This window comes from Vibrio sp. 10N.286.48.C11, assembly GCF_041469805.1.
GTDB lineage: Bacteria > Pseudomonadota > Gammaproteobacteria > Enterobacterales > Vibrionaceae > Vibrio > Vibrio crassostreae_C.
The window spans coordinates 1-40,655 of sequence record NZ_JBFRLK010000023.1 but is presented as its reverse complement, the minus strand read 5'-3'; the positions used below and the strand labels follow the sequence as shown (position 1 = coordinate 40,655).

Annotated in this window: 32 protein-coding genes and 1 pseudogene; 16 read left to right on the top strand and 17 right to left on the bottom strand. The window is 44.6% G+C overall.

The features are described from left to right. Window positions 1-76: 76 nt before the first annotated feature. Window positions 77-658 carry a TfoX/Sxy family DNA transformation protein gene (locus AB4209_RS08080; RefSeq protein WP_017060401.1) on the bottom strand — a complete coding sequence of 194 codons (582 nt, stop codon included), beginning with the start codon at window positions 656-658 and terminating at the stop codon, window positions 77-79. A 357-nt stretch (window positions 659-1,015) separates the two neighbouring features. Between AB4209_RS08080 and AB4209_RS08075 the strand changes: the two genes are divergently transcribed. From AB4209_RS08075 to AB4209_RS08055, 5 genes are all read left to right on the top strand, one after another. Then, window positions 1,016-1,936 (top strand): HDOD domain-containing protein, encoded by a 921-nt coding sequence (locus tag AB4209_RS08075; RefSeq protein WP_017066065.1) that lies wholly within the window; start codon window positions 1,016-1,018, stop codon window positions 1,934-1,936. A 54-nt stretch (window positions 1,937-1,990) separates the two neighbouring features. After that, window positions 1,991-2,896 (top strand): lysine exporter LysO family protein, encoded by a 906-nt coding sequence (locus AB4209_RS08070; protein WP_017071961.1) that lies wholly within the window; start codon window positions 1,991-1,993, stop codon window positions 2,894-2,896. 174 nt (window positions 2,897-3,070) lie between these two features. Then, window positions 3,071-3,598 (top strand): hypothetical protein, encoded by a 528-nt coding sequence (locus AB4209_RS08065; protein ID WP_017066066.1) that lies wholly within the window; start codon window positions 3,071-3,073, stop codon window positions 3,596-3,598. 118 nt (window positions 3,599-3,716) lie between these two features. After that, window positions 3,717-5,360, top strand: coding sequence for a pyridoxal-dependent aspartate 1-decarboxylase PanP (panP, locus tag AB4209_RS08060; RefSeq protein ID WP_017060397.1), 1,644 nt, complete (start codon window positions 3,717-3,719; stop codon window positions 5,358-5,360). A gap of 358 nt (window positions 5,361-5,718) precedes the next feature. Next, a complete protein-coding gene (locus AB4209_RS08055) occupies window positions 5,719-6,573 on the top strand; it encodes a MurR/RpiR family transcriptional regulator (protein WP_004734686.1) in 855 nt (284 codons plus the stop codon). Between the two features lie 124 nt (window positions 6,574-6,697). Here the strand turns inward: AB4209_RS08055 and AB4209_RS08050 are convergent, their stop codons facing one another. Beyond that, window positions 6,698-7,990 (bottom strand): iron-containing alcohol dehydrogenase, encoded by a 1,293-nt coding sequence (locus tag AB4209_RS08050; protein WP_017060396.1) that lies wholly within the window; start codon window positions 7,988-7,990, stop codon window positions 6,698-6,700. A gap of 406 nt (window positions 7,991-8,396) precedes the next feature. Between AB4209_RS08050 and AB4209_RS08045 the strand changes: the two genes are divergently transcribed. Both AB4209_RS08045 and AB4209_RS08040 read left to right on the top strand, forming a co-directional pair. Next, on the top strand, window positions 8,397-8,660 hold the full coding sequence (locus AB4209_RS08045) for a GrxA family glutaredoxin (protein ID WP_009847069.1): 264 nt from the start codon (window positions 8,397-8,399) through the stop codon (window positions 8,658-8,660). 249 nt (window positions 8,661-8,909) lie between these two features. Then, entirely contained in the window at window positions 8,910-10,592 is a 1,683-nt protein-coding gene (locus tag AB4209_RS08040) for an aspartate:alanine antiporter (RefSeq protein ID WP_017060395.1), read from the top strand. A gap of 306 nt (window positions 10,593-10,898) precedes the next feature. On the opposite strand, the gene fabV is transcribed toward AB4209_RS08040, so the two are convergent. The 3 genes from fabV to AB4209_RS08025 all read right to left on the bottom strand — a co-directional run bounded on the left by fabV (window position 10,899) and on the right by AB4209_RS08025 (window position 15,278). Next, on the bottom strand, window positions 10,899-12,101 hold the full coding sequence (fabV, locus tag AB4209_RS08035) for an enoyl-ACP reductase FabV (protein ID WP_372055482.1): 1,203 nt from the start codon (window positions 12,099-12,101) through the stop codon (window positions 10,899-10,901). A gap of 209 nt (window positions 12,102-12,310) precedes the next feature. Next, on the bottom strand, window positions 12,311-14,593 hold the full coding sequence (locus AB4209_RS08030; RefSeq protein ID WP_372055480.1) for an acyl-CoA dehydrogenase: 2,283 nt from the start codon (window positions 14,591-14,593) through the stop codon (window positions 12,311-12,313). Window positions 14,594-14,648: 55 nt separating this feature from the next. Continuing rightward, complete coding sequence (locus AB4209_RS08025; protein ID WP_017065403.1) at window positions 14,649-15,278, bottom strand: TetR/AcrR family transcriptional regulator; 630 nt, start codon at window positions 15,276-15,278, stop codon at window positions 14,649-14,651. A 761-nt stretch (window positions 15,279-16,039) separates the two neighbouring features. On the opposite strand from AB4209_RS08025, the gene AB4209_RS08020 reads away from it, so the two are divergent. Continuing rightward, entirely contained in the window at window positions 16,040-17,347 is a 1,308-nt protein-coding gene (locus AB4209_RS08020) for a TolC family outer membrane protein (RefSeq protein WP_017095900.1), read from the top strand. Beyond that, entirely contained in the window at window positions 17,347-17,958 is a 612-nt protein-coding gene (locus AB4209_RS08015; RefSeq protein ID WP_136978082.1) for an OmpA family protein, read from the top strand. The genes AB4209_RS08020 and AB4209_RS08015 overlap by 1 nt, the downstream gene beginning before the upstream one ends. Window positions 17,959-18,233: 275 nt before the next feature. Here the strand turns inward: AB4209_RS08015 and nhaA are convergent, their stop codons facing one another. The 5 genes from nhaA to AB4209_RS07990 form a co-directional block, all read right to left on the bottom strand. Beyond that, complete coding sequence (gene nhaA, locus AB4209_RS08010) at window positions 18,234-19,400, bottom strand: Na+/H+ antiporter NhaA (protein ID WP_010441484.1); 1,167 nt, start codon at window positions 19,398-19,400, stop codon at window positions 18,234-18,236. Window positions 19,401-19,675: 275 nt separating this feature from the next. Beyond that, a complete protein-coding gene (locus AB4209_RS08005; RefSeq protein ID WP_017068753.1) occupies window positions 19,676-20,824 on the bottom strand; it encodes a lipocalin-like domain-containing protein in 1,149 nt (382 codons plus the stop codon). After that, the gene (locus AB4209_RS08000) at window positions 20,814-23,267 is read right to left on the bottom strand and encodes an ABC transporter permease (protein ID WP_136982098.1); all 2,454 of its coding nucleotides are present in this window, start codon (window positions 23,265-23,267) and stop codon (window positions 20,814-20,816) included. Before AB4209_RS08000 ends, AB4209_RS08005 begins: the two co-directional genes overlap by 11 nt. Next, entirely contained in the window at window positions 23,248-23,919 is a 672-nt protein-coding gene (locus AB4209_RS07995; RefSeq protein WP_136982097.1) for an ABC transporter ATP-binding protein, read from the bottom strand. Before AB4209_RS07995 ends, AB4209_RS08000 begins: the two co-directional genes overlap by 20 nt. Window positions 23,920-24,041: 122 nt before the next feature. After that, entirely contained in the window at window positions 24,042-25,415 is a 1,374-nt protein-coding gene (locus tag AB4209_RS07990) for an MATE family efflux transporter (RefSeq protein WP_017060384.1), read from the bottom strand. A gap of 98 nt (window positions 25,416-25,513) precedes the next feature. On the opposite strand from AB4209_RS07990, the gene AB4209_RS07985 reads away from it, so the two are divergent. Continuing rightward, window positions 25,514-26,944, top strand: coding sequence for a DUF2867 domain-containing protein (locus AB4209_RS07985; RefSeq protein ID WP_017066073.1), 1,431 nt, complete (start codon window positions 25,514-25,516; stop codon window positions 26,942-26,944). Between the two features lie 108 nt (window positions 26,945-27,052). Here the strand turns inward: AB4209_RS07985 and AB4209_RS07980 are convergent, their stop codons facing one another. From AB4209_RS07980 to rsuA, 3 genes are all read right to left on the bottom strand, one after another. Then, window positions 27,053-27,730 (bottom strand): DUF2913 family protein, encoded by a 678-nt coding sequence (locus AB4209_RS07980; RefSeq protein ID WP_372055476.1) that lies wholly within the window; start codon window positions 27,728-27,730, stop codon window positions 27,053-27,055. Further along, window positions 27,730-28,947 carry a Bcr/CflA family multidrug efflux MFS transporter gene (locus AB4209_RS07975; RefSeq protein ID WP_017060381.1) on the bottom strand — a complete coding sequence of 406 codons (1,218 nt, stop codon included), beginning with the start codon at window positions 28,945-28,947 and terminating at the stop codon, window positions 27,730-27,732. The genes AB4209_RS07980 and AB4209_RS07975 overlap by 1 nt, the downstream gene beginning before the upstream one ends. Before the next feature lie 200 nt (window positions 28,948-29,147). Then, a complete protein-coding gene (gene rsuA, locus AB4209_RS07970) occupies window positions 29,148-29,843 on the bottom strand; it encodes a 16S rRNA pseudouridine(516) synthase RsuA (protein WP_017060380.1) in 696 nt (231 codons plus the stop codon). A 97-nt stretch (window positions 29,844-29,940) separates the two neighbouring features. Here rsuA and AB4209_RS07965 point away from each other — a divergent pair, with 97 nt between their 5' ends. The 4 genes from AB4209_RS07965 to AB4209_RS07950 all read left to right on the top strand — a co-directional run bounded on the left by AB4209_RS07965 (window position 29,941) and on the right by AB4209_RS07950 (window position 34,433). Beyond that, window positions 29,941-31,683 carry a DEAD/DEAH box helicase gene (locus tag AB4209_RS07965; protein WP_017066075.1) on the top strand — a complete coding sequence of 581 codons (1,743 nt, stop codon included), beginning with the start codon at window positions 29,941-29,943 and terminating at the stop codon, window positions 31,681-31,683. 179 nt (window positions 31,684-31,862) lie between these two features. Beyond that, a complete protein-coding gene (locus AB4209_RS07960; RefSeq protein WP_017066076.1) occupies window positions 31,863-32,261 on the top strand; it encodes a PepSY domain-containing protein in 399 nt (132 codons plus the stop codon). A 61-nt stretch (window positions 32,262-32,322) separates the two neighbouring features. After that, complete coding sequence (locus AB4209_RS07955) at window positions 32,323-32,982, top strand: response regulator transcription factor (RefSeq protein ID WP_017060377.1); 660 nt, start codon at window positions 32,323-32,325, stop codon at window positions 32,980-32,982. A gap of 104 nt (window positions 32,983-33,086) precedes the next feature. Then, window positions 33,087-34,433, top strand: coding sequence for an ATP-binding protein (locus AB4209_RS07950; RefSeq protein ID WP_017060376.1), 1,347 nt, complete (start codon window positions 33,087-33,089; stop codon window positions 34,431-34,433). A 77-nt stretch (window positions 34,434-34,510) separates the two neighbouring features. Here the strand turns inward: AB4209_RS07950 and AB4209_RS07945 are convergent, their stop codons facing one another. Together AB4209_RS07945 and AB4209_RS07940 are read right to left on the bottom strand one after the other, a co-directional pair. Further along, window positions 34,511-35,818: an LssY C-terminal domain-containing protein gene (locus AB4209_RS07945; RefSeq protein WP_017070602.1), complete on the bottom strand. Its 1,308-nt coding sequence runs from the start codon at window positions 35,816-35,818 to the stop codon at window positions 34,511-34,513. A gap of 14 nt (window positions 35,819-35,832) precedes the next feature. Next, window positions 35,833-36,561 (bottom strand): glycosyltransferase family 2 protein, encoded by a 729-nt coding sequence (locus AB4209_RS07940; protein ID WP_372055474.1) that lies wholly within the window; start codon window positions 36,559-36,561, stop codon window positions 35,833-35,835. Between the two features lie 367 nt (window positions 36,562-36,928). Here AB4209_RS07940 and rplY point away from each other — a divergent pair, with 367 nt between their 5' ends. Both rplY and zigA read left to right on the top strand, forming a co-directional pair. Further along, on the top strand, window positions 36,929-37,207 hold the full coding sequence (gene rplY, locus AB4209_RS07935; RefSeq protein ID WP_017060373.1) for a 50S ribosomal protein L25: 279 nt from the start codon (window positions 36,929-36,931) through the stop codon (window positions 37,205-37,207). 464 nt (window positions 37,208-37,671) lie between these two features. Next, window positions 37,672-38,871 carry a zinc metallochaperone GTPase ZigA gene (zigA, locus tag AB4209_RS07930; RefSeq protein ID WP_372055472.1) on the top strand — a complete coding sequence of 400 codons (1,200 nt, stop codon included), beginning with the start codon at window positions 37,672-37,674 and terminating at the stop codon, window positions 38,869-38,871. Window positions 38,872-38,994: 123 nt separating this feature from the next. Here the strand turns inward: zigA and AB4209_RS07925 are convergent, their stop codons facing one another. Then, window positions 38,995-40,209, bottom strand: coding sequence for a GTP-binding protein (locus AB4209_RS07925; protein ID WP_372055470.1), 1,215 nt, complete (start codon window positions 40,207-40,209; stop codon window positions 38,995-38,997). A 184-nt stretch (window positions 40,210-40,393) separates the two neighbouring features. Continuing rightward, a pseudogene (locus AB4209_RS07920) lies at window positions 40,394-40,655 on the bottom strand (hypothetical protein); the annotation flags it as partial.

Genomic DNA, 40,655 nt, shown 5'->3' with positions numbered 1-40,655 from the left:
TTAACTGATCGGCATTAGAGGACATTCCTCGGTTTTTTTTATTGACAGTAATCTTAAGCATATAAGGCAAACTTCTTTAGTGGCAGCTCTTCAGTAATTGCTGCTTGCGTGGCTCTTGTAATAGTTTCCAGTGAATACCATCAATTGCACCCGCAAATTTCCAAAGTAGTTTTAGGTCAACATCGTTTCCGTACGCTTCGCGAACCTTATTAAACACTTCAGGTGCGCCCAACTGCATAAACATTGAAACATCATCCACACCCGCCTTTTTAACCATGCGCTCTAACGTAAGCTGCATGTTTGGTAGATCTCTTAATCTACGGCTAGCTGATGACTTCTTGAAGCTACGCTGCTGAATTGAATTATCGATTGAAGTACGAATAATACTATCCAATTCAGGATGTTCACAGGTAAACAGATCCGTAATGTCGTAATAGTTTACGGTTGCTGTTGTCTGCTTCTTTACATGACGATACTTTTCACAATCAAGATCGGTCAGTTTTTTATCTAATGATTTTCCACCTCTAATGAATAAACAACCTTCACTCAATAAAGCGAACATAGCGTCATTTTGAAAGAGGCCAATACCTCCGAACATAGAACGTTTTTGATGCTCACCAAATTGATTCACGTAATTAATAAATGCTGTCTCGGTCATATCCGTTGATCCTTAATCAAATTACCCCGATTAGGTTGATCACCAGACAAGCAGCTTGTTATGCGAAAATTTTAAATCTATTTTGTTATTCTATAGGTGAATATTATGGTTTCGTTTTTCACCTTTAAATAAATCATACTTCGAAAAGAAAAATAAGTCTGGACTTAGTTCACATCAATCAATTGAGTATTCCGGTTTTTCATGATTGACTTCACAGTAAACTATCAAACCATGCTTGAATTTGGACACCTAGTGATACACCGGTTCAAATTATTAAAGGTTATGTAGACGGGTGAGTATTGCCTCGCAGCATCGTGGCTTGTAAAATGGCAGGACAGACCTGTTTTTACTTTTTATATGAATCATTTATCGTTTTTCTGGCTACCTCAAAATAAGACTCTTCTCTTAAAGGGTCTAGAATCAGAGTTTGCCCAACTTGTTGGACATTCTATCTCAGCGGGAAAAATAACACTTCCTCCTATCCCTAACGTTGTACTGAAGATTCAATCGCTTTGTACCCTTGAATCAACTGGGATTGCTGACGTTGCCGAGTGCTTACTCGAGGACCCAGGCCTCGCTGCTATTGTCATTCGTGTGGCTAACTCTGTCGTCTTTAACCGACGTAATATTACTTGTGTTGATATTATGACGGCGGTGTCGCGCCTTGGCATATTAAGAGTACGTGACATCGTGACGGCTCAGGCTATTGAGCAACTCAAACACTCAGTCAACCTCAGTAAAGAATGTAATAAGGTATTGGTTCAGAGCGCTTCTGTATCAAAAGAGCTGGGCGCTACTATGGTGCTTGTTACCAACAGCTTCAAAGAGCTCTCCCCTACTGAATACCGTTACCTTGAGCATGAAAAATCGCTGCTTGTTGGATTACTGGCTGATATTGGTTTGTTCTGTTTGGTTAGCGAATACCACCTCTACCTCGAAAATGGCAATTACCTAGATCACGACATCGCTCTACAAATCTTCCAAGGCCAATGTTCTGCTACCAGTAAATTGGTGCTTAACCGTTGGGGCTTCGACAGCGACTTTATTGATGTGTGCAGCAATACCATCAATAACCACGAACAGCGTGAAGTCTCTTACTTAGATATCGCTCGAATCGCTAACCACCTGCTGATGTTCAGAAACAAGGATGAGAACATCGATGATCACGAAGTTGAACTTAACGTGACAGGTGCAGAGGTGCTTTATAAATTAAGCAACTTGAGCAAGCATGATTTTAATGCAAAGCTAAGCGACGTGATCAATACTAGCGGCTTCTAAGTCACTGTTAAATTACAAGTAAGTGTAATATGAAGTAAATGCAATGGGGAAAGCATGTTTACAGGGATGATCTTTATATTTGCGCCACTCGTCGTGGGGTATCTTTTTGCAATTTCGAACGCTCAGACATTAGAATTTATCAACCGCTCAACATCGCGGTTGATCTACGTGATTCTGGCGTTAATGGGACTAAGCTTAGCCGCCCTCGATAACCTAGGTAGTAACCTGCAGACAATCCTTCTATATACCGTCACTTTCTTTGTCTGCTTAAGCGTATGTAACCTAATGGCACTGCCCGCTATTGATAAGTTATTGCCACTCAAAACCGACAGTAGCAAGAAGAAGCTTCCCCTCTCTTCTATGGCGATGGAATCTGCAAAACTCATCTTAGTGGTAGGTTCAGGGCTAATCGCTGGCTTAGTGCTGCCTATTGGCCTTGATTGGGTTGATACCGCAAGCGAATGGATTCTGTTTGTTCTTCTATTCTTTATCGGCATTCAGCTGCGTAATAGCGGACTCACACTTCGTCAGATCTTACTCAACAAGCACGGTATGGTTATCGCAATCACCATTATCATCACCTCAATGTTAGGTGGTGTAATCGCGGCTTACATCCTAGATATCCCTCTGTTCAAAGCCTTGGCAATGTCTTCTGGATTTGGTTGGTACTCTCTGGCTGGTATCTTAATGGGTGACGCCTTTGGTCCTGTCTATGGTGGCGCTTCTTTCATGCTTGAGCTGTTAAGAGAGTTAGTTGCCTTGGTACTGATTCCAGTGCTAATTCGCAGCTACCCATGCACTTCCATTGGTTATGCTGGTGCGACTGCGATGGACTTCACCTTACCGGTCATTCAAACAACAGGCGGCGTTAGATGTGTGCCTATCGCTATCGTCAGTGGCTTTATCCTCAGCTTGCTTGTTCCGATATTGATGTTGTTCTTTGTATCTCTTGCTAACTAGATCGCAGGAATAGCGTTTGTTTTAGATTAAAATGCAACTCGAATACCAATGCCCAAGACACCGATACAGTTACCGAAATAAAAAGACACTAAGTGTCATTGCTCAACAAATAACGATCACGGTAACCTGTAACGACAAAGTTATAAAAAGAATAAACTTACAAAAGGAACCACTATGAAACGCCTTTGCGTCGCATTACTGCTAGCTTCAACTTCTACTTTCTCTTTTGCAGCAGATTCAATGTCTGAGACAAACCAGTGCCAAGCAAAAAAATATGATGCGTACATCGACGCTTCTTTGAATTGGTATGCCGACCTTGCTGCATTAACCTCTGAGCAATATCCAGAGCTAACAGAAGTGAGTGAGTGGTTCCTAGAAGGTCGTAAGCACCACTTTGAGCTGAATCGTGCTGCGGTTCACTACTACTTAGTAAACGACTCAAGCAAAGTGGCAACAGAGCAACCTGTAGAAGGTTGGTTGCAACTTGAGCAACACGACATTAAAACGCTATCAACACGTGATGATGAGCTTGGTAAAATCGCGAAAACAACATTCGATGACCGCCAATCAACGCCTCACGCTCAAAACTACGAACTACGTTCTGCCTTTGCAGAGCTGCTTAGTCACCCTAAGCAAATCGACTCAGCGCTGCAGCGTTACAACCAGTCGATCAGTAAACTTGAAGCGATTAAGTGTAAATAACCCCGCATTTAATATGCTTTTTTGAGAAGTTGGATTTCATAATTAAGACGGGACATTGTTCCCGTTTTCGTTTAGATTGTCCCGCTCGCGTCAATATTAGAAAAATAACTCGCTTGCTATGGTTACGGAACAAAAAACAGCAGATGTTAGCTTCGACAGTCTTCTACGTATCTTCACGGTACCTGAAGGCCCAGATTCAACACTCACTCAAATTGAAGACAAACTTTCACGAAACCTGAATCAATTCTTACGTGAACATATTGTGGCTGAAGAAAAGCCGCTGCGTGAAATTGAGAAAGATTTTTCAAATGCTCATATCCCAGAGCAGCCTGAGTTTGTTTCTGAACATACTGAGCATCTCCTCGATTCTCTTGTGTCTCATTCGGTTCACACGTCTTCGCCAAGTTTTATTGGCCACATGACCTCTGCGTTGCCGTACTTCCTGATGCCGCTTTCAAAAATCATGATTGCGTTGAATCAGAATCTAGTAAAAATCGAGACCTCAAAAGCGTTCACTCCCCTAGAACGTCAAGTTCTGGGCATGTTACATCGCCTGATTTATCAAGATAGTGACCAGTTTTATTCTCGTTGGATGCACAGCGCAAACCACTCTTTAGGTGCGTTTTGTTCTGGCGGTACCATCGCGAACATTACAGCGCTCTGGGTTGCACGTAACAACGCACTAAAAGCGCAAGGTTCGTTCAAAGGTGTAGAAAAAGAAGGCCTGTTTAAAGCCATGAAGCACTACGACTACGAAGGCCTTGCCATCTTAGTCTCTGAACGTGGCCACTACTCTCTGAAAAAAGCCGCGGATGTCCTTGGTATTGGTCAAGAAGGTCTAGTGTCTGTTAAAACAGATAACGACAACCGTATTTGTACTGATGATTTAAGACTCAAGATCGAGCAGCTCAAGCAGAACAAGATCAAACCTTTCGCCGTCATTGGTGTGGCTGGTACAACCGAAACCGGTAATATCGACCCGCTAAGAGACATTGCTGAGGTGTGTGCCGAATCCGATTGTCATTTCCACGTTGATGCAGCTTGGGGCGGTGCGACTCTGATGTCTAACAATCATCGTCACCTACTTGATGGTATTGAACTGGCGGATTCAGTCACGATTGATGCGCATAAACAGCTTTATATCCCTATGGGTGCGGGTATGGTTCTGTTTAAGAAGCCAGATGCGATGACTGCGATTGAACATCATGCTCAATACATTCTTCGTAAAGGCTCAAAAGATTTAGGCAGCCATACGTTAGAAGGTTCTCGTTCAGGTATGGCAATGCTGGTTTACGCCGCAATGCACATCATTAGCCGCCCAGGTTATGAACTGCTGATCGACCAAAGCATCAACAAAGCGCGCTACTTTGCCGACCTAATTAAAGATCAGAGCGACTTCGAGCTGGTTTCAGAACCTGAGCTTTGCCTACTGACTTATCGCTATGTCCCTGAGTCAGTCAAAGCGGCACTGCTTAAAGCTGAGCCTGAACATCGTGTCGAACTGAATGAGTTGCTCAATGAGCTGACTAAGTTTATTCAGAAGAAGCAGCGTGAAACAGGTAAGTCTTTCGTGTCACGTACACGCTTAAACCCTGAAGCATGGGTACATCAGCCAATCATCGTTTTCCGCGTGGTATTAGCAAACCCACTAACAGGCAATGACATTCTTTCGTCAGTGCTTGAAGAACAGCGTGAGATCTCTAAACTAGCACCAAACTTGATGGGCAAAATCAACAAACTGGTTACGCAAATCAACGCATAGTCATTCAATTTTAGTTGCATCAAATTGAAAATTTCTTTCTTTTTGATGTAACTAAGCTGTCAGTTCATACCCATTTTGCATTCTTTTTGCTCAAACTCTCTTCCAATTCTGTAGTTTTCTAAAATTTTGTTGAGGTTTGTCATATTCTTAAGCATTCATGCCCTGTTTTTGTATTAGTAAATAGTATGTTGGGTTTATACTGACTCTATGGTGCTAGTTAGCTTGATATCTATTTGACGCAGCAGTATTTACGAAACCGAATATACATCGGCTTTGTGTTTACTGATATTTGCTTCAGCCATACCCCCTGGTAAAAGATATTAACTAGCAAGTTGTTCTCTATACCCTTGTGAACACTATGAATACATTAGAAAAAATACAAAAAAACCTGGAAAATTTCAGCAAGTCTGAGCGCAAGGTAGCCGAAGTAATTATGGCTTCCCCTCAAACTGCAATTCATTCTAGCATTGCTACCTTAGCTAAAATGGCTGACGTGAGTGAGCCTACAGTTAACCGCTTCTGTCGTCGATTAGACACAAAGGGCTTCCCTGACTTCAAACTTCACCTAGCTCAAAGCTTGGCAAACGGTACACCTTACGTGAACCGTAATGTTGAAGAAGATGATGGTCCAGATGCTTATACGCATAAGATTTTCGAATCAACTATGGCTTGTCTAGACGTTGCTAAAAACAGTCTAGACGCGATGCAAGTAAACCGTGCTGTTGACTTGCTGACTCAAGCAAAACGCATTTCGTTCTTCGGACTGGGTGCCTCTTCTGCTGTCGCCAAAGATGCTCAAAACAAGTTTATTCGTTTTAATATCCCAATCACATGTTTCGAAGACATCGTGATGCAACGAATGAGCTGCATTAACTGCAGTGATAACGACGTTATTGTTCTTATCTCTCATACTGGCCGCACTAAAAGCCAAGTTGAGATTGCAAACTTAGCGCGTGAAAACGGTGCGACAGTTATTGCTATCACAGCAAAAGATTCTCCACTGGATAAAGCGAGCTCGTTGTCTATTTCTCTGGATGTTCCAGAAGACACTGACGTTTACATGCCAATGGCAAGTCGCGTTGTTCAGATGACGGTTATCGATGTGCTAGCGACAGGCTTTACGCTACGTCGTGGTTCTGGTTTCAGAGAGAACCTAAAGCGCGTCAAAGAGTCACTTCGTGATTCACGTTACGAGAAGTACTCTCAGTTCTAATCTGCTTAGTCATGAACTGAAAACAGATGACCAGAGAACAAGTTGAATTAAAAAAACGGAGCCTAGAGCTCCGTTTTTATTTGTCTGTATAAAATGACTTATACAACGAACAAGTTTAAGACCGTTAGATAGTCCAACTATTGCCCTTCTCAACCACGCTGTTTTCGGACGCATAAGAATTGATAATGGTAAAGCTCGACTCGACAGCTGGCTCTTGCCCAATTTGATTCATTGAAGCTCCCTCATGATGCCCTTCTCTACAACTGCACTTCTCGCATACTTGCTTCAAAATATGCACGAGCCTCTCTTGGTTAAGCGGCAAAGGGTTTCCTTTAATCGCCACTGATTTGAGCGCGTCGGCAGACACCTCATCAAACTGGGCTTCACAGACACCAAATTCCAACAAGTTGGGTAACTTAAGCGTATCAAGCACTTCCGATAACCAAGAAATTGCCTCCTCTTCTATTGCTTCTACGTTACCTGTTACTATCTGAGCGATTCGCTGATAACGCGCTAGGATGTCGCTTCTTTGCTGCTCTTTTGCAACGGCTATGTTCTCCAACATCACAAACGGCGCTAAACGCGCGGTAATCACACTATGAGGCGCAGAAATCTTACCTCCTAGTGCGGAGGCTAAACCATGGGCTGCGCCAAGCTTGGCATTAGTTATCGCCATACCACCGAGCATAGAAGCGAAAGCAAGATCAGAACGCGCTTGAGGCTCATCATAAACACACGCTTTAACCACAGAACCACTCAACTTACGCAGCCCTTCTTCACAAATCATATCGGTTAACGGATTCGGTTCACCACACACGTAGGCTTCCATTAGATGAGTAAAGGCATCCATCGCACCTCGCCCAGATAGATATAGATTGGTTCCATGAGTTAGGGTTGGGTCGACAATCGCAACGTCGGCCAGCATGTCTGGGCTTCTCAGGCTGATTTTTACTTGGTCTTGGCCTGATTTCAGCACCGCGTTTTTAGTGACCTCGGCGCCGGTACTCGCTGTGGTTGGAATTGCGATAAACGGAAGTGGTTTGGTTTTAAGAGGAACATTACGCCCGACCACTTCAACATAGTCATATAAATTGCCTTGATTAGGTAAAACCGCAGCCAACGCTTTGCCCATATCGATGGCGCTACCGCCCCCCATGGCGACAACCATATCTGGCTTAAATCGACGAGCAGAAATAGCCGCCTCTTCAACCATTTTGATATTAGGTTCACCGGAAACGGCAATGTGCTGATAACGCATACTCTGCGCATCAAGATAGTCAGTAACAATTGAAGTGCGCTCTAATGTATTGCCTGTAACCAATAGCACGCTGTAGCCATATTGATTAAAGAGAGACAATGAAGCGGAAAGTGCTCCATCACCAAAGATGATCTTTGTAGATGTCATAAATTGAAACATGGTGCCTCCTGCGCCTATGACCGAACAAAACTGCGAACTCTTGGTTATTGGAATTTAGCCTTTATATAGTGCATCAGTATTAAGATGCCTCGTTCTGTATGCGCTTTTTTTGACGAGGTGCAACTTGTCGCATTAAAGATGGATTAATGTCGTATTCTTAGGGGTAATTCACACTCTTAAATTAAGGGTAATCAATCTGAATACCCATCAGAAATCAGCATGGATCCTTTTTGTGACCATTATTTGCTCTGATAGACAAAACCTATTGTATTAAGAGGTAATTCCATCTTTATTTCCCCATGGCATTGAGGCATAGTTGGTTTTATGAAATTTTGAGTGGCATTCACTAAAGAATAGTTAACATAATCGAGTTAACGAGCCTCATCCCGTATTTAGGAGAAATTAAATGTTTGTAGTTATTTTTGGTCGCCCTGCTTGCCCATTCTGTGTTCGTGCAAAAGAGCATGCTGAAACTCTTAAAGCTAAACGCGATGACTTCAACTACCGTTACGTTGACATCCACGCTGAAGGTATCAGCAAAGCTGATCTAGAGAAGACTGTTGGTAAACCTGTCGATACAGTTCCACAAATCTTCATCGACCAAGACCACATCGGCGGCTGCACAGAATTTGAAGCATACGCAAAAGAAAACCTAGGTCTTTTCGACTAAGCTAGGATTTCTCAAACGAGAATCAGGGCTAAAGCCTTAAACAGCTGACCCATTTAGGCGTTAGACTGTACGATTTATAGAAAGCCCGCTCACTGTAGCGGGCTTTTTTATGACCAGTTTTCATACGGAATAAGAATAAGGTCAAAATCAAGTAAATTAACAAAATATTGCTTATAATTTATTTATATTTAGATACAATTCACCTCTCAAACTTACCCTGTGTTCCACGCCAATTATTGAGCGACCACCGTGAATATCGACGTTGTTTTTCTGTTAGAACAAAACCCCATTCTCCTCATCTTTGTTGTTTTATCGATTGGATTAGCCATTGGTAAAATTCGTTTCGGTAGCCTCCAACTTGGTAATTCAATCGGTGTTTTGATTACTTCCCTTATCATGGGACATCTTGGCTTTTCTTTTAACGCAGATGCGCTCACCATTGGTTTCATGCTGTTCATCTACTGTGTTGGCATTGAAGCTGGACCAAACTTCTTCGGTATCTTCTTCAGAGACGGTAAGCACTACCTCATTCTGAGCCTTGTGGTACTTTCTACCGCAATTGCCCTAACCTATTTCAGTAGTCATTACCTTGGCCTAGGCTTTGGTTTATCTGCAGGCATGATGGCAGGTGCCTTAACAGCAACGCCGATATTGGTAGGTGCTCAAGATGCTCTGAATTCTGGGCTTGCAGAATTACCAAGAAACATGGACTTGAGCCTGATTATCGAAAACCTTTCAGTCGGTTACGCGATGGCTTACTTGGTTGGCTTAATCAGTATGATTATGTTTGCTCGCTTGATTCCAAAACTTCAAAAAGTGAACCTACACGACTCGGCAGAGCAAATCGCCCAAGAACGTGGTTTAGGCGCTTCAGGTCAGCGTAAGGTTTACTTGCCCATTATTCGTGCTTATCGAGTGGGACCAGAGCTCATCTCTTGGACTGACGGTAAGAATCTGCGTGAACTGGGCATCTATCGCCAAACAGGCTGTTACATCGAGCGTATTCGACGTAATGGTATTCTTGCCCATCCAGATGGTGATGCAATTCTGCAAGAAGGCGATGAGATCGCATTGGTTGGTTTCCCAGATAGCCACGCTCGTCTAGACCCAAGCTTCCGTAACGGTAAAGAAGTTTTCGACCGTAACCTTCTCGATCTGCGTATCGTGGAAGAAGAGATCGTCGTTAAGAGTGACAGTATCGCAGGTAAGCGCCTATCAGACTTAAACCTGTCTGAATACGGCTGTTTCCTTAACCGCGTAGTACGTGCTCAGATTGAAATGCCGATGGACTTAAACATCGTGCTTTCTAAAGGTGACGTCCTACAGGTGAGTGGTGAAAAGAGTCGAGTGCACGGCCTAGCTGAGAAAATTGGTTTCATCTCAATCCACAGCCAAATGGCGGATTTGATGGCCTTCTGTAGCTTCTTCATTTTGGGTATTTTGTTTGGTTTGATCACCATGACATTCGGTCAGGTATCGTTTGGGCTAGGTAACGCGGTTGGCCTGCTTCTATCGGGCATCATGCTTGGTTTCCTACGAGCGAACCACCCTACTTTCGGTTATGTGCCTCAAGGTGCTCTGAACATGGTCAAAGACCTCGGTTTGATGTTCTTTATGGTCGGTATCGGCTTGAGCGCCGGTGGTAAGATATTTGAGCACTTAACCCAAGTTGGCCCACAGGTAATAGGTATTGCCCTAGTAGTGAGTGTGCTGCCAGTATTCTTCGCTTACTTGGTTGGCGCTTACGTATTGAAGATGAACCGAGCTTTGTTGTTCGGTGCAATCATTGGCGCGCGAACTTGCGCTCCAGCGATGGACATCGTAAATGACCACGCTCGCTCAACGATTCCGGCTCTGGGTTATGCGGGTACTTATGCGATAGCCAATATATTGATGACCTTAGCAGGTACTTTCATCATCATAATTAGCTAGCATCTGCTGCATTAAAAGCAGCCAAGCTTAGATATTTCGAATGCACTAATTCACTTTGGGTTAGTGCATTTTTTATAACCTGTTTTAAGCGGTTCAAGCCTTCTTCCCCACTCCTGCTCTTAACTCTCTTCATCCCTTATTTCTACTCTTGTCCCCCTTCGAATCGCGGTAGCCGTATCCGCTCTTAAATCTCTTCGCATCCCGCCACTCGAATCCCATATCTGCTCTTAATCTCTTGAACCAAATAGCAGACAAAAAAATAGGCGCTCAATGAGCGCCTATTTCGTTTAGATTCGATAACTTGAATTAGATGTCAGCTACATCAAATTCAACAGCTGGGTTAACGTCAGCTTCGTAATCAACACCTTCAACACCGAAACCAAATAGCTTCAAGAACTCTTCTTTGTACTCTACGTAGTCAGTCAGTTCTTTTAGGTTCTCAGTTGTGATTTGAGGCCATAGGTTACGACAGTGATCTTGAATGTCTTCGCGAAGCTCAAGGTCATCTAGACGTAGACGGTTCACTTCATCCACTACTGGCGCGCTGCCGTCTTCTTTGTATAGACGTTGGCTGAACATACGGAAGATCTGTTCCATACAACCTTCGTGAATACCTTCTTCACGCATCTTCTTGAACACCATAGCGATGTAAAGAGGCATTACAGGGATTGCAGAACTTGCTTGAGTCACTACAGACTTAAGAACAGCAACGTTTGCAGTACCGCCAGTTTGGCCTAGCTTCTCGTTCAGCGCTGTCGCTGCACGGTCTAGATCCATCTTAGCTTTACCTAGTGCGCCATCCCAGTAGATTGGCCACGTTAGTTCAGTACCGATGTAGCTGTAAGCAACCGTCTTACAACCGTCCGCTAGAACACCAGCTTCAGAAAGAGCATTGATCCAAAGTTCCCAATCTTCACCGCCCATTACAGTAACAGTGTCTTTGATCTCTTCTTCAGTTGCAGGCTCTACGCTTGCTTCGATGATTGTGTCTTTGTTCGTATCAACCGCAGTTGACGTGTACGTTTCACCGATAGGCTTTAGAGATGAACGAATTACTTCGCCAGTCTCTGGCATTTTACGCACTGGAGACGCCAGTGAGTATACAACCATATCGATTTGGCCTAGATCTTCTTTGATCAGGTCAATTGTTTTCTGTTTCGCCTCGTTAGAGAAAGCATCGCCGTTCAGGCTTTTTGAATATAGGCCTTCTTCTTTAGCAAACTTGTCGAACGCTGCTGAGTTGTAGAAACCAGCTGTGCCAGGCTTTTTCTCAGTACCGGCTTTCTCAAAGAAAACACCGATAGTTGAAGCGCCGCCACCAAATGCAGCCGCAATACGTGAAGACAAGCCGTAGCCACTTGAAGAGCCAACAACTAGTACACGTTTAGGTGCGTTTGCGATTGGGCCTTGAACTTTTGTGTAAGCAATTTGTTCTTTTACATTAGCTTCACAACCGACTGGATGTGTTGTAGTACAGATGAATCCGCGAATTCGAGGTTTGATGATCATATTCAACTTCCTTAAAAAATCAGGTTAAGGATAAAAGTTTCGTACGCAAATGGCATCTAATTTCTGTAAAAATGTGGTGAAAATGCAAGTGGTTGGAGCACTCAGCTGATATTTGCTGACTAAGTCACCATTTGTTAACGCCTCTATTGCAACTTCTACGACAAAAACAAAAAAGGCACCTAATTAGGTGCCTTTTGTCGTTTCTTTATCTAAGCAACGCTATTTAGCTTAGGTTTTAACTCTTTTCGCGTCAAAGTTTCACTGTAATCATGACTGAAGTGGTCAACTTGAATCGCTGCGTAGCGAAGTTTGTCTGCTGCAATGATTTGGTCAACTTCGTCTTGAGTAAGAACATCTGCCGCCAGTGCTTGAGCAAGTTTATCTTGCAATAGACCTTTACGAGCCACTTTGCCCTCTTTCACTGCTTTGAAGATCTTACGTTCGAGAGGCTTGATGCTGTACATCGCATTGAACGCATTCTCCATTAGGCCAACACTATCCTCTTCTTCTTTGCCTATGTAGCAAAGGTGAGTTAGACGTTCACGGTGTGCACCCGGAGTCATCAAGCTTTCTGCCAGTTGTACCGTTAGATTATCACTTGGTTTTTCAAAGTGGTTACCGACAGGGAAAACTAGACCTTTAAGTACTTTACCTACCATCTTGTTCGGGAAGTTTCTGTACGCTTCTTGTAGCGATTTAGCCGCGTTATGGAAACAGTGTTGAACCGCGTAGTGTACGTAGTCTAGGTCAGCTTGTTGACGACCTTCATCTTCATACTTCTTAAGCGCTGCAGACGCCATGTATAGGTAACTTAGACCATCACCTAGACGTGCAGAGATAAGCTCTTTACGTTTCAGTTCGCCACCTAGTGTAAGCATTGCGAAATCCGCACTCACTGCAAGCGCACGGCTCAAGCGAGTTAAGTCTTGGTAGTAAGGCTTCGTTGGACCGCTCATATCCGCTTTAATGAACTTAGAGCCTGTCAATGCCGCACCGAACGCACCAAACGTGTTCTTAGTTGCGTGAGAGATATGCTTGAACAACAAGTTATCGAAATCCTTCGCACCTTGCTTCTCATCTGGGTTTGCTGCCGCTTCCATTTCGCTTAGCACGTATGGGTGACAACGTGTCGCACCTTGACCGAAGATCATCAGGTTGCGAGTTAAGATGTTCGCACCTTCTACTGTGATAGCAACTGGAATACCTAGGTAAGGCGCAGCTAAGTAGTTCATTGGACCATCTTGAATTGCACGACCAGAGTGGATATCCATTGAATCATTCAGGATAGTACGCGCCATTTCTGTCATGTGATATTTCGCGATAGCCGTAACGATACCCGGCTTCTCTTTCATATCGAGTGAAGTAGTTGTTAGTGTACGAGTCGCTTCTAGTAGATACGTTAAGCCACCAATACGACCTAAACTCTCTGCAACTCCTTCAAACTTACCAATCGACATACCGAACTGCTTACGAACATAAGCGTATGCGCCGGTCGTTTTCGCCGTTAGGTGGCCCATCGCCGTGCCAAGTGCGGGTAATGAGATACCACGACCTGCAGACAGACATTCCACCAGCATACGCCAGCCTTTACCTGCGTAATCGGCACCACCGATTAACCATTCCATAGGAATAAATACATCGTGACCGCGTGTTGGACCATTCATAAACGCAAGACCAAGTGGGTCATGACGCTCACCAATCACAACACCTTCGTGGTCAGCCGGGATTAGCGCACAAGTGATGCCAATGTCTTCTTTGTCACCCAGTAGCTTTTCTGGATCGTGCAGTTTGAAAGCCAGACCAAGTACCGTCGCCACTGGTGCTAGTGTAATGTAGCGTTTGTTCCAGCTAAGCTTGATACCTAGCGTCTCTTTACCTTCGTGCATGCCCATGCACACAGTTCCGACATCAGGGATACCACCCGCATCAGAACCCGCTTCTGGGCCTGTTAGTGCGAAACATGGGATATCTGTACCGTCAGCAAGACGAGGTAGCCAGTAGTCTTTTTGGTCTTGAGTGCCGTAGTGAGACAGCAGCTCACCAGGACCAAGAGAGTTTGGAACCATTACTGAAACCGCAGTACTGATACTGCGAGTCGCAATCTTAGTTACGATAGTTGAGTTAGCGTGTGCTGAGAATTCACGACCGCCATACTCTTTCGCAATAATTAGCGAAAAGAAACGCTCTTTGCGTAAGAAGTTCCACACCTCTTCAGGAAGGTCTCGATCTTCTTTTACAATTTGGTGGTCATCAAGCATAGCGAGCAAGGTTTCAAGCTCATTATCCATGAACGATTGCTCTTCTGCTGTCAGCTGAGGTTTTGGGTATTGATGCAGCTTAGTGAAATCTGGTTTACCAGAAAACAGCTCTCCGTCCCACCACACGCTACCCGCTTCCATCGCTTCTTTCTCGGTGCTAGATAGTGGTGGTAGTACTTTTTTAAAGAGTTTAAAAGCTGGGTCACTTACCCATTTTTGTCTTAGAGAGCTCATAGTTCAGATCCTTTTGTTCACTATATTGGTTGTGAATGTTTCGCTTTTTATTGTTTTATTCTTCTGCTGACATGCCTGCGGCTAAATATGGAATAAGAATATCGACCACTGCCTTAGCATCTATCTTTCTGTCATAGTCATTCTCTGCAATTTCTACCAGAGCCTGACTTGATGCCATGGTGAATACACAAGTCCCTAGGGTGAAGTGTAATCGCCAAAATAACTGTTCTTGAGTGAGGTTCGGATTCGCCTTCATTACAGATGTCGTAAACAAAGAAAGTACTTCGCTGTAGCGAGTCGTAATGAACCAACGCAAGTGTCCTTGCACATCCGTATAGCCTCTGCCGATAAGTAACATGAATCGGCTTGTACCATTTGGCCTAACATCATTAAGTGCTCTTAGTGGCTGTCTCAACGACTCAAACACGTCACTCATAGAATACGTTTCGTTCAAGTTTAAGTTCACTAATGCATCTTGCAGTGCTGGCATAAATGCTTCTAAGTAACGATTGAGTACCGCACGAACCAGAGTCTTCTTATCGCCAAAGTGATAGTTCACTGAAGCTAAGTTGACATTCGCTTTACTCGTAATCGTACGTAAAGAGGTGTCATTAAAACCGTGCTCAGCAAATAAGCCTTCAGCCACATCTAAGATTTTGTCTTTGGTTGTACTTCTTGGTGCCATTTCAATCACTCGTATTAAACAACTGTTTGAAATATACGCTTAGTACATTTATTTAACAAGCAAGCAACATCACATTTTCACAAATTGGTCGTACCAGTTAATAAAACTCAGCACTAAACGATTGAATCGCTGTGTGTTTATAAAAAAAGAAAAAAATAATGAATTTTCTTGGAACTGAAATGGAAATGGAGAGTCCTAAATTAGGTAGAAAACAGCGTATTTAGAAGTTTAACAGGCCGTCAAACTTGTTCTTCTCACTGCTTTCTTAATTACTGCATTTTCCTTATTAACTCCTATACTTGTATCCGCCCAAACCACGTTGGTTTGGGCTTTTTTTTTGTTTGTTGTTTGGGACGAGAGTGAGCCTTACTTACCCCTCTTCACAGCTACTAACTACAACCTGAACAGCGCGACCGCCTCTTTATATGCTGTCATTTCTTCCTAAGAGTCGAACTACCATGCTTGGCACATTGTTATCACTGGAACTCGTATTTCAAACAACCTACTAGCCAACGTTTACCTATCTGAGTCCAAACCTAATACTACGTTTCCTCTATTTACGGTGCATCCATTCGAAGCTTGCCACTTGCTACTATTGGTAAATTAATCAATAAGGATAGAGACTTACATTCGAAATAAAGCCAACAAACTTAGCAATTTCTTGCAGATGTCCTAAGCTTTGTTTAATACCCTTTTCAATTAAGTAGTTAAACGCTTGTTGGGAAGCGGCGGGAGCTTTTAAAAGTAGAAGGAGACCTACTTTGAGACTGTTGAAATTACCTATTATGTGTTGCTTAGTTATTGCAGCTCCACTCTCTGCTCAAACTTTAGAACAGGCCGTAGCCATTACCTTGGCTACAAACCCTGAGATAAAGAGTATCTTTAATGAGTTTGTGAGTGTACGGAAACGAAATGACGCCGCAGGTGGTGCTTATAGACCTAGTATCGACCTGGATGCTGGTATTGGTTACGAAGGCATAAACCCTGCACCAAATAACGGCCCCGATACCGATCTCACAAGAAAGGAAGCGACGATTTCCCTCACTCAGTTGCTGTGGGATGGTTCATCGACTCTCAATGATATTGATCGTACTGCCGCAGAAGCAGAATCGGTTCGTTTGCAATTGCTCGCGGATGCCGAAGACAAAGCGCTAGAGGTCACACAGATCTACTTAGACGCAGTCAAAGCAACTGAAGTTTTAGCCCTTTCGGAAAGTAACCTCGCTATCCACAAGAAAATCTATAAAGACATCAAAAAGCGTGCAGTCTCAGGCATAGGCTCAACCGCAGATGTATCTCAGGTAGAAGCAAGGATTGCAAAAGCTCACGGCAACTTATTAGCCGCACAGAACAACCTAATTGATACCCACACCCAATTTAGAAGAATAGTGGGTCAAGAACCGCTTGGCTTAGTCTACCCAAGAGCCGATATTTCTATGATTCCTCTGTCATTATCAGACGCGCTTGTTGATGCTCTGGACCAACACCCAGTCATCAAAGTCGCGACTGCAGATGTCGATTCAGCGCACTTCCAGTACAAACAATCAAAAGGGGTTAACTACCCGACGTTCTCTATCGAGGCATCTCAATCATGGCGAGATGATGCTGGAGGCGATGAAGGTTCGAGCCAAGAGACTTTGGCAATGTTGAGAATGCGATACAACCTCTACAACGGTGGTACCGATAGTGCTAATTCAGAAGCTGCAGCTTACCAACTCAATAAAGCAAAAGATCTAAGAGATCGTGCTTATCGACAAGTTGAAGAAGGCCTTCGCCTCTCTTGGAGTGCATTGGATCTGACGTTACAACAAAAGAACTTCTTGTCTGATCACGTGGATTCGGCGTCAGAAACCGTTATCGCTTATGAGAAACAATATCGAATCGGCAAACGTACGCTACTTGATCTGCTTAACACTGAAAACGAATTGTTTGAAGCCCGCAAAGATTACTTAGATGCGCATTACTCTGAACAGTACGCTAAATACCGTGTAATGAACGCGACAGGCTCTCTATTGAACGCTCTACTGGTCGACATTCCAGACGAGTGGACAACGGCAGTGGAGTATTAATGATGAAGAGACCTTATTTATTACTTTCCGCATTAACGATAACGCTATGTGCATGCTCTAGCCAAAATGAAGAGCCCTACATAGAAACGCCAGAAGCGGAGCAAATTTCTGACCTGCAAGACGATGATAACGATGGTGTGGTCAATGCACGAGACACCTGTCCTGGCACACCAGAGTCGTCTCTGGTAGACAACGAAGGCTGTGGAGAGACGGTTAGCTCGCAAGAAGTCAGACGGCTGAACATCCTTTTCGCCAATGACTCCTATGAAGTTAACCCTATCTTCTCAGATCAAATCACTACCATGGCTGAGTTCTTAGAAACCTACCAAAGTGCATCGATAGAAATTCAAGGTTACGCCAGTAAAGTCGGCGCGAGTGAATACAACTTAGAGTTATCAAAGAAGCGCGCTCACCACGTTGAAGATGAATTATTGTCGAATGGTATAGACCCGAGCCGAGTAAGAGTTGTCGGTTACGGTGAAAACCGCTTAGAGAGCGATGGCAACGATGCTACTTCTCATGCACTGAACCGTCGAGTAACAGCAACGGTTGTCGGGCTGAATGAGCAGATCGTCGAGGAGTGGACCATATTTACCACGCTAGAAAAATAACATGACACTGTCACTCTGGTCATCCAAAACGATCCGCAATTCATGCCGATCAAAATAATGAGTTGAATCTAGGAGTTTTAGATCATCAATAACTAACCAAACTAAAAATACTAGCAGTTAGGATCAATAAAGCCGAGATAGGAAACCCTATCACGGCTTTTTTGTTCTTTGCTGTCACATGAATCGGGGAGGATGATTCTGTGACTCGTCTTGCTACTCAGAAGTTAGCTTGTTAATCAGTGAATAGGCTCGCCGTTAAACGAGCCTACCGCTGATTATAGTTTTACTTCTTGTTGCTTTGCTGTTTTCGGTAAAGAAACGCTTAGCAGGAAGTAACCTAGAATTGCAGCTGTTGTAGATCCCATCAGGATGCCTAGTCGAGCTAGTGTGTCAAACTCTACATTCGTTGGGCCAAATGCTAGTGATGAAATAAAGATAGACATTGTAAAACCAATACCACACAGGACAGATACTGCGAAGATGTTCATAAAGTTCACACCTTCAGGGAGCTTAGCAACACCCAATTTCACCGCACCCCAGCTGAATGCAAAGATACCAAGAGGCTTACCAATCAATAGACCCATAGCGATACCAAGCGGTAGCATACCTGTTAGGCTTGAGATTGAGATACCTTCCAATGAAATACCTGCGTTTGCAAAAGCAAAGACTGGCAAGATTGCAAAAGCGACGTATGGGTGCAGAGCATGTTCTAGATGCTTCAGCGGAGAATGTTCACCTTTATTGCCTTTCAGTGGGATAGCAAAACCAATTACTACACCAGCCAGCGTTGCATGAACACCAGACTTCAATACTGCGAACCACAGAATTGCACCAACAATAAGATAAACACTCAGCTTAGTCACATGCTTGTTGTTTAGCATGAACAACACACCAGTCGCGATGAAGCCAACTGTAAGTGCAAGTGTTGATAGGTCGCCTGAGTAGAACAGTGCAATGATAACAACAACACCTAGGTCATCGATAATTGCCAGTGCTAGTAGGAATACCTTCAAGCTTACCGGTACACGGTTACCAAGAAGAGCCATAATACCCAATGCGAATGCGATATCAGTCGCTGCTGGGATAGCCCAACCTTGAAGCGCTTCAGGGTTACTTGAATTAAATAGCACGTAAATAAGTGCAGGAGCTAGCATACCACCCACAGCTGCGATAGCTGGGAAGATTGCTGTCTCTTTAGACTTTAATGCGCCTTCTAAAAGTTCGCGCTTAACTTCTAAGCCGATTAGAAGGAAGAAGACAGCCATTAAGCCATCGTTAATCCAGTGAGACACAGACATACCAAGAACGTAACTGTGAAGTACACCTTGGTACATTTCGTTCAGTGGTGAGTTTGCTACAAACATTGCGATCGCCGCAGCGATGACTAGTATGATGCCGCCAGCAGATTCCATTTTAAAGAAGTCACGGATGACGTCGGTCATGATTTCGCCCTTATATTTATTATTTAAATAAACGAATAACAAAGAATAACCACGAGTTTATATCCAAGTTTAATTGATAGATAATCACTTCTTCGGATGTTTAACTTCGGTTTTTCCTACAAATACTAAACAATACGTCGTATATTCCATAATGTTGTTATGCACCATGAATTAAGTATAGATGAGATCATCGAACCTGTATGCACAATTCATTGGGGGACGCTAAAAGGCGCAGGCATAAAAAAAGGCTATCAAATTATAGCCTTAGGTGTTTTTTAGTAGCCAGTTAACTGCATAAAGCCTGTCGCTTCATGGCTCCCGCTCGCCTTAATCGGCCCTTCCCAATATGGTATGACAAATGGAAGCCACATATCCCTGCGTATAATACGCGTTGTGAGGTTGATATCATGCTTAGGGACGTTAATGATCCACTGCAAAGGCATCCGTCTTCCATTCATCAACGTTGTATTTTGCAATGGTTGAATGGAAATGTCGGATTCCGTTAATTGGTAAACTTTGCCTGAGCGCGTTGCTAATGTCCCGAATATGTAAGGCAACTGTTGGTTATGACGATAGCGGTTAATGCTCAGCGCTGTGCCGTCATCGAGGTTAAATACAAACCAATCCCAACCTTGTTGGCCCACTCCAAGTAAGCCACTGCCCCACTCTTTATGTACCCACGCAGTTCCTTCCACTTCCTTGGTAACGCCGTCTAGGTTCAACACACCGCTCAACGATAAAAATGGAGCGCTGAAGTTATAAGACGCGACAGGTAATAAGTCGTGCTTTTTCTGATAACCGTTATCGCCGTTGAGCACATAGGGCCCTTTTGCAATGGTGTCGAGTTCTAGTCCAAACGTATCAGTTTGCACTTGAAGGCGCCCGGGGAATGGGGTGTTGCCGAGTGCACGCCAGTTCCAGTTATCAATCCAAAGTCTGAATGGACGATTAGTCATTCCCGCTTGGCCAATACCGCCACGAGCCATGCGCTGTTCTTTCCATACTTTGGACTTAGAAGAGACCACCACATTTGAGATATAGACTTGAGGGCTTTGCCACCCCGGAGTTTCACGTTCGTCCGTTGCTATACGGAAAAAGCTCCACTGAACCGAATAGTCTTTACCGTCATCACCTTTCAAAGACGCAAAGTAATGCCACCACTCGTGCTGAAACTCTGGGTGGAACTTAAAATCTTGTGGTAGCGACACATTGCGGTCTGGCAAAACAGGTTCGAACACATTGAAGTGTTCATTAACCAATATTGAGTTAACTTCATTCACGCCCTTTTCACCAGGATCGATGAAATAGGAGTAATAACCCCAAACACTTAAAAAGATGCCGAAGAAACTGATTAATAGCAGAGAAGACAGGATTCGTTGTCTTAACTTAGTTGAGGTATTCCGTAAAAACATACTAAAGCGCATCCCTCAGTGACTTCATCGGAGTGTTCCGAATCATTCTCATCACTGGTAAAGCACCAGCTAGCATCAATGCTGCCATGGCCCATGCAAATGTCTGCAAATAGTCCCAAGGAATCACTTGTAACTCGAGTGACCACCCAAAAGACTGCTTGATCACGATATCTACAATTAGGCTCGCTAGCGCTAATCCGAGCGGAATCGCAATTAAGGAGGAAATAAGCCCGAACACAAACAGCTGCAAACTACCTGTCAGGATCAGTTCTTTCGCCGAGACACCCAAACAGCGCTGCAAGGAAATATGCCTTTGGCGAGATACTTCACCCGCAACCGTCGCGAAGAAGATACCGAAGACGGCGATAACCAAGGTGATATTGCCTAGTGTATCTGCAATCGCGAACGTTCTATCAAACACCCGCATCGCTTGACTGTGAATATTGTTATTATCGAAAACACGCTCAGAACCAAGCCTGAATACACTTTCTAATCGGTTGCGAAGCCCTAGTGAATTCACATCGTCTTTGAGTATTACGCCAAGGCCGACATTTCCCCGCCCTGCAAACCCATACAGCCAATTTCGATGCGACATCATGACTTGATGGTAAGGGTTACCGTAATCGTAATAGACACCGACAACCTGCCAACCAGAGCCGAGACTGTCATAGAGGTCGATGTAGTCGCCAGGGCGAATCCCCAGCTTGAGAGACATCGATTCACTGATCAACACACCTTTAGAGTGATGTAAGTGATACCAGTAATTCGGAATACCTAATTTGATCGTCAGCGCTTCTAGTTCGCCTTCAGAAGGGCCTGTACTGACCACCTGAATACTACCGACTGGAGACGCAACATCTTTCTCCCAACGCCACCAAACCGAATCCACTTCAGGTTGGTCAGATAACCAATTACTCATACGAGCAGCGGCATTGTTGGTTGGGTAGATATAAAGATCGGCTGCCAAACGCTGTGTTAGCCATTTATCAGTGGTATCTCTAAAGCTACCGACCATGGTTTCTACACCAATATTGGCTGTTAAGGCCAACATAAAGGCCATCGTCGCCACGCCACGGTAACTCATACTGGAGGCTGCATCAGCAAAGAACCAGCGAGCACGAACCCAGCGCAACGAATAAGAGAGGCTGTTAAATAACTTCCACATCAAAAACGGGGTAAATAGCGCCACACTGATCAGCATTAGCGCAATAATCGCAAAACCCGTTTCTTGAGTCTGAGGGGCTTGATACACAGCAACAGCAGCAACCAAGAAGCCACAGCCAATCAACGCTTGCCAAGTGAACTCGGTACCCGCAAAACGCATCAAAGACAAACGAGAAGACAGACGAATCGGTTGAGACTTAAGTAAACGAACCAGTGGCCACGCACACGCTAAGAAAGCACCAATCAATGCCATCAGTAAGCTGTAACCACTCCAACGCCAATTCCAGTCGATCGTTAAGCCGACGTTAGCGTCGTATAAATCGCCCAAGCTTGAAGATACGGCAGGTAACAATTGGTTTGCTAACATGACACCGAATACATTGCCGCAGATCCAGCTCAGTAAAACCAATAGCAGTAACTCTAAACAGAGCGCTTTAGTCAGTTGCCAACCAGACACACCCGTTTGTCTTAAAATCCCGACTAACGGTTGACGCTGAATAAAAGAAAGCGACATTGCTTGATAGAAAATGAACAAGCCAACCACAAACGACAGCATACCCATCGCTTTTAGGTTTAAGTGGAACGCACTGGTCAGCGACTCAAGCTCTGCCTTAGAGCTACGAGAGATCGTCAAACCATTAGGTAACATATTTTTAAGACGTTCAAACTTCTCAGTGGGCATGTCTGAACAAGCAATCACTGAAAGCCCAGCACTGCGTTTAAGCATTCGGAGCAAGGAGATATCCGCAATCAACCTTGTACCATTAATCATATTATTTTGATCAACAACCACAGGACCAAGTTCAGAACCATCCATCAAAGGGATGTAATCACCGTTGTGCCATTCCATGTGTTCAGCAAGATCATCACTGACAAGGATTGGATATGGTGGCTTCATGAGGTTCAAAGCGGTGAGATCTTTTAACGCTATACCAGGTTGTAGCTGAAGCATAGAAACAGGATCTATACCGACAACCATGAAGTTTGCGCCATTTTCATCAGTGATACGATGGTGATCAAGAGGAGAACACTGTTGAAAACCTTCACGGCGAAGCTGGATATAAAAGCCTTGCGGGATTTTATTGGCGTTGTGTTTTGGTCGAATGCGGTAAGGAAGAGGATTCGAAAAGAGCTTTTCGCCATGTGCATAGCTTTGCTTGGCGTGTTGGTTGATAGCAGTAACACCAACCAAAAGTGATACGCCGAGGGTTAAACCAAGCCATACCAAAATAATCTGCAGTGGGTAACGTCGATAGTGACCGAGTAGTGCCTTAACTACGGGCCATAACATGCAGTTGTCCTCCTTGTAGACGGATCCTACCATCCATATGCAGAGCTACTTTTTCACTGTGTGTTACCAACAGCAACGTACATTCTAATTGACGAGCCAAAGAGGTCAGCAAACGCATTACCGCTTCTGCATTACGCTCATCTAAACTACCGGTCGGCTCATCGGCCAGCAATATTTTTGGTTCCATATAAAGCGCACGCGCAATGGCCGCACGTTGTTGTTGGCCACCAGACGCTTCTTCAGGGTAACGGCCAAGTAAAGGCATAAGATCTAAAGCAGAGAGAATCTGTCTCCAGAGACCTTTGTCTTCAGGTAAGCCTTTTAACTGGCGGCAAAAACGGATGTTATCGGCAATATTTAACGTTGGCAATAAGTTGAATTGCTGAAAAATATGGCCAATGTTGTTTCTGCGATAAGCGGTGCGGTCACGCTCGGTTGAGTCGTGCATACTGAAGTGAGGAAAAGCGATTTCACCTGAGTCCGCTAGGTCTAAGCCCGCGATAAGATTCAGTAAAGTACTTTTACCTGAACCGCTTTCTCCCATTAATGCCAGCTGGTCACCTTGGTTTAATGTTAATTCAGCACCTTGCAAAACAGGGTGAAACTCCCCCCCATCGACATAGCCTTTACATAGGTCTGACAGCTTTAACATTAAACAGCTCGCATTAGTTAGAATTTGGAAGGAGAATCTACACTAATTCCCTGTTAGGAGGAAGTATTTTGAAAGATAGATCACACGCCAACGATAAAGTGATGCGATTGGTGCGCCCTACTTCAACTTCCTATCAAGTTTTTAATCCATTTTCTTGTTTTCATGCGATAGAGCGACCCGCCCCACTTGAGGACTTCTTCCGTTAGGAAAAGCAGATATACCCACTCAGGTGGAAACTTAAAATAGATAGCCGCGATGGCTGCCAATGGGATACCGATCACCCACTGAGCAATCAAATCTTGATAGAGGCAGAACTTCACATCACCACCCGCTCTCAACACCCCAACGATCACAGTCAATGGCACCGAGCGAATGACAATACCCACACAGAGGATCAGAATGAACTTCTCTGAGAGGGCTCTGGTTTCTTCCGTCAGTGCGCTAAAGGCATTAAGTATTGGCGTTTGAACGAAATAGAGAAAAACGGCTACAACAATACTAGTTAAGAAACACAAAATTGTTAAGCCAAGCGCTTGATAGTAAACCGCTTCATTGTTTTTCGCACCAAGTTGATTACCCACCAAAACAGCTGCCGCATTCGAAAGGCCAATCAATAAACTCAATGAGATAGATTCAACCGGCGTCATGACCGATAGCGCAGCCAGACCTTGAACGCCCGATTGCCCCATGATCGCGTGGTAAGCAAACAAACCACCCGCCCATGCTAAGAAGTTAAACGTGGTCGGCAGAGACAGCTTCAAGAAGCGAACCACCTTATCAATCGAAGCTGCCGCTTTAATATCGCAAAACTTAAATGCTAATAAATGCTTAGAGAAATAGAGATAACCAAACAAAGTCGCGACTTCAATCGCGCCACTCAGTACCGTCGCAATCGCCGCACCTTTGATTCCAAGCGCAGGAAAGCCTAAGTTACCGAAGATCAGCACCCAGTTTAAGAACACGTTAGACAGGATGCCGATACCGCTGAAAAATGTACTTAGCCCGGGTTTGTGCATCGCTCTCAAACCCACAGCCATACTGCTGACACACGATACCGCTAGCATGCTAAATGACGTAATTACGATGTATTCAACGCCTAAGTTGATGACCTCTTGAGAGTCGGTCGTCACGCCCATGATTTGTGCAGGAAATGAAACGAAAAACGCGATAGTCAGTAAAGCAAACAGTGTCGACACCAGCCACGTCAGCGCAGTGCTTTCTCTCACACCTTGTCTGTTACCCGCGCCCCAATATTGAGCAGTAAGAAGAGCACCGCCCGTGGTAACACCCACCAGCATAATGGTCGTCACGAACATCGCTCGGCTCGCCACCCCCACAGCTGCGATGTCTGCTTCGCCAAGTTGGCCCAACATCAATACATCCACCAAGCCTCGGCTTGAAAACATAATGCTCTGCAAGGTGATGGGCAGTGCAATCGCAATAAGCCTGCGAACAAAATCACCTCGTGTGTGATGAATAATTGAAGAGAGCAACATAGAGAGATACCTAAACGGAACGTATTGATGAATAAAGATAAATATCGCGCTATTATATCAATGTTCGGTTTTTAACCACAGATATAAATGGAGTAACAATGAAGAAAGTACTGGTTTTAGGCGCTTCTGGATATGTTGGTTCGCAACTCCTCCCTCTCCTGCTTGAGCAAGGCTATCAAGTCACGGCAGCAGCAAGGCATATCGACTATTTAAAGGCACGGACCGAGCCTCACGAAAGCTTATCGCTTGAGTATCTTGATCTGGCCGATCAAGCTGCGACACAAGCCTTAGTCCCCGACTTTGATCTTATCTTCTTTCTCGTCCATGGCATGGCGGAAGGCCACGACTTTATCGATTATGAGCTGAACTTAGCCCGTAACTTTGTTTCTGCTCTTGGGCCAAAGAATCAACACGTCATCTACCTGAGTTCTTTACAGCCTCAGACTGGTGATTCAGAGCACCTTCAAGCGAGAAAGAAAACCGGCGAATTGCTTCGTAAAGGGCCTGTACCCGTTACCGAACTTCAAGCTGGCGTGATCATTGGCCCAGGATCTGCGGCATTCGAGATCATGCGAGATTTCGTGTACAACTTGCCGATTATGATTGCGCCAAAATGGGTTGACTCTAAAGCCAACCCGATTGCTTTGCAGAACCTGAACCACTATTTACTAAAACTCGCACAAGACACGCCTAGCGAAAGCCAAACCTTTGAGGTTGGCGGGCCGGATATTGTCTCTTACCGAAACCAATTTGCTCATATTGCCAAAACTGCCGATCGTCCACTCAGGCTATGGGCGACATCGCTACTGACACCAAAGATTGCTTCATATTGGTTAGGTGTGGTGACTTCTGTACCGTCTAACATAGGTAGAGCACTACTTGCAGGCTTAAAGCACGACTTCATCGCCAGTTCGACCATCATTAGAGAAAAGTACCCTCAGAAGCTTATCTCGTTCGAAAATATGGTTGAACAAGCCATTCACGCTGAAGGAAACTTTGTCAAAAGCAATGTATGGGGCTTTGATAAAACCGCATTCAAACGCTGGCAAGCTGGGTATGGCTATTACCCGAAGAAAACAGGCGCAAGTATCACCTCAAGCGCTTCATTGGAATCGCTTTGGCATGTTGCTCAGCAAATCGGAAGCCCGAAGCAAGGTTACTTCTTTGCTAACACTTTATGGCGCACACGCGAATGGTTGGATGTTCTTTTCGGTGGCGGTGTACCGGTTCGACAAATGCCAGAAGGGCCCAACCTAAAAGTCGGTGACAAAATCGATTCATGGAAGGTCATTCGCTGTGAAGAGAATCAGTTTTTATCCCTGCTTTTCGGTATGAAAGGCCCCGGTTTAGGGCGACTCGAGATTACCGTCTCTGACCACGGTGACTCTCGCGAGCTGAACATTTCAGCGTGGTGGCACCCTAAAGGCTTTCTAGGGTTACTGTATTGGTTTGCTATGATGCCAGCCCACCTGTTTATTTTTAAAGGCATGGTGAAGGCAATTGAGAAGCAGGCTAAAGAACAGGATTAAAAGCAGATGCGAGATTCGGGTAACGGGATGCGAAAAGACTTAACAGCAAATTAGCGACACGCGCTATGAGAGACAAAAAAGAGCGGATAATTCCGCTCTTCGTATCTCTCATCTCGAATCCGCTATTAGCCCGATAACGCTAATTGGGATCTCAGCCAGTTGGTTGCCTTGGTTAGCTGGGTAAACGATGTATTCACCGTGATACTTCACCGCAGACTTATAGTCCGTTACTTTGTGAAGCATGAAGCCCGCTTCCATCGCCGCTTGGATGAACTCAGCATGGTTGCCACGAACAAACCAGTTCATTGGCTTAACCATCAACTCCCCGTCGAAAGAGTCGTCACACTGTTTACCGCATAAAGCAAAAGAGTGCTCGCCATCGGTGAAGAATTGAATCTTGCCGCCAGTCGTTAGCTCGTCTTCACTCGATACGCTCCAACCCATCTCGTACATTTTGTCCATGAACGCTTCAACATCACTGTCTTTTAGCGTTTTAGGCTCTTCGCCTTCAGGGAAAAAACGTCCGTAAAACGCAGAAATACGTTTAAAGGTAAAAGTTAAATCAGAGTTGTTGCCTTTTGAGCGACCCTGTTTCTGCCAGCGAACTAAGTCAGGCACAATCACGCGATCATAAGCTTGAGATTTAATCGCTTTTGTTACCCAACGAACAAGATAAAGGTTGTTCGCGATAGGTGCGTCGATCGCTTTACCAGACTTATGCAGAGCATACAGCTCGCCCAGCGCATCGTTCACTAACTTCTGAATTTCAATATAGTATTTTGACATTATGCCTTCTTTCCTAATGTCCAATATAGTAATGCTGACAGTATTGCACATGCTGCCATCATCATAGCCATTGGCCCTGCAGTGTCACTTGGTAGCATAGCAACAATTGCCCCCACTACAGAACCAGTACCAAATCTTAATGTGCCTGCAAGCGAAGAAGCTGTGCCGGCCATATTCGGGTATCCGCTTAAAAGCAGTGCCATTGAGTTACTACCAATGGTAGACAGTGTGCCGATAAACAGCATCACGAATGGCACAATACCCCACAAACCGATATCTAACATCCAACCGACTAACAGACCTAAGCCCGCAAACAGTTGAATGGTTAAACCGACTCTGAGCATAGCGTGAGAGCCCACTTTCTTAACGATTCGACCGTTGATGCTCGTCATCAAGATCATAGCAACAATATTCAAGCCGAACAGGTAGCCAAACAGATCAGGGCGAACGCCATAGATATCGATGTAAACGAATGAACCTGCCGTTAAGAACGCAAACATCCCTGAAAATGAGAATGCACCAGAGAAAATCAGGCCCATCGCCGTTGGGTTCTTACACAGTCGAGCATAGTTACGAATCGTTGTTTTAAAGCGCAATGGTTGTCGGTTTTCTGCAGGAAGCGTTTCTGGGATCTTCATCGATACCGCCAGAATCACGATCACCGCAAAAATAGCCAGAACCCAGAAAATTGAACGCCAACCGAACCACAACGCTAAGTAACCGCCAATCATCGGAGCAACCAATGGCGCAACTGTCATCACCAAAGTAACGAAAGACATGGTTCTTGCGAAATCTTCACGATCGAACATATCTCTTACCACCGCTTGGATGATAACGGCCGCCGCAGCACCAGCAAAACCTTGAGCGGTACGGATGTAAGTCAGCGCTTCAATGCCATGAGTTGTCGCACTCACCATAGAAGCGATAGCAAACAAGAACACACCAATAAGCAGTACAGGCTTGCGACCATAGCTATCCGCCAACGGGCCATGCAGCAACTGCCCCAGCGCGAAACCTGCGGTATAGGCTGTTAGCGTGATTTGTACCTCACCCGCCGTCACACCAAGATCTTTAGCAATGGTCGGCATCGCTGGCAGATACATATCAATGGCTAGCGGAGTAAGTGCACCAATCGCACCTAGAATCAAAAACAGCACTAAGCCTAATTGAGGTGTTTCTAGTTGGGAGCTTTGGCTCTGTGAGGTCGATGTTTGCATGGTTCTCCGAATGTTCAACTGATAGAGCTAGGGACTAGCGTGAGTACGCGAGTCAAAGATTGGCTGAGACTTTCCTAGTACCAGTCAACATCATCAGCCGACGCTATCCATGGTCGGCTTTACAACGAAAGGGCTATTTCCAGCAAAAGTGGTCTCTTGTTAAGAACAATTTCTTGTTAAGAGCAACTTCTAGCTAAGGACTACTTCCAGATTGAATCGACTTCTTCTTGCGTTAGGTAACGGTATTCACCTAACTCTAAAGATTCGTCCATCTCAATTTCGCCAATACGTTCACGGTGTAGTGCTTCTACCTTGTTACCAAGAGCAGCAAACATACGTTTAACTTGGTGGTATTTGCCTTCGTGAATCGTTAGCAATACTTCACGCTCTGCACGAACTTCTAGGTGTGCAGGAAGTGTTAGGCCATCTTCGCTCTTAAGCTGGATGCCCTCTTTGAATTTTTCAACGTAATCGTCTTCAACAGGTTCAACCAACCACACACGGTACGTCTTCTCGCACTTGTGCTTTGGCGAAGTGATACGGTGAGACCACTTACCATCGTCTGTAATCAACACAAGACCTGTTGTATCAATATCTAGACGACCAGCAAAGTGCAGCTTGTCCATTTTGATTTCATCAAGTAATTCAAACGCGATACGATTTGCGCCATCTTCATGCGAACAAACAAAGCCTTCTGGCTTATAAAGCATGATGTAACGTGGGCCGTGAACATTCAGTTCATTGCCTTGCCATTCCACAACGCACTCTTCAGTTACCTTGAGTGAGCCGCTTTTTTGAATGACATCATTTACTGTCACTGCCTTGGATTTTAATAAGTGTGTTGCTTCTCTTCGAGTGACGCCTAATGCATCGCACAGAAATTTATCTAAACGCATGAATACCTCAACTAATCTAAGTCGGGTATTATAGTCACCTTTGCTCAATTAGTTGAGCTATTTCACACTATTTGTTTTCCTTCTTACAAGACGCGATATGTATACACTCCGCCCGTACCAAGCTGATTCTGTAAAATCAGTGATTCATTACTTCAGAAAACACCAAACTCCGGCAGTGCTCGTGCTTCCGACAGGTGCAGGAAAAAGCCTTGTGATTGCAGAGTTAGCAAGGCTTGCGAAAGGTCGAGTGTTGGTGCTTGCTCACGTAAAAGAGTTGGTTGAACAGAACCATGAAAAGTATGAAGGTTACGGGCTGAAAGGCTCGATTTTCTCTGCGGGTTTAGGACGCAAAGAGACCGACCAACAAGTCGTGTTTGCTTCGGTGCAATCTGTGGTGCGAAATCTCGATTCATTCTCTAACCAATTTTCGCTGTTGGTTATCGACGAATGCCACCGTGTTCCCGATGAAAAGACCAGTAGTTATCAGAAAGTCATCACTCACTTACGCGAGAATAATTCGGGCATCAAGGTGCTTGGATTAACAGCGACCCCATATCGTCTTGGGATGGGTTGGATTTATCAATACCACACTCGCGGTCAAGTGCGTTCAGATGAGCCACGTTTCTTCCGCGACTGTATCTTTGAGCTGCCGATTCGTTACCTGCTCGATGAAGGTTTCTTAACTCCTGCACGCATGATTGATGCACCCGTGTTGAGCTATGACTTTTCGCAATTAAAGCCCGCGAGCACTGGTCGCTACAAAGAAGCAGAACTCGACATGGTGATCGAGCAATCGAAACGCGCGACCCCGCAGATTGTCGATCAGATTATTCACCTAGCCCAAGACAAGCTAGGTATCATGGTGTTCGCTGCGACCGTTCGACACGCACAAGAGATCCTCGGCTTATTGCCAGAAGGTGAAGCTTCAATTGTGATTGGTGATACACCAACTCTCGAACGTGACCAAATAATCAGCGACTTCAAAGAACGTAAAATCAAGTTCTTGGTTAACGTATCGGTATTAACCACAGGTTTTGATGCGCCACACGTCGATTTAATCGCGATTTTGCGCCCGACAGAATCCATCAGTTTGTATCAACAAATCGTTGGCCGTGGCTTACGCCTATCTCCGGGTAAAAAAGAGTGTTTGGTGCTCGACTATGCGGGCAACAGTTACGACCTCTACCAACCTGAGGTTGGCGACCCTAAACCCGATTCAGACAGTGAAATCATCACCATCCCTTGCCCTGCGTGCGGCTTCAATAATAACTTTTGGGGCAAGCTAGACAGCAATGGCTTCTTGCTTGAGCACTTTGGGCGCAAATGCCAAGGCTACTTTACCGATGAAGACACGGGCGAGCGCGAGCACTGTAATTATCGCTTCCGAGCGAAATATTGCGGTGAATGTGGTGCTGATAATGACATTGCTGCGCGCATTTGTCATGAGTGCGATGCAACCTTAGTCGACCCAGACAAAAAGCTAAAAGAAGCACTGAACCTAAAAGATGCCTTGGTATTTGAATGCTTGGAAATGGACCTCAACGTGCTTAAAGACGAGAAAGGTAAATCACAACTTAAGGTCACCTATCGCGGAGAAAACCAAGCGCAAGTGCATGAGTTTTGGTCATTAACCAGCAAAAAGCAGAAGCAGAACTTCAAAGACCAGTTTGTTCGCCCTCACCTTGCAGACAGACATCGCCCTTTCGAAGAAGCCTCACCGACGAAAGTGGTTGCTCACCAACATAGATTCCGCCCACCTCAATTCGTGATTGCCCGTAAAGTCGGACGCTTTTGGAAAATGAGAGACAAGATATTCGAAGACGAACTACAGCAGCGTTAAGGTAAGAATAAAAGTAAGTCTTACGTTCTTAACACTCGGCAATTAATCTTATGTATTAAAGCCTGCGCCATTTAAGCGTTAAGTTTTTCGGTATCAAATTCTCATTATTAATCAGGTTCACTTTCTGTTCAGAATTACTTTTTTATACTGAACGCTATCAACCTTCTCTAGGATTCGCTATGTTTAGTAAAGCTATGATTTCTTTGTTTTCTATAAGCTTAGGCTTATTTGTTTCTGCTGGCGCATGGGCTGACTCACATCATAATGGTCATGAATTAGTGCAGGACGTTCATAAAGCAGGAACCAGCATCGAATTTGAAGAAGATCAAGACGAAGTCTATGAAGCCGTACGAGAAGGCTACATTCGCCCTTTCTCAGAAATGTATGCGGCGGTTGAAAACGATCTTCATGGCAGAATCATTAAAGTAGAACTAGAAGAAGATGACGACATTTGGGTGTATGAACTAAAAATCAATTACCAAAACAACATCATCAAAGTCGAATACAACGCTGAGACGTTAGAAATGCTTATGATCAAAGGCCGCAACTTTAAAGACGCAATTAAACACGGCGACTAGTTACGTACGACGAAGAGCTAAGCACGACGAACAGTCATTAGAAGAAATTAGAAGAACAATTATGAAAATTTTAGTCGTTGAAGATGAGCCTCGTTTGGGCCAACAAATTATTGAAACACTTGAGGGGGCCGACTGGGTTCCAGAGCTCTCTCAAGATGGTATCGACGCACTCTACCGTGCAACGTCAGAAGAATGGGACGCGATTGTCCTCGATTTAGGTTTACCTAAGCTTGACGGCCTAACGGTATTAAAAGGCATTCGAGACGAAAACATCAACACGCCAGTGATTATCTTAAGTGCTCGTGACACGCTAACTCAACGTGTTGAGGGTTTGAACGCCGGTGCTGATGACTACCTAACTAAGCCATTTGAGATGGTCGAGCTGATTGCCCGTATCCGAGCTCAACTGCGCCGAGCATCAGGCAGTGCTGCTCCGATACTTCAAATCGGTGATCTAAGCCTAGACACACGCAGTTCTAAAGTGTTGTGGCAAGGTCAAGCAGTTAGCCTCACGGCGCTGGAATATAAAGTTGTCGCGTACTTCATGCATAACCAAAACAAGGTTATCTCGCGCACTGAGTTGGTTGAGCATATCTACAAGCAAGACTTCGACCGAGACTCAAACACGGTTGAAGTGTTCATCGGTCGTATTCGTAAGAAAATCGCACCAAAGATCATCAAAACCGTTCGTGGCCTTGGCTACCAACTGAATGCTGAATAGCTCAGTCGTCAATCACGCCAAGAGCAACCATTAATTAAGTGGACAGCCTGTTCTGATCATCGCAATACGATAAGTTACGATGAGCAAAGGCAGGTTGGAAATGCATGAATCTAAAGAAACGAACACTTAAAAACATCAGTTTAAAAAGCCGCTTGCTCCTTGCTGCGGCTTTTTGGCTAGGTGCGATGATATTAGCGGCTGGTGTCGGGATTCCGAAACTGGTTAACGACTACCTCGTCGATGACATGAAGCAGCAGCTTGGCTTAACCATGGATGAGTTAACCGCCAATATCGAAACCAATGACAGTGGTAACCTGATCATGGCAGAGCGTCTGTCTGATCCTAGGTTCAACCAGCCCTACAGTGGTATTTATTGGCGCGCCGCTACCCAAGAGCAGATCATTCGATCTCGCTCGCTATGGGATAAAGACCTCACCATCAAGCGTTCACCGATTCACACATCAGTCAAAGGGCCAGAGAAAGAAAAGCTGATTTACATCGAGCAAGATATCTACCTGCCTGAACTGAGCGACCCTGTCACGATCACCATTGGTATTGATGAAGATCCATTAGAATCCACACTGACCGAGCTTACTGGTCAAGTCTGGTTGATCCTAATGTTGCTGTTTGTTGGCGTGCTGATGTTGATCGGTATTCAAGTCAGTTGGTCGTTATTACCGCTCAGCAAGATGCAACGCGAACTGGTAATGCTAAGAAACGGCGAGCAACAAGGGTTAAGCGATAACTACCCGAAAGAGGTTTCTCCATTAGTCTCTGACCTCAATGCCCTGCTCTTTCACTATCAAGAGTTATTAGAACGAGCTCGTAACCACGCGGGTAACTTATCTCATGCGTTGAAAACACCGCTTTCAGTTCTAAAAAATGAGATAGAGCGACTTCCAGAGGATGACAAGGCACTGCTGCAACAGCCCATTCATCAGATTCAAAGCCAAATTGATTATCACCTTGGCCGCGCTCGTATGGCAGGTGCAATGAACATTCTTTCGGTGAAGTCTTCACCTTGTGAGCGTGTTGAAGCTATCTCAATGGCGTTTGATAAAGTCTACGCAGCCAACGAAGTCACTATAATTAACGAGCTAGACTCTGAGATTGAAGTGGCGGTAGAAAAAACCGACCTTGATGAAATGGTCGGCAACCTACTCGAGAACAGTTACAAGTGGGCTGGCAGCATTATTCGCGTCCATGCAAATGAACTCGACGATGGCAACATAGAGTTGGTGATTGAAGATGATGGCCAAGGCATTCCTGAAGAGAAGCTTGAGCAAGTGACCAAACGTGGCGTCCGACTTGATGAAACCACACCAGGAACAGGCTTAGGGCTTAATATCGTAAATGAAATGGCACACAGTTACCGAGGCAGCCTAACGCTCAGCAAGAGCTCAATGGGCGGCTTAAAAGCTTCTCTGGTGCTTAAAGTAAGTAAAGGCTGAACAAGCTAAGTAAAAGTTAAACACAATAAGCCCTAACGTAATGCTAGGGCTTAATTCTATCGACCTTATATACAACTCTATATATCGTTCACAGCAACATCCAAAGTTTGTGAATTATCACTAAGGGTCGTTGCTCCAATCGTTAATACCCGGCCATCAGTGTAATAGTCATGATCGTCATTGATCACTTCCACCGTTGCTAATGGGTACTTGTCTAACTCGATGTCTGGTAGTAACGTTCGTATCTGATTAGCAAGCCGATCTCGCTCTTCATCAACATTAGGGTCAATGTTATGAAGCACGGTCACAATGCCTGAGTAAGGCGTGACTTTAAGGCCATCATCATAGCTAATTGCGCCTAACCACTGAGGCTGGTTAGTTTTAATATCAACACCTGCACGCCACCAACGAATATGGCTGCGCTTCATCAGGTTACCCGGCAATTGAAAAGCCATATCTTGCGGCTTGTCTCGCCAATATAAATCAGACACTGGCGGCGTTTTTTCTCTAAGCAATGCGAGATAACCAACCCATTCAATCTCATTTCGAGAGAAGGTTTGATTCTCTATCCAGCCTAATTGCTTCATTAAGTCTCTTGGGGTTGCTCCAACATAAATTACGTTGATCGCTTGCGCCGAGTAGAACGAAGATTTACCGGGGAACGCTTTATAGGTAACCGAGTTCCAGTCGACTTTGTTTATTTGAGCCGTCTCTGGTTGATTCTGAAAGTCATCCGCTTTCCAGAAAAAGTGAGCGTAGTTCGCAAACAATACCCACGCCAACAACAGCGCACTAGACTTAAGTACTAAGCATCGCCACTTCATTCGGTAACCGATAATGGTGAAGACTAATACCGCGAACACACCAACGATCAAGCTATTATGCTCCGAGATAAATATCTTAAGGCTATTAAGCCACGGGAAGTTTTCAACGCCGTGCGCCAGTAACATGCCCCAAGCAATGAACTGCCCTCCACCAAGGGCCAAACCGATAAACGCCAACACACTAAAATTACGCCACGGTACACGATGCGAGCCAGCTATAAATGGCACAACCCAAGCGATAGGCCCTAATAAACGAGCAAAAAGAATGATGTATGTGCCTTTGCGAGCAACCAGATAGCGGCAGCGCGCAATTAATCTTTTGGTTTTAGGGCGAAACTTAATGAGCCTTCGTTGCACCTTAACACCGTATTTATAACCAATGAAATAACTGAGTTGATCACCAAGCAAACCACCTAGCATCACCAAAACCAACGCCATCCATGCACCTGAATACAGTTGAAAGCCCGCTGCGATAAAGAACGGCTCTCCCGGTACAAATAGGTTTGGGCCAATGAGAGCATCACCCAATGCTCCCAGAAACAACCCTAGTCCATCAAACATAACAACCTCAACGCTTACTGTTCTTTGTAGTGACCAAACTTGTAGTTCATCTCGTTATTACGCATTTCTCCTTTAAAGAAGCGTCTTACATTGGCTTTAAGATAAGTAGAGCCTGTCTTCACAACGCCATCTTGGTCTAAGCGACGTGGGTCAAAACCAAAAGTCATATTTAGGAATCTAAATCGCCATGTTTTGCTCGCACGTTTTACGTAGTCACAATCTTCACACAGGACGATCTCTTCATCAAAACCGCCGATCTCATCATGCGCCCGTTTAGTCGAGAAAATACATGCGCCAATCGCCGTCGGGAAAAAGAACTGCGTCGCAAATAAGCCCGCATTAAACAGCCCATAACCGAGTTTATGAACCAGTGGCAGCCCTTTTGAACTCATGTATACGCCAGCAACTTCAAGCTTGTTCTCTTCTAACTCATAAAGCGCCTTCGCAAGGAAGTTACGAGGCAGGCTTACGTCGGCATCCAAGAAAAGGATTCTGTTGTATTGCGCCAAAGCAGCCCCGGTGTTTCGACCAAGGCTAACACCGCGTTCTTGCATATGGTGGACTGTCAGTTTTGGCAATGCACTTTCATAGGCTTGTGCGACTTCTCGGGTGTTATCTTCACTGTTCGAGTCGACAACAATCACTTCAAACTCTTGGTGGGTTTGCACGCTCAACTCTTCCATTAAGCGGCTAATGCGTTTCTCTTCGTTTAGCGTAATTACGACAATGCTTACCGGTTTCATATTTTCACCTATTCATTCTGCTGTTTAATTAACACTAAGATTAACGAACTAAGACTTAACCAAGTCTTAGGCAAACATTCATTTTCCGTTCATTAACTTGATGATTTAGCAGTGATATAAATAGATAAGGATTGCGATGTAAAAGGGAGTAAAATGCGCTAAACAAGCGTTAGCGAACGTTTTATCTCCAAACGAACCCATTATCGAAGGAAATTCACTTTGAAATGGGCTTCTGACTTGCTCATATTGGAATGTGATGTTAGTATCCGCGCTCGCTTAAGCATGAACTTTTATGTTTAAGCATTACCACACACTCAAGGTCGCATTGAGGTGTGAAGTTAATTTTTACTAATTTGAGAGTAAAACTATGAAATTTGAAGCAGTAGTACGTACTGAACTAGGTAAAGGTGCGAGCCGCCGCCTACGTCATGCTGGTAAATTCCCAGCTGTAATCTACGGTGGCGAAGCTGAAGCTGTAGCTATCGAACTTGTTCACGCTGACGTGATCAACCAAATGGACAAGCCTGAATTCTACGAAGCAATCACTCTACTGATTGACGGCGCAGAAGTTAAGGTTAAGCCACAAGACGTTCAACGTCACGCGTTCAAGCCAAAAGTTGAGCACATGGACTTCATCCGCATCTAATTCCCTACCAAGGAATAAGATTGGATTAATCCAGCCTTCTGCATAGAAAAGATAATCGATCTTACCAGTCGAGAAATCTAGAAATTCGAAACCCCGATGCTACCAACATCGGGGTTTCACCGTTTCTGGGGTTTAGAAAATCGAGTAATATTATGATTTTTCATAACCTTAGACGGTAAATGGGTAAATAGTGAAAACACGAAAGATCACTATGGTGACAATATACAGTGCTAACATGGCGTGTTATTCACTCTTATAAGCCCTCACGACACCTCTCCCCATACCAGATAAGACTCCGATGTACTTTGTTGCGTGCATCTGAACCTCTACAACTTAAAAACGAATAAAGACGCCAATAAGGTGCAGTGCCCGACACAGTAACAAACTGCTTGATGCCAGAGTTAAGATCACCGATCATACTCAATGTTATATTATAACATTACACTAATGAAAAGAGCATGAGCATGAACACCCAAAAACTCCCTGTTACGGTTTTATCCGGCTTTCTCGGCGCAGGAAAAACAACCGTTTTAAGTCATATTCTTAACAACAGACAAGGCAGAAAAGTTGCGATCATCGTCAACGACATGAGTGAAATCAATATTGATGCTGCAACAGTTCAGAATCAAGTCTCTCTCAACCACAGTGAAGAAAAGTTGGTTGAAATGAGTAACGGCTGTATCTGCTGTACCCTGCGTGAGGATCTACTTGAAGAAGTCACCAAACTCGCTCAAGAAGGTAGATTCGATTACCTAGTGATCGAGCCCACTGGCATCGCTGAGCCACTTCCTGTTGCAGAGACCTTCACTTTTGCCGATGAAAATGGGCTTTCGCTGTCAGACGTTGCCCGTTTAGACACCATGGTAACAGTGGTTGATGCCATCAACTTCCTACGAGATTATGATGAAGCTAAGTTCTTAACAGAGACGCCCGAGTCGTTAGGTGAAGACGATGAACGCAGTGTCGCTGATTTACTTGTCGATCAAGTAGAGTTCGCGGATGTGATCTTGATAAGCAAAACAGATCTCGCTGAGAGGTCAGAAGTCGAGAGACTTTTGGCGATTCTTAAAACACTTAATACCTCTGCCACGATTCTTCCTATCTCGAATGGTGAAGTGGAACTTGATGCGGTACTCGACACACAGAGCTTCAGTATTGAAAAGGCACAACAAGCCCCTGGTTGGTTGAAAGAGATGCGAGGCGAACACATACCTGAAACCGAAGAATACGGTATTTCCAGCTTTGCATATCATGCGAGGCGTCCTTTCCATCCAGAAAAGTTCTATGATTTCCTCCATAACGCAGAAGACTACGGCAAACTAATTCGTTCTAAAGGTTATTTTTGGTTAGCAACGAGGCCGGAGTTTGTTGGTCAGTGGAGCCAAGCGGGCGGCATCGCACGTTATGGTGCCGCAGGTATGTTTTGGAAAGCAATTCCGAAAGAAGAATGGCCGACGGACCAAGACTCCCTTGATGCCATCAACAACATTTGGCAAGAACCTTATGGTGATATGCGACAGGAATTGGTGTTTATTGGTCAAGGATTAGAGCAAGATAAATTAATTGCCCATCTCAACGAATGTTTGTTAACCAAAGATGAAATGGAGCAAGAGGGCGACTATTGGTTGTCTTTGGAAGACCCATTCCCTGATTGGGAAGAGTAAACAGCTGAGATAAAAAGCCTCCCGCTATTCGGGAGGCTTTCATGTTTTACGAGATCAATTAGGTAAACCCGTTATTGGAACAAGCCGAAATTTAACAACGCGGCGACGTCGTATTCAATGCACTTAAAGTGTCTTCTTCTGACTTAACTTAGCAATTTTCTTTGGCCACGGATCTTCAAACGCCGCCCCTTGCTGCCACAGATCCAATTCCGCATCAGTCAAAAAGCAGTTTTCCAATGCCTCGATAAAGGCGTCGACTTCGTCTTCTTGCCCAATTACCGTCAAACGACACCGACGATCACCAAAGCGGCTTTCAACACTGTCTATCTTATCTTGCAGAATTTGACGATGCTCCTCAGTAAAGTTTTGTGATTCATCATTGATCACCGAAGCACGCCAAAAGCCTGTAATTTCAAGCCCAACATTGCCGTTCGCTTGGCTCCAAAGCAATGAAACATCATCTCGAGTCGGGAACCAAAAGAACCCTTTGCTACGAAATACGCCTTTCGTTAAATGCTGTTGGCACGCATTCCATAAACGCGCAGGATGAAATGGTCGATCATCTTTGATCACTTTGGCAACAAGACTTTGTTCGTCTTTATCTGAGAGATTTAGCGGTTCATTCACTGTATCTCGAAGTTCTGCGATTAACTGTTCAACTAGGGCAAAGTTGTAATCTTGCTTACTTTTTAACGTGCGGATATCCAAGTTTCCCCATGACGTTTTAATTATCTCGGTGTACACATTGAGCGGATGGATCGCCTGCGCAATGTTGCGAACGGTATGGTCATCCACTTTGTCCGTTTTGGTTAGCATGACACGGTTTGAGAACATGATTTGCTCAACCAACAAGTTTTCTACACCACGAACACCTTGCTGGACATTCTCCTGCCACTTCGGAATTAAAGCGGAGCCTTGTCGATAGTCATCTCGCAGCCAAGTCGCATCCACCAGCGTAATAACGTCTTTAAGTGCAAATTGTGCGTTGTTTTTGAAATACTCGACCAAAGGCAAAGGGTGGCTACTACCCGACGTTTCAATCACAATCCATTCTGGCGACTTTTCTGCACAGAGCTTTTTAAGTGCTTTATCGAGGTGATTTACACCACTAGGGCTGCTGATGCTATCTCCACTGATCGTGACGAAGTTCCCCTGCTCTTCACTCACTGCGTCTGTGTTTAAGATAAGTACGCCATCGACATCTAACTCACTCATGTCATTCACAATAACGGATAGGTCATCGCCGGAATAATCGGTTTGTTGAAGAATATTGCGTAGAAACGTGGTTTTCCCTGACCCGAGAAACCCATGCAAAATGGTGACTGGAATTGACAACATACCTTTGACCTAAAAGCTTAAATAAGTCGAACGTTATAACATAACAATACATAAAAGTAATCCCGATCTGTCTTAGCTCAATAGCTGACAAAACGGTAAAGATCATGGAGGCAGGTTTTACGTGAGCCAAAGTACACGGGGTATCGAAATACAAACCAATGTAAATTCAGATCCAACCACGTGTTTAGGCTTTTGTGCTTGTTGCTGTCAGTGCTTCTCTGACGAAGTTTTGGAGAAACATCCCTACCCGCTCCACTTCTTTCAAAGCAACACCATCAGCTGTGATACCGACAGGCGCTAAATTCAGTGGATACCACACGATGCTGTCTGCTTCTTGTGCGGTTATCTCCCCTTCCCACTGGGTCACAAAAAAGTAGTGAATCAACTGGAGCTCTTGTGTTGGGTGGTAAAGTGAACATAGATACATCAGGGCAAGATCATGAAAA

What these genes read in the sequence shown, in the direction of transcription:
- AB4209_RS08080 (WP_017060401.1), bottom strand. Translation starts at nt 658, where the DNA reads ATGACCGAGACAGCATTTATTAATTACGTGAATCAATTTGGTGAGCAT.
- AB4209_RS08075 (WP_017066065.1), top strand. Translation starts at nt 1,016, where the DNA reads ATGAATCATTTATCGTTTTTCTGGCTACCTCAAAATAAGACTCTTCTC.
- AB4209_RS08070 (WP_017071961.1), top strand. Translation starts at nt 1,991, where the DNA reads ATGTTTACAGGGATGATCTTTATATTTGCGCCACTCGTCGTGGGGTAT.
- AB4209_RS08065 (WP_017066066.1), top strand. Translation starts at nt 3,071, where the DNA reads ATGAAACGCCTTTGCGTCGCATTACTGCTAGCTTCAACTTCTACTTTC.
- panP (WP_017060397.1), top strand. Translation starts at nt 3,717, where the DNA reads ATGGTTACGGAACAAAAAACAGCAGATGTTAGCTTCGACAGTCTTCTA.
- AB4209_RS08055 (WP_004734686.1), top strand. Translation starts at nt 5,719, where the DNA reads ATGAATACATTAGAAAAAATACAAAAAAACCTGGAAAATTTCAGCAAG.
- AB4209_RS08050 (WP_017060396.1), bottom strand. Translation starts at nt 7,990, where the DNA reads ATGTTTCAATTTATGACATCTACAAAGATCATCTTTGGTGATGGAGCA.
- AB4209_RS08045 (WP_009847069.1), top strand. Translation starts at nt 8,397, where the DNA reads ATGTTTGTAGTTATTTTTGGTCGCCCTGCTTGCCCATTCTGTGTTCGT.
- fabV (WP_372055482.1), bottom strand. Translation starts at nt 12,101, where the DNA reads ATGATCATCAAACCTCGAATTCGCGGATTCATCTGTACTACAACACAT.
- AB4209_RS08030 (WP_372055480.1), bottom strand. Translation starts at nt 14,593, where the DNA reads ATGAGCTCTCTAAGACAAAAATGGGTAAGTGACCCAGCTTTTAAACTC.
- AB4209_RS08025 (WP_017065403.1), bottom strand. Translation starts at nt 15,278, where the DNA reads ATGGCACCAAGAAGTACAACCAAAGACAAAATCTTAGATGTGGCTGAA.
- AB4209_RS08015 (WP_136978082.1), top strand. Translation starts at nt 17,347, where the DNA reads ATGATGAAGAGACCTTATTTATTACTTTCCGCATTAACGATAACGCTA.
- nhaA (WP_010441484.1), bottom strand. Translation starts at nt 19,400, where the DNA reads ATGACCGACGTCATCCGTGACTTCTTTAAAATGGAATCTGCTGGCGGC.
- AB4209_RS08005 (WP_017068753.1), bottom strand. Translation starts at nt 20,824, where the DNA reads ATGCGCTTTAGTATGTTTTTACGGAATACCTCAACTAAGTTAAGACAA.
- AB4209_RS08000 (WP_136982098.1), bottom strand. Translation starts at nt 23,267, where the DNA reads ATGTTATGGCCCGTAGTTAAGGCACTACTCGGTCACTATCGACGTTAC.
- AB4209_RS07995 (WP_136982097.1), bottom strand. Translation starts at nt 23,919, where the DNA reads ATGTTAAAGCTGTCAGACCTATGTAAAGGCTATGTCGATGGGGGGGAG.
- AB4209_RS07990 (WP_017060384.1), bottom strand. Translation starts at nt 25,415, where the DNA reads ATGTTGCTCTCTTCAATTATTCATCACACACGAGGTGATTTTGTTCGC.
- AB4209_RS07985 (WP_017066073.1), top strand. Translation starts at nt 25,514, where the DNA reads ATGAAGAAAGTACTGGTTTTAGGCGCTTCTGGATATGTTGGTTCGCAA.
- AB4209_RS07980 (WP_372055476.1), bottom strand. Translation starts at nt 27,730, where the DNA reads ATGTCAAAATACTATATTGAAATTCAGAAGTTAGTGAACGATGCGCTG.
- AB4209_RS07975 (WP_017060381.1), bottom strand. Translation starts at nt 28,947, where the DNA reads ATGCAAACATCGACCTCACAGAGCCAAAGCTCCCAACTAGAAACACCT.
- rsuA (WP_017060380.1), bottom strand. Translation starts at nt 29,843, where the DNA reads ATGCGTTTAGATAAATTTCTGTGCGATGCATTAGGCGTCACTCGAAGA.
- AB4209_RS07965 (WP_017066075.1), top strand. Translation starts at nt 29,941, where the DNA reads ATGTATACACTCCGCCCGTACCAAGCTGATTCTGTAAAATCAGTGATT.
- AB4209_RS07960 (WP_017066076.1), top strand. Translation starts at nt 31,863, where the DNA reads ATGTTTAGTAAAGCTATGATTTCTTTGTTTTCTATAAGCTTAGGCTTA.
- AB4209_RS07955 (WP_017060377.1), top strand. Translation starts at nt 32,323, where the DNA reads ATGAAAATTTTAGTCGTTGAAGATGAGCCTCGTTTGGGCCAACAAATT.
- AB4209_RS07950 (WP_017060376.1), top strand. Translation starts at nt 33,087, where the DNA reads ATGAATCTAAAGAAACGAACACTTAAAAACATCAGTTTAAAAAGCCGC.
- AB4209_RS07945 (WP_017070602.1), bottom strand. Translation starts at nt 35,818, where the DNA reads ATGTTTGATGGACTAGGGTTGTTTCTGGGAGCATTGGGTGATGCTCTC.
- AB4209_RS07940 (WP_372055474.1), bottom strand. Translation starts at nt 36,561, where the DNA reads ATGAAACCGGTAAGCATTGTCGTAATTACGCTAAACGAAGAGAAACGC.
- rplY (WP_017060373.1), top strand. Translation starts at nt 36,929, where the DNA reads ATGAAATTTGAAGCAGTAGTACGTACTGAACTAGGTAAAGGTGCGAGC.
- zigA (WP_372055472.1), top strand. Translation starts at nt 37,672, where the DNA reads ATGAACACCCAAAAACTCCCTGTTACGGTTTTATCCGGCTTTCTCGGC.
- AB4209_RS07925 (WP_372055470.1), bottom strand. Translation starts at nt 40,209, where the DNA reads ATGTTGTCAATTCCAGTCACCATTTTGCATGGGTTTCTCGGGTCAGGG.